This is a genomic window from Anaerobacillus sp. MEB173 (genome assembly GCF_052119505.1).
Lineage (GTDB): Bacteria > Bacillota > Bacilli > Bacillales > JBJMAU01 > JBJMAU01.
Map to the genome: position 1 here is coordinate 1 of NZ_JBJMAU010000013.1, position 57,671 is coordinate 57,671.

Sequence of the window (57,671 nt, forward strand, 5' to 3'; positions counted from 1 at the left end):
AAACCAATTAATAATTTATAATGTATAATTAATAATTGGTGAAAGTAATAACTTCGAAGTGAATAACTTCTTAAGTGCTTAATCTATGTTATCTAGTTTTGAGGGAATGAATTTTCCTTGGTTAAAAGTTGTTTTGAAAGCTTCATTGAGAAGCCCATAACAATTATTAATTATCAATTATTAATTATTAATTACGAAGTCTGGTGGCGATAGCGAAGAGGTCACACTCGTTCCCATGCCGAACACGACAGTTAAGCTCTTCAGCGTCGATGGTAGTTGGGGGTTTCCCCCTGTAAGAGTAGGACGTTGCCAGGCAAAAGCAAACACACCCATATTGGGTGTGTTTTTTTATTAACTGAAAAAAGCCTATTATAACGAAAGTTAACTGTAGCCCACACAGAGATAAACGTATTGCATATGTTACTATTGTGAAGTCCAAGATTACTACACGTTAAAGGAGAGGTTTTAGAATGAGTGAAGTTGCAGGAACAGGAGCTGGTTATACAACAGGGGGAGGCTTTGCTTTACTTGTTGTTCTGTTTATTTTATTAATAATCATTGGTGCATCTTGGGTAGGTACTCGGTACGGTGCAGGAACTACTGGCTTTGGATATTAAGTAGAGGTTAGTAAGAAATCGGTTATATAAAAATTTAAAATAAAAAACACTGAAAATGGTGAGAAGACTGGCTTGTTCAAAGTCAGTCTTTTCACGTTAGTTGACTGATAAAGTACTGGCACATACAAATTAAAAAATCATATGAATAGTTATAAAGGTTATGGGGAGGGAGCAAGGTGAATAATAATTTTCCTGATAATTGGAAGAAGTTATTGCCAGGTTTTCTAGGGGATGATTTTTTTTCAAGTTTTGAAAATTTAGGATTTGAAACCAATGCTTTTAAAGTAAATGTATACGAATCTGGAAATGAAGTTCTGTGTGTATTTGCAATTCCAGGGTTAAAGATTGAAGACGTCGATATTTATGTCTATCAAAGGACGATTGAGGTAAGAGGGAACGTTCATTTAGATTATAATGGATTTCGTCTAATTCAAGAGGAAATACCTCAGGGTTCAGTTAAAAGAACACTTGAATTGCCTTATCCGGTGCGAGAGGATAAAGTCGACGCATCATACCAGCGTGGAATGTTAATGATACATTTACACCGATTAATTCGCCCAAATCAAGTAAAAAAGAAGGTCAGTGTTAAAAATTTAGATGACGAATAAATAGATAATAATATAAATTTAACCTGTGGCAATTTATAAGCAGCCAATTTTTCACTAAAAAATCCCTTTATTTACTATCTAAAAGAAATTGTCACAGGCAAAATACTAAAAATACATAAATGAAATATAATAATGATTTGATTGGCTATGATAAACTTAAGTTGAATTTGTTTGCTTGACGGAGGATATTATTATGGAAAAAAAACCAAAAAAGAAACGTTTTGAAGTGCAAGAAGGTGAATCAATTTCAGACTGTTTGAAACGCATTGAGCATGAAGGATATACGCCTGTAAGGCGTATGGAAGAGCCCGTTTTTAAAGAAGTTAAAAAGAATGGAAAAGTTGAAATTGAACATTGCAGTCAAAAAATTGTCTTTGAAGGTCGAATGATGTAAAACCCGAACAATCGTTTTTGGATAATATTTAATGTTCGATTTTTGTTGACAATGATTCTAAAAAACTGTTAAGATGAATGTGAAATTAAGCATACCTCATATAATCTTGGGAATATGGCCCATAAGTTTCTACCTAATGACCGTAAATCATTAGACTATGAGGGAAAGCATGAATGCTCTATTTTAACAGTTGTCAGAGCATTTAATATGCACGGTATTAGTCAAGTGTGCGTTTGCTTTCTCTCTATTTTGAGGAGAAAAAAGCGACGACACTTGACTTTTTTTATATCTAGTTCCGGCACCTAGCCGCTCGAGATCACTTCGGTCCGTCAAAACGTGTCCAAAAATAGGGACACTTATTGTCGGCCCTCCAGTGCTTGTCGCGGCTTAGCAAGGCGCCTACACTTTTTTATAGAATTTAGATAGATTGTAACGAAATAAAAATGGGTTTTTCTACAAAATATGCTAAAATCTTCAGTGGAAGCTAAAAACATATAGGAGGAAATTAACTAATGGAACCATTAGTAGGCGTTATAATGGGGAGTACGTCCGACTGGGATACAATGAGTCATGCTTGTGAAATATTAGAAGAGCTAAAGATTCCTTATGAGAAGAAGGTCGTATCTGCACATCGTACACCAGATCTTATGTTTGAATATGCAGAAGGTGCAAAAGCAAGAGGGATTAAAGTCATCATAGCCGGAGCGGGAGGAGCAGCTCACTTACCAGGGATGGTAGCTGCTAAAACAATAGTACCGGTAATTGGTGTTCCAGTTCAATCAAAAGCACTAAATGGTATGGATTCCCTTTTATCGATTGTACAAATGCCTGCCGGAGTTCCGGTAGCAACAGTTGCTATTGGAAAAGCGGGGGCGGCTAACGCTGGATTATTAGCAGCACAAATGTTAGGAACGCAGTTTCCTGATATTGCGGAGGCTATTGAGAAGAGACGAGAAGAGATAACAAATAAAGTACTTGAGAGTAGTGACAAACTATGAGTAAGAAAGTGATTAATCCTGGAAGTACAATTGGAATTCTCGGTGGTGGTCAACTCGGTAGAATGATGGCTTTGGCTGCTAGAGAAATGGGATATGGAATTGCAGTTCTTGAACCGAAAGAAGGATCTCCGTGCGGGCAGGTAGCTGATATAGAAGTAATTGCTGAGTATGAAGACCTTGATGGTGCAAAACAACTTGCTGATGTTTGTGATGTGCTTACGTATGAATTTGAGAATATAGATCGAGAAACGGCAAAGTGGCTGGAAGCAAATTTATATTTGCCACAAGGGAGTCAATTATTGGCCACAACTCAAGATAGAGAACAAGAAAAGAAAGCAATTGAGTCATTTGGCGTGACAGTTGCCCCTTTTCGGATCATCGAAACAAAAGAAGATTTACATGAAGCAATCGAAGACCTTGGGTTACCGACTGTGTTAAAAACATGTCGCGGTGGTTATGATGGAAAAGGTCAGTATGTGATTCGAATTGAAAGTGATATTGATAAAGCATTTGAAACTTTAAAAAATAAAGGGAAATTAATTATAGAAAAGTGGATTTCTTTCGCATTAGAAATTTCAGTGATTGTGTCCCGCAGCGTATCAGGTGAGATAAAAACATTTCCAATTGCCGAAAATGTTCACCGAAACAATATTTTACATCAAAGTATTGTTCCTGCAAGAATTTCAGGTGCTGTCAGGCAAAAGGCGGAAGAGATGGCGATTCATCTAGCACAATCATTTGATATGGTGGGTACATTAGCGGTCGAAATGTTTGTTACCATTGATGGGGATGTCTATGTGAATGAATTAGCACCAAGACCACACAACTCAGGTCATTATACCATCGATGCTTGTGAAACGTCGCAATTTGCCCAACATATTCGTGCCGTTTGTGATTGGCCGCTCGGAAAGACTGATTTAGTTAAACCAGCTACTGTAATGGTGAATATTTTAGGAGAGCATCTCCAAAAAGTTATTGAGAAAATCAGTGAGTATTCTGATGTGAACTTACATTTGTATGGCAAGGACGAAGCGAAAATTGGCAGAAAAATGGGACATGTTACGATCTTAGCAAATACAGTAGAAGAAGCCCTTGAAAGAGTAGATTCCTTAAATATTTGGTAATTAATAGGATACAATAAAAGCTAACACTATAGAACCGGAGGAACCAAAATGATCAATCGTTATACACGCCCAGAAATGGGAGCTATTTGGACAGAGGAAAATCGCTTTAATGCATGGTTAGAAGTTGAAATTGTTGCATGTGAAGCGTGGGCTGAATTAGGAGAAATTCCTAAAGAAGATGTCCAAAAAATTCGTGAGAATGCATCATTCGATGTTGCCAGAATCCATGCGATAGAAGAAGAGACTCGTCATGATGTCGTAGCATTTACACGAGCTGTATCTGAAACATTAGGAGAAGAACGTAAATGGGTTCATTACGGTCTGACGTCTACAGATGTAGTCGATACTGCTCTTTCATATTTAATGAAACAAGCAAATGAAATTTTAGAAAAAGATATAACTAATTTTATTGAAATTCTTAAGAATAAAGCTATTGAGCATAAATACACTGTGATGATGGGACGTACACATGGAGTTCATGCAGAGCCAACAACATTCGGTTTAAAGCTGGCACTATGGTATGAAGAAATGAAACGTAATTTAGAGCGTTTCAAGCATGCTGCAGAAGGTGTTCGTTATGGGAAGATTTCAGGTGCGGTAGGAACTTATGCAAATATTGACCCATTTGTAGAAAAGTTTGTTTGTGAAAAGCTAGGGTTAAATGCAGCACCAATCTCAACACAAACATTGCAACGTGATCGTCATGCTGAGTATATGTCAGCATTAGCGTTAGTAGCAACATCAATTGAAAAATTTGCAGTTGAGATCCGCGGCTTACAAAAAAGTGAAACTCGTGAGGTTGAAGAGTTTTTTGCCAAAGGTCAAAAAGGATCATCTGCAATGCCTCATAAACGTAACCCAATTGGTTCTGAGAATATGACTGGATTAGCTAGAGTGATTCGCGGCCATATGTTAACAGCGTATGAGAATGTACCGCTTTGGCATGAGCGAGATATTTCACACTCATCAGCTGAAAGAATTATTATTCCAGATGCAACGATTGCGCTAAATTATATGCTGAATCGCTTTGGAAATATCGTAAAGAATTTAACTGTGTTCCCTGAAAACATGAAACGTAATATGACAAGAACGTACGGTTTAATTTATTCTCAACGAGTTCTTCTTTCACTGATTGACAAAGGCATGGTTCGTGAAGATGCATATGATCTTGTTCAACCAAAAGCAATGGAAGCTTGGGAAAAAGGTGTTCAATTCCGTGAATTGGTTGATGCAGAACCGCGTATTACTGAAATGTTAACGAAAGAAGAAATTGATGATTGTTTCGATTATAATCATCATTTAAAACATGTGGATACGATTTTTGAGAGACTTCAATTAGTATAAAAAATAAAAAGTTACAGGGGGGCTAGGCTCCCTTGCAAATAAAAGAGTTTCAATATTCTGCAATTGGAGGGGCTTCCCGTGGAAAAACAAGAGTTATTGTACGAAGGTAAAGCAAAGAAAATCTATACAACGGATGATACCAATGTCTTATGGATCGAGTATAAGGACAGTGCAACGGCATTTAATGGCGAGAAGAAAGATACGATCGCAGGTAAAGCACGTTTAAATAATGAAATCACATCCCTCATGTTTGAAACGATGACGGAAGCTGGCATCAAAAACCACTTTATTAATAAAATCAGCGAAACAGAACAATTAGTAAAGAAAGTAACGATTATTCCGTTAGAGGTAGTCGTCCGGAATGTTATTGCTGGCAGTCTTTCTAAACGTTTGGGAATGGAAGAAGGTACCCAATTAGAAGAACCAATTGTAGAGTTTTATTATAAAGATGACGATCTAGGAGATCCGTTAGTTACAACTGATCATATTAGGGTACTTGGAATTGCAACACCTGATCAACTGGAAGAATTAAAAACTGCAGGGTTAAAAGTTAATGAAGTGTTAATTGACAAATTTAACTCAATAAATGTTCGGTTAGTGGACTTTAAATTAGAATTTGGAATAACTGACGATGGTGAGATCCTGTTAGCTGATGAAATCTCTCCGGATACTTGTCGCCTATGGGATAAAGATACGAATGAGAAATTTGATAAAGATCTGTTCAGACGTAATATTGGAAATATCCAAGAAGGATATCAAGAAATTTTAACTAGACTGGGAGGCTCATCAACATGTACAAAGTAAAGGTATTCGTTACATTAAAGGAAAGTGTATTAGATCCACAAGGGAATGCAGTGAAAAACTCACTACACGCGTTAACATACAATGAAGTAAATGACGTTCGAATCGGTAAATATATGGAGTTAACACTTGAAAAAGGCGACTTTGATATTAATGAAAGAATTAAAGAATTATGTGAAAAATTATTAGCGAATACTGTTATTGAGGACTATAGCTATGAAGTTGAGGAGGTTATCCCTTCATGAGATTTGCAGTGATCGTATTTCCAGGCTCAAACTGTGATTTAGATATGTATCATGCTATTAAGGATGAACTAGGCGAAGAAGTAGAATATGTTTGGCATAACGAAACAGACTTAGAACGCTTTGATGCTATCTTGTTACCAGGCGGATTCTCTTATGGAGATTACCTTCGCTCAGGAGCGATTGCTCGCTTTTCAAAAGTAATGGAATCTGTTCAAAAGGCAGCAGAAGCAGGTAAGCCGATCTTAGGAGTATGTAATGGATTCCAAGTACTCTTAGAAGCAGGTCTATTACCAGGTGCAATGAAGAGAAATGAGAGTTTGAAATTTATTTGCCGTCCAGTCAATTTAGTTGTAGAAAACAATGAAACGATGTTTTCAACAGCGTATGGAAAAGGTGAAGTTATCTCAATTCCAGTTGCTCATGGAGAAGGTAACTATTATTGCGATGAGGAAACACATGCGAAATTAAAAGAAAACAATCAAATCGTCTATCGCTATGAAAACAATCCAAACGGCTCACTGGACGATATTGCTGGAATAATTAATGAAAAAGGTAATGTACTAGGAATGATGCCTCACCCTGAGCGGGCTGTTGATGAACTCTTAGGCAGTGCAGACGGACTAAAAATGTTTAAATCGATTTTACAAAATTGGAGGGAATCCCATGTCCTTACACCGTGAACCTACCCCAGAAATGATTAAAGAACAAAGAATATACAGCCAATTCGGTCTAACAGATGAAGAATTTGCAATGGTAGAAAAGATTCTGGGTCGCCTACCAAATTATACAGAAACTGGGATTTTTTCAGTAATGTGGTCAGAACATTGCAGCTACAAGAATTCGAAAGTTCTACTTAAGAAGTTTCCTGTTGATGGTGAAAAGGTATTACAAGGACCTGGTGAAGGTGCCGGAATTATCGATATTGGTGATGACCAAGCAGTAGTATTTAAGATCGAGAGCCACAATCATCCATCAGCGATTGAACCGTATCAAGGTGCTGCAACAGGTGTAGGTGGTATTATACGTGACGTCTTTTCAATGGGTGCACGTCCAATTGCGATATTAAACTCACTTCGTTTTGGTGAATTAACATCACCGAAAGTAAGGTATTTATTTGAAGAGGTTGTCGCTGGTATTGCCGGATATGGAAACTGTATCGGAATTCCGACTGTTGGTGGAGAGGTTCAATTTGAAGATTGTTATGAAGGAAACCCTCTTGTCAATGCGATGTGTGTCGGTTTAATTGATCATAAAGATATTCAAAAAGGTCAAGCAAAAGGTGTTGGAAACTCTGTCATGTATGTTGGGGCTACAACAGGACGAGACGGGATTCACGGTGCATCATTTGCATCAGAAGAGTTAAGTGAAGAGTCAGATGCAAAGCGTTCAGCTGTCCAAGTTGGTGACCCGTTTATGGAGAAGCTATTATTAGAAGCTTGTTTAGAGTTGATTCAATCAGATGCTCTAGTTGGAATTCAAGATATGGGAGCAGCAGGTTTAACGTCTTCATCAGCGGAAATGGCAAGTAAAGCTGGTTCAGGTATTGAAATGAATTTAGATGAGGTTCCACAACGGGAAGCTGGAATGACTCCGTATGAAATGATGTTATCTGAATCCCAAGAGCGTATGCTAATTGTTGTTAAAAAAGGCCGTGAAGATGAGATAAAAGAAATCTTTGATCGTTGGGGTTTATTATCAAAAGTCGTTGGTAAAGTAACCGATGATAAAATCCTTCGCTTATATCATAAAGGTGAAATTGCAGCTGAGATTCCAGTTGATGCGTTAGCCGAAGATGCACCAGTTTATCATAAGCCATCAAAAGAACCAGCGTATTATAGCGAATTCCAACAGCAGGATAACTTTATTCCTCCAGTGAGTGATGTAAAAGATACGTTATTAAAATTATTGGCGCAACCAACAATTGCAAGCAAAGAATGGGTATATGATCAATATGATTATATGGTAAGAACGAGTACAGCTGTTGCCCCAGGTTCTGATGCTGCGGTAGTGCGAGTTCGTGGTACGAGAAAAGCATTAGCAATGACAACTGATTGTAATTCTCGTTATTTATATCTTGACCCAGAAGTGGGCGGTAAAATTGCCATTGCTGAAGCAGCAAGAAATATTGTTTGCTCAGGTGGAGAGCCATTAGGTGTTACTGATTGTTTAAACTACGGTAATCCAGAAAAACCAGAAATCTTCTGGCAACTTGAAAAATCAACAGATGGAATGAGTGAGGCGTGTCGTACGCTTAATACTCCTGTAATCGGTGGTAATGTATCATTATATAATGAAACAAATGGAGTAGCTGTGTTCCCAACACCAGTCATTGGTATGGTTGGTTTAATTGATGATATTGATCATATAACAACTCAATCGTTTAAAGATGCTGGAGATCTTATTTATTTAATCGGAGAAACAAAGGCTGAATTTGGTGGAAGTGAGCTACAGAAGCTTGTCAAAGGTGAATACTCAGGAAAAGCCCCAGCAATTGATTTAGATGTTGAGTTACGTCGTCAAAAGCAATTGCTTACGGCAATTCGCGCAGGAGTTGTTCAGTCTGCACACGATATTTCTGAAGGTGGCTTAAGTGTTGCAATGGCTGAGTCAATTATGGATGGTAATGTTGGAGCAAACATCACAATTGATGGTGAAGTTGTAACAGATTTATTTGCAGAGTCACAATCTCGATTCGTAGTGTCAGTGAAAAAAGAGAATCAAGCCCGATTTGAACAATTAGTAGAGGCAACGTTAATCGGCGAGGTAACAGCAACTCCAGGATTAACAATTGCCCACGAAAATGGCCAAATCGTATTAGAAGCGAATATCGAAGAAATACAGGAGGCTTGGAAAGGAGCTATTCCATGTTTGGTGAAATCAAAGGCTTAAATGAAGAGTGTGGAGTTTTTGCTGTATGGGGACACCAAGATGCTGCACAAATAACGTATTATGGACTGCACAGTCTTCAACACCGTGGTCAAGAAGGCGCTGGTATCGTTGTAACAGACGGGGAAAACCTGAATATTCATAAAGGGCTAGGGTTAGTCACTGAGGTCTTTGGAAAAGGTGAGTTAAATACGCTTCATGGGAAAGGAGCAATCGGACACGTTCGCTATACGACAGCAGGGGGTGGCGGCCTAGTTAATTGTCAGCCTTTGTTATTCCGTTCGCAAACAAGTGATTTAGCTCTTGCCCATAATGGGAATTTAACGAATGCAAATGCCGTTAAACATCAACTAGAGTCTCAAGGCAGTATTTTTCAAACGACTTCTGATACAGAAGTTTTAGCTCACCTTATTAAACGTAGTTCGTATATCAGTTTAGAAGAAAAGGTGAAGAATGCATTAACAATGATTAAAGGAGCATATGCATTTGTGATTTTGACGGAAAACCAACTAATGGTTGCCCTTGATCCAAATGGATTGCGTCCTTTATCAATTGGTCGCTTAGGTGATGCTTATGTTGTCGCATCTGAAACATGTGCCTTTGATGTTGTTGGGGCAACATATGAGCGTGAAGTATACCCTGGTGAACTTGTTATTATTAATGATGACGGCCTTCGTTCAGAACGATTCTCCACACCTGCCACGCGTTCAATTTGCAGTATGGAGTATGTTTATTTTGCTCGTCCGGATAGTAATGTCGACCATGTTAATATTCATAAAGCTAGGAAAAACCTTGGGCGCGAATTAGCGATTGAATTTCCAGTTGAAGCTGATGTTGTAACAGGAGTTCCAGATTCAAGTATCTCAGCAGCAATCGGATATGCCGAGCAGGCAGGAATTTCTTATGAGTTAGGTCTCATTAAAAATCGTTATGTAGGTCGAACATTCATTCAACCTTCACAGCAATTACGAGAACAAGGTGTGAAAATGAAGCTTTCGGCTGTTCGAGGTGTTGTTGAAGGAAAGCGTGTTGTCATGATTGATGATTCGATTGTACGTGGAACGACGAGCCGTCGTATTGTTCGGTTGTTGCGTGAAGCCGGGGCAACGGAAGTGCACGTAAGAATAAGCTCACCGCCAATTACAAATCCTTGTTTCTATGGCATCGATACTTCTTCGACAGAGGAACTTATTGCTGCTAGTCTATCAATTGAAGAAATTCGCCAAGAAATTGGTGCTGATACGTTATCATTTTTAAGTGTAGAAGGTTTGATGAAAGGGATTGGCAGAGGAACTGATTTGCCTAATAATGGCCAATGTCTAGCTTGTTTTACAGGTCAATATCCTACCGAAATTTACCCAGATACTGTATCAAAATGTGAAAAAGTAAATTCATAGACTTGGTTGATAGGTAGGTGCGATTGTACCTACCTACTTCCTCTACTGGACTTATATTCTTTTTATAAACATATAAATGGAGGTTGTTGAGAATATGTCAGAGGCATATAAACAAGCAGGCGTAGACATTGAAGCTGGTTATGAAGCGGTTAATCGAATGAAAAAGCATGTTGCAAAAACGATCCGACCTGAAGTATTAGGTGGATTAGGCGGATTTGGCGGGATGTTTGACTTATCACAATTAAATTATAAAGAGCCTGTATTAGTGTCTGGTACGGATGGCGTTGGGACAAAATTAATGCTCGCTTTTATGATGGATAAACACGATACAATTGGAATTGATGCTGTTGCCATGTGTGTCAATGATATTGTTGTTCAAGGAGCAGAGCCGCTCTATTTCCTTGATTATATTGCTTGCGGTAAATCAGAACCAGAACGTATTGAAGCGATTGTTAAAGGTGTTGCCGATGGTTGTGAGCAATCAGGGTGTTCATTAATTGGCGGAGAAACAGCAGAAATGCCTGGGATGTATTCTGAAGAAGAGTATGACTTAGCTGGCTTTGCCGTCGGAATTGCTGAGAAATCGAAGCTGATTACTGGAAAAGATATTGAAGCTGGGGATGTTATTATCGGATTAACATCAAATGGACTACACAGTAATGGATTCTCTTTGGTAAGAAAAATTCTTCTTGAACAGAATCAATTAAATCTTCAAGAAACATATGGCCAGTTAAAGAACTCTTTAGGTGAGGAACTGCTTAAGCCAACTAGAATTTATGTGAAACCGATCTTAGAGGTGTTACAGCATCATCAAGTAAAAGGGATTTCCCATGTTACTGGCGGAGGCTTTTATGAGAATATTCCTCGTATGCTTCCGAGTGGTGTTGGAGCTGACATTGATTTTGGATCATGGCCTGTTCCACCAATTTTTGCTCTTCTTGAGGAAAAAGGCCAATTGGCGAAGAAGGACTTGTTCTCAACGTTTAATATGGGAATTGGCATGGCATTAGTCGTTTCCAATGATGAAGTTATTCCAGTTGTTAACCGTCTTGAAGCAGCAGGGGAAAAAGCCTATATCATTGGTCGAGTCAGAGAAGGAGAAGGTGTGGCAATAGGAGGCCTGGAGTAATGAAAAACATCGCAGTGTTTGCATCAGGCAGCGGGACAAATTTCCAAGCAATCATTGATGCGGTTGAAGCAAACGAATTACATGTAGAAATTAGATTACTTGTAGCAGATAAAGCGAATGCCAAAGCGATTGAACGTGCCGAGAAACATGGGATACCAACTTTTGTCTTTCATCCGAAAGAGTATACGAATAAGCAGGATTTTGAAACCGAGATTTTAAGCAAGTTAAAAGATAATGATGTCGAGTATATTGTACTCGCTGGATACATGCGTCTCATTGGTGAAACATTACTTTCAGCATTCGAAGGAAGGATTCTTAATATTCACCCTTCCCTCCTTCCTGCTTTTCCTGGTAAGGATGCGATTGGACAAGCGTTTGATGCAAAAGTGAAAATAACAGGAGTTACCATCCATTATGTTGATGAAGGGATGGATACCGGACCAATTATTGCTCAAGAGGCCGTGTATATAGATGAAAAGGATACATTAGATGACGTAAGGAAAAAAATCCAAGCAGTTGAACATGTACTTTATCCAAAAACACTTGCTGCAGTATTGGATAAAGTGCAAGAAGCGAAGGGAGTTAATTAATTCATGACAATTAAACGTGCATTAGTGAGTGTATCGAATAAAGAAGGAATCATTCCTTTTGTAGAAAAGTTAGTGGGGTTAGGTGTTGAAGTTATTTCAACAGGCGGGACGAGTAAGGCGTTACAAGATGCCGGAATTAAAGTAACAGGAATTTCTGAAGTGACTGGTTTCCCTGAAATTTTAGATGGTCGTGTAAAAACTCTTCACCCTAACATTCATGGTGGATTACTTGCCATGAGAGAAAGTGAAGATCATATGAAACAAATTGCTGATCATGATATTAAGCCGATTGATTTAGTCGTTGTTAACCTGTATCCATTTCAAGCGACAATTGCTAAGCCTGATGTGGATTTTGCAGATGCTATTGAAAATATTGATATCGGTGGACCAAGTATGCTCCGTTCAGCAGCAAAAAATCATAGCTCAGTAACTGTAGTTGTTGATCCTGCTGACTATGAAACTGTTCTTAACGAGCTTGAAGAACAAGGACAAGTGAGTGTTGAAAGCCGTCGCAAATTTGCAGCAAAAGTTTTCCGTCACACAGCGGCTTATGATGCAGTGATTGCGGAATATTTAACAAACCAAGTGGGAGAAGAAAGCCCTGAATCATACACAGTAACGTATGAAAAGAAACAAGACTTACGTTACGGTGAAAACCCGCACCAGAAGGCAGTCTTTTATCAAAAGCCACTTGGAGCAGCAAGTTCGATTGCTCGAGCGAAACAACTACATGGAAAAGAACTTTCTTATAATAATATCAATGATGCAGATGCGGCACTTTCTATTGTCAAAGAATTTACGGAGCCAGCTGTTGTTGCCATTAAACATATGAACCCTTGTGGGGTTGGAGCTGGTGAAACGATTGAAGCAGCTTACGACAAAGCATACGCGGCAGACCCTGTTTCAATTTTCGGTGGGATTATAGCGACTAACCGAGAAATTGATAAAGAAACAGCTCTGAAAATGAAAGAAATTTTCTTAGAAATTATCATTGCTCCTTCATTTAGCCAAGAGGCATTAGCTGTACTGACAGAGAAGAAGAACCTGCGTCTTCTTACATTAGACTTTAATGAACCAGCAAAAGTAGAGAAGAGAATTACATCAATTCATGGTGGGGCACTTGTACAAGAGGAAGACAGTTATTCGCTAGAAGATGCTACGATCTCAATCCCTACTAAGCGTGAACCGACAGAAGCTGAGTGGGATGCATTAAAAATGGCTTGGAAAGTTGTTAAACATGTAAAATCTAATGCTATCGTATTAGTTAAGGATGGAATGACAATTGGTGTTGGAGCAGGACAGATGAATCGTGTTGGTTCAGCGAAAATAGCGATTGAACAGGCCGGAGATAAAGCAAATGGCGGCGTAATGGGATCTGACGCGTTCTTCCCAATGAATGATACAGTAGAAGAAGCAGGTAAAGCAGGAATTACAGCTATCATCCAACCAGGAGGATCAATTCGCGACGATGAATCGATCGCAAAAGCAGACGAGCTAGGAATCGCCATGGTATTCACTGGTGTAAGACATTTTAAACATTAATTTAGAATTTAGAATTATTTGGGGGTTTTTCGGGGAAGTTATTTAATGGTCTTCGGAGAAATCTCTGACGAAGGTTTTAATTATAAATTATACATTATAAATTATAAATTCTAAATTCGCTTTTGGAGGTTTTTTCTATGAAGGTTCTTATTATCGGCAGTGGTGGGCGTGAGCATACGATTGCTTGGAAGGTAGGACAAAGCAGCTTGATTGAAAAGGTTTTTGTAGCTCCTGGTAATGACGGCATGAAAGATGTGGCTACGGTTGTAAATCTATCAGAAAGTGATCATGACGGGTTAGTAACATTCGCTAAAAACGAAGGAATCGATTTGACGATTGTTGGGCCAGAAGTTCCTTTATTAAATGGTGTTGTGAATGAGTTTCAAGCTGCAGGACTAAAAGTATTTGGACCATCAAAAGATGCGGCATTAATCGAAGGAAGTAAAACATTTGCTAAAGAAATGATGAAAAAGTATAACATCCCAACAGGCTATTCAGAAACGTTTACTTCATTTGACGAAGCGAAAGCTTATGTTGAAAAAATGGGAGCACCAATTGTTGTAAAAGCAGATGGTTTAGCTGCTGGTAAAGGTGTTGTCGTGGCGATGACAAAAGAGGAAGCAATCTCAAGTTTACACAATATGCTTGAAGGTAATCAATTTGGTGATGCTAGTGCAAAGGTTGTTATCGAAGAATATTTAGAAGGTGAAGAGTTATCTTTGATGGCTTTTGTAAATGGTGAAACAGTATTACCAATGGTTGGTGCTCAAGATCACAAACGTGCTTTTGATGGCGACACTGGACCAAATACTGGTGGGATGGGCGCATATTCACCTGTTCCACAGTTCAATGAAGCAGATGTGCAAATAGCAGTCGATCAAATTTTACTTCCAATGGCAAAAGGGCTTGTAAAAGAAGGCCGTTCCTTCACAGGAATTTTGTATGCGGGTTTAATGATGACGACAGATGGTCCAAAAGTGATTGAATTTAATGCTCGCTTTGGTGATCCGGAAACACAGGTCGTATTACCCCGCTTAGAAAATGATCTTGTTCAAGTTATCATGAGTTTATTGAATGATGAAACGCCAATTCTTACTTGGTCTGATAAAGCTGTGCTTGGTGTTGTTTTAGCTTCTAAAGGATACCCTGGTTCATATGAAAAAGGAAAGGTAATCACTGGATACAACGATCTGAATAACGAAACTTTACTTTTCCATGCTGGGTCAAAATTAGAAGGTGATCAACTAGTGACGAATGGTGGACGTGTGTTATTAGTTGCTTGTTTAGCTGATGATTTGAAAACTGCACAAGACAGTGTGTATAAGGAAATTCCGAAAATTAAATGTGATCATTTGTTTTATCGAACAGACATTGGAAAAAGAGCTATCTTGCACTGCTCTTCCTCTTCTTAAACCAAACTGCTGCGATTGCGATGATACTTCCTATTAAAAGGACATAAACAAAAAGAGTATCCGTTAATAATTCCATTAACAATTTTATCAACTCCTAATTAACAACCTTATAAGATCAATGGATCTTATAAGGTTGTTTTAATAAGTTTTTCTATATAGTTACTCGAAAAAATGGTAAAATATAGACAGTTTACAGTTTGAGACTATGATGGATTAATTGTCTCGTATAATTTAAGTTCATTTTGCTCAGCTGTATCTACTCTTATGTTACCAATTTTATCTTCAAATAAATCAGTGAGCGGGCAATACCGTGTAATTCCTTCAGCTACAGATAAAGCACCTAACATAGCTGCCAAAAGAGGTGTACTGCGATAAGGACGACGGACAAGCTTTGATGTTGCCCAGGCTAACACAGTGAATCCGGCAGTGATTCGGATTATAGCGTTAATAAGACCAACATTTTGTTTCATATTAACTATCTCTCCTTTTGAAGTTCATATTGTTGTAAAATGTTATGACAAACTTTATTGGGTTAAATGATAAAAATATGGTACGATATTATATAGTTTTTACATTATAAAGAAACGGGTGATACGTATGGCAGAAAAAATCCATCGTTGGACGAAAAGACATCTTCGTCAGCAACTAGGAGTTATACGCGGTGAAATTGCCCCAACCATTGTTTTAAAAGATGCAACTTACTTAAATAGTGTTAGAAGTAAATGGCTTCGTGCAAATATATGGATTTTCGATAACCGCATAGTTTACGTTGGTAATGACTTACCTGAAAAAATGACAAATACACAAGTAGTTGATTGTCGCAATTACCATCTTGTACCGGGCTACATTGAACCACATGCCCATCCTTTTCAGTTATATAATCCCCATACATTTGCTGAATATGCAACGGTCAGAGGGACGACAACGCTAATAAATGACAATATGATGTTTCTTTTACACTTAGATAAAAAGAAAGCGTTTTCACTAATTGAAGAGCTTGATAACTTGCCAACCTCTATGTATTGGTGGTGTCGTTATGATGCGCAGACGGAACTTGAAAACGAAGAAAGTCTGTTCTCTAACTCAAAAATACACGGTTGGCTTGAGCACCACTTAGTTGTACAAGGTGGAGAGTTAACGTCGTGGCCAAAAGTTTTAAATGGCGATGATACCATTTTGCACTGGATGCAGGAAACAAGAAGGCTAAGAAAGCCGATTGAAGGCCATTTTCCAGGCGCTTCTGAAAAGACACTTACGAAGATGGCTTTATTAGGTGTAAATGCCGATCATGAAGCAATGACTGGTGAGGAAGCATTGATGCGTTTAAACCTTGGCTATACGACATCATTACGTTACTCTTCAATCCGTCCAGATCTAAAGAGGATGTTAAAGGAAATGCAGGAACTAGGCGTTGATGACTTTTCTCGGGTATTGTTTACCACTGATGGTTCGACACCTGCCTTTTATGAGCAAGGGGTCATAGATAAGATGCTCAGTATAGCAATAGAGGAAGGAATTGACCCTATCATTGCCTATAACATTGCTTCTTATAATGCAGCAAGACACTATCATCTTGACCATAAATTAGGCATGATTGCGCCAGGGCGCATTGCTCATATAAACTTTTTAGAAGACAAACATAATCCGGTTCCTGTTTCAGTTCTCGCTAAAGGACAGTGGGTTCGATATGAAGGTGAAGATCGTTATCCTGTGAACTCATTCCCTTGGAATGAATTTGGGATCGATGCTCTTTCAATTGATTGGGACCTTACAGATGACGATTTACATTTCTCAATGCCAATGGGAATTGAAATGATTAATGCTGTCATACTGAAACCATATCGTATTGCTATTGACGTTACGCAAGAAACAATTGCTGCTGATCATGATGAAAGCTTTTTCGTTATGATCGATAAAAATGGGAAATGGATCATTAATACTGTTCTAAAAGGGTTTGCAAATCGTGTTTCAGGTTTTGCAAGTTCGTATTCCAATACCGGTGATATTGTCATTATTGGTAAAGATAAAGAAGATATGAAAGTGGCATTTGAACAGTTAAAGAAATTAAATGGCGGTATGGTTCTTGTTGAAAATGGTGAAGTTGTTGCACAAATTGACCTTGAATTAATTGGTGGTATGTCGACAAAGCCAATGCCAAAATTAATTAAGCAACAAATGAATTTAGTTGAGTGCTTGCGTGAACGAGGATATAAGCATGAAGATCCGATTTATAGCTTATTATTCTTTTCTTCAACACATTTGCCTTATATCCGTATTACCCAACGAGGAATCTATGATGTAAAGAAGAAAACAGTACTCTTTCCTTCGATTATGCGTTAAACTATAAAAGTAAATTGTAATCTTACAACTCTAAATAGAAGGTAGGAATAGTATGAATCGCACTTCAGTCACAGTATTAATTATTCTATTGCTAATGCTCTTCGCTACAGCTTGTAAAAGTGATCAGGATGTAACGAATATTGATGAAGATATCGTAGAAGAAGTTGAAATTGAGGGTCCGATTGATTCCGAGGATGAAGAATTTGAGTTTGTTGCACCGTTAACTGGATTAGGTACGAATGAAAATATTGATTATCGTCCATTAGGAGTGATGATTGAAAATTCTAGATCAGCAAGACCACAATCAGGAATTGACCAAGCCGATCTTGTTTATGAGGTATTGTCTGAAGGAACGATTACACGATTGTTAGCATTTTTCCATAGTGAAAAGCCTGAAATTATCGGTCCAGTACGCAGTGCAAGGGATTACTATATTCATTTAAATAATGGATACAATGGATTGTATGTATCAGCGGGTGGAAGTCCAGGTGCTTTTGCAATGATTCAACGAGGCCAAGTGGATCACATTAGCGGACTGACTTACGATGGAAAATACTTTTACCGATCCAAAGAACGGAAAGCCCCACATAACTTATATACAAGTTATGATAGTATACTAGATGCGGCAAATCATGCGCATTTTTCCATGGATAAAGAGCTATTCCCATTGCTGTTTATCGATGAAGAGGAATTTGAGGCTAGTGATATTGTAGCAAACAAGGTTGATATCAACTATGGCAGTGAGATTAACAATGTAAGCTATGAATATGATCCAGAAACGAAAAGCTATTTTCGTTTTAATGGGGGAGAACAGACGATAGATGCTGAAACTGACTCTCCTGTAACAGTGAAGAATCTTTTAATTGTTGAAGCGGCACATCGTGTGATTGATGATGTAGGCCGACGCGAAGTTAATTTACAGTCTGGTGGAAAAGCTTATCTTATTCAACACGGTACTGCGAAGCCAGTTGAGTGGGAGAATAAGGATGGAAGAATTCTGCCTGTATTAAACGGGGAAGAAATTGGCTTTCTGCCGGGTAAGACGTGGGTTAACTTTGTTCAGACTAAGCCAAGTATTGATGAAAGTGTAACGATTTATGAGTAATTCAGAGCATTAGTTTTGAAAGGAGAAATAAATCCGTGCAAATTAATAAACTACGTGGCAAAGAGCTAGACCAACTGTTTAATGCCATTTTGTCTTTGAAAGATCTTGAAGAATGTTATTTATTTTTTGATGACCTTTGTACAATTAATGAGATTCAGTCTCTTGCCCAAAGGTTAGAGGTAGCAAGAATGTTAAGAGAAGGAAATACGTACCATAAGATTGAAACTGAAACTGGAGCAAGTACAGCGACAATTTCCAGGGTGAAACGTTGTTTAAATTATGGGAATGATGGCTATCAAATGACTTTGGAACGAGTAAAAGAAAATGAAATGGCTAAGAAAGAAGACCTGTAACATTATGTTATAGGTTCTTTTTCTGTATGTAAGCTTTTTCTCTTATCTTGGTTTTCGTTAGATGGTGAGTTAGAATTGTATTTTTGGTATAATCTTTGAATGAGAAAAAAATCAGGACAGTTATCCGAAAGATGGATAATCAAGTGAAGAAGGTGGGCAGGATGAAGATGCTTGAATATAAGGAATGGAAGCACGCATTTAAACTTGATCCGAATAAAGAGCTTAGTGATCAAGATTTAGAATTGATTTGTGAATCGGGAACAGATGGTATCATTGTTGGTGGCAGTGACGGAATAACTTTGGATAATATTCTTGATCTATTAGTAAGGATTCGACGTTATTCAGTCCCTTGCGCTTTGGAAGTATCCTCCATTGAAACGATTACACCTGGTTATGATTATTACTTTATCCCAACAGTGCTCAATAGTGAGGAAACATCTTGGATTACTGGTCTTCATCATGCTGCTTTAAAGGAATACGGAGCCATTATAAATTGGGATGAAATTGTCATGGAAGGCTACTGTATTCTAAATGCAAATTCCAAAGTTGCGAGATTAACAAATGCAAAAACTGATTTGGATTTAGAAGATACTGTTGCGTATGCCCGATTGGCAGAGAGAATGTTTAAGCTGCCGGTATTTTACATCGAATACAGTGGCACATATGGTGACGTCGAAATTGTACAGGAAGTAAAAGCAGTGCTTGATAATACTCGACTGTTTTATGGTGGCGGAATTAAAAATGAAAAGCAAGCAATGGAAATGGCTCAGTATGCTGACACCATTGTAGTCGGAAATATCATTTATGAAGATATAAGTGCTGCTTTAAAGACTGTAAAGGCTGTAAAATAGTTTGTTGTTGTATAGTACGTTCCTCAGTAAAAATTTTTTTGAAAGGTCTCTTTGTTTAAGATAGAATAGAACAGAACGTATGTTTCTTCTCAGGTGAGATATTCAAGATTTCAAATAAGTTGGTGATTAGCTTGTATAAACAAACAATTGAACAAATGCTTTCAGGATTGAATCCGGAACAGCAAAGTGCTGTAAAAACAACAGAAGGTCCACTCCTTATCATGGCTGGAGCCGGAAGTGGAAAGACACGTGTGCTAACACATCGGATTGCTTACCTTTTAGAAGAAAAAGGAGTTGCACCTTGGAACATTCTCGCAATTACATTTACAAATAAAGCAGCACGAGAAATGAAAGATCGTGTTCGGGTTATTGCTGGGGATATAGCAGAGGATATTTGGATTTCTACGTTCCATTCAATGTGCGTCCGCATCCTTCGTCGTGATATTGATCGCATTGGTATCAATCGAAACTTCTCGATCCTTGATCCCTCTGATCAATTATCTGTCATCAAGCAAGTGTTAAAGTCGAAAAACATTGACCCGAAAAAGTTCGAACCAAAAGCGATTTTAGGAGCGATCAGCTCAGCAAAAAATGAATTAAAAAAACCTGATGAATACGCCAAACTAGCTAAAGGACCATTCGAATCCGTTGTTCATGATGTCTATACACAATACCAAAAAGAGCTACATCGAAATCAGTCCCTAGATTTTGATGATTTAATCATGATGACGATCAAATTATTTAAACAAGTACCTGAAGTGCTAGAATATTACCAACGGAAATTCCAGTACATTCATGTGGATGAGTATCAGGACACAAATAGAGCTCAATATATTTTAGTACAAATGCTGGCCGATCGCTTTAAGAACCTATGTGTCGTAGGGGATTCAGATCAATCTATTTACCGTTGGCGGGGAGCTGATATTGCAAATATTCTTTCTTTTGAAGAAGATTATCCGAATGCCAAAGTGGTTTTGTTAGAGCAAAACTATCGTTCGACTAAGAATATTCTTGCTGCGGCAAATGAAGTCATTAATAATAACCGTGGCCGTAAGCCTAAAAAGCTATGGACGGAAAATTTAACTGGTGACAAAATTTCATATTACCGTGCCGATAATCAGCAGGATGAAGCATACTTTGTAACTGGTAAAATTCGTGATCATGTAAGAGAAGGGAAAAAGCTTGTTGATATTGCTATTCTTTATCGGACGAACGCCCAGTCTCGTGTGATAGAGGAAATGCTTCTTAAATCGAATATTAATTACAATATCGTTGGCGGTACAAAGTTCTATGACAGAAAAGAAATTAAAGACTTACTTGCCTATTTACGGTTAATTGCCAATCCTGATGATGATATTAGTTTGAGACGAATTATTAACGTTCCAAAACGAGGAATCGGGGCTACGACAGTTGATAAAATCGCAAATTTTGCAGGGAGCCAAGGAATATCAATTTTTAAAGCTCTGCAGGAAGTTGAACAAATTGGGTTAAGTGCAAGGTTTGCAAGTACTTTACGTAAATTTATCGATCAACTGAACGGGTGGACAGAGATGCAAGAATATCTATCAGTATCAGAGTTAGTAGAAGAGCTGTTAGATAAGACAGGTTATCGTGACATGTTAAAAAATGAAAATACTATTGAATCTCAAAGTCGCCTGGAAAACATTGAAGAGTTTTTATCAGTGACAAATGACTTTGAAAACAAAAACGATGATAAATCATTAGTTGCCTTTTTAACGGATTTAGCTTTAATTGCTGATATTGACCAGCTTGGTGAGGATGGAGATCAAGTTGATCAAGATGCAGTAACATTGATGACACTTCATTCAGCAAAAGGTCTTGAATTCCCTGTTGTCTTTCTTATTGGTATGGAAGAGGGGATTTTCCCGCATACAAGGGCACTGTTTGAAGAAGACGAAATGGAAGAAGAACGAAGACTTGCTTATGTTGGAATCACAAGAGCGGAAGAGACATTATATATAACCAATGCTAAATTACGTACATTATATGGACGAACAAATACGAACCCAGTATCACGGTTTATTGCAGAAATTCCAGAAGAATTACTGATAAATTTAAATGAGGATAAATCAACACCGCCATTGAGTAAAACAACACGAAGTAACGAACGAACGGCGATGGCAAGGCCAAAGATCCGTCCGAACACAACGTTAACAGGTGGAGATCAGTTTTCTTGGTCTGTTGGCGATAAAGCAGAACATAAAAAGTGGGGAGTAGGAACTGTTGTCAGTACGAAAGGTGAAGGGGATTCGGTTGAGCTAGATATTGCGTTCCCGCAGCCTATTGGGATAAAACGTCTATTTGCAAAATTTGCACCAATCACGAAAAAATCTTAGTGATTGGTAATGAGAAAGGAAGAACTTGATGAATCAAGTAGAAGCAGAAAAGCGAATTGAAACTTTACGAAGCCTTCTTGAAGAGTATGGGCATCAATATTATGTGCTCGATAATCCCGTTGTTTCAGACGCTGAGTATGATCGGCTAATGCAGGAACTTATCAGCCTTGAAAAGCAGTACCCAGATTTAGTAACCGACGATTCTCCTTCAATGAGAGTTGGGGGGAAGCCTCTTCCACATTTTGAAAAAGTTCAGCATGAGGTACCGATGCTCAGCCTTAGTAATGCCTTTAATGAACAAGAACTAAGAGACTTTGATCGCCGTATTCGCCAAGGGTTAGAAAAAGATCATGTGTCGTATAGCTGTGAATTGAAAATTGATGGACTTGCTGTTTCTTTAACGTATGAAAAAGGAAAGTTTGTGAGAGGAGCAACACGTGGTGACGGAACAATTGGTGAAGATATTACGAACAATTTAAAAACAGTTCGTTCGATTCCAATGAGATTAAAAGAGACTGTTGACCTTGAAGTTCGTGGTGAGGCATTTATGCCGAAAGCCTCTTTTGAATCACTTAACTCTGCTAAAAAGGAAGCGGGAGAGGAGCCGTTTGCTAATCCAAGGAATGCAGCAGCTGGCTCTCTCAGACAGCTTGATCCTAAAATAGCGGCGAAACGAAATCTTGATATCTTTTTATATGCGATCGGTCAAATCAAAGAAGTCAAAATTGATTCACACACGGAAGCGTTAAATTACCTAAGTAAGCTTGGTTTTAAAACAAACCGTGAACAAAAGCATTGTGGCTCAATTGAAGAAGTCCTCGATTATATTCAAAGCTGGCAAGAAAAGCGTGCAGATTTAAATTATGATATTGATGGAATTGTAATTAAGGTTGATGTCCTTAAGCAACAGGAGAGACTTGGTTTTACGGCAAAAAGTCCGCGTTGGGCAATTGCTTACAAATTTCCTGCAGAAGAGGTAATTACAAAGCTTGAAGGGATTGAGTTAAGTATAGGGCGTACTGGTGTTGTTACACCTACTGCCTTATTATCACCAGTCACTGTTGCAGGAACGGTTGTCAAGCGTGCCTCACTGCACAATGAAGACCTTATTCGGCAAAAGGATATTAAAATTGGTGATACGGTTGTTATAAAAAAAGCAGGGGATATTATACCCGAAGTAGTAAATGTATTAACTGATCAACGTACTGGTGAAGAAATTGAATTTACGATGCCAACGAATTGTCCAGAGTGCGAAAGTGATCTTGTTCGTCTAGAAGGCGAAGTGGCACTCCGGTGTATTAATCCAAAGTGTCCGGCGCAAATTCGTGAAGGTCTCATCCATTTTGTCTCACGTAATGCAATGAACATTGATGGTCTTGGCGAAAAGGTCATTGCTCAACTTTTTGATAAAGGCTTAGTTCGCGATGTTGCCGACTTGTATCAATTGAACCGGGAAGACCTTCTGAATTTAGAACGGATGGGTGAGAAGTCGGTCGACAACTTATTGAATGCAGTAGAAGCTTCAAAGGAGAACTCTCTTGAGAGACTTTTATTTGGACTTGGTATAAGATTTGTCGGAGCAAAGGCCGCGAAGACTTTAGCTGCGCATTTTGAGATCATAGACGAGCTTCAGAAGGCGACGGAAGAAGAGTTAACCGCCATTAATGAAATAGGTGAAAAAATGGCAAATTCAATCGTCCGCTACTTCTCCAAACCAGAGGTGACGCAATTAATCACTGAGTTACAGAGGCTTGGGGTAAATACAAGTTACAAAGGTGTAAAGAGAGCTGAGCAAACAGTAACAGACTCATTCTTTGCAGATAAGACCGTTGTCCTTACAGGAAAGCTTGAACAATTAACACGTGAGGAAGCGAAGACAAAATTAGAGGAATTAGGGGCAAAAGTAACAGGTAGTGTTAGTAAAAATACGGATCTTGTTATCGCAGGTGAAGCGGCTGGATCCAAGCTAGATAAGGCAGAAAAGCTAGGAATTGAAGTGTGGGATGAACAACGGTTAGTTGATGAATTTAAAAATGTAGAACAATAAGAGATACTATTATGATCATTCAAAGAAATTTTGGATTTTAGATTTTAAATTTAATATTTTAGACTGAGGAGTGTTGAGGGGATGATCAAACGTATTGGTATGATCGTCTTAATGGGAGCATTAGTTTTAACTGGTTGCGTCTTTCCCTCTATTGATGAAGAAGAGGAAATAATAGAAGAGGTTGAGCAGCAAGAGGAAGTTATGGTCAGCCCGGATATTAAAACATCTGAAAACTATTATCGCAATGTCCTTCAAGAGGGAAAGTATCGACATAGTGAGGCTCGTGGCTATATTAATGCGGTTGTCTTTAATCGGTTAGATATTGACCATTTAGAGGTTGGCTTAATGGAAATTGCATCTGAAAGATTTAATCATGAAGATTATTTTTTCCAAGAGGGTCAGTATTTAACGAGTGCAGAAATTAACAAATGGTTAATACGTTATCACGAAACGAATAATACAGAAGGAATTAATCCGCCACTTGGTGCAGGTGATTCCTTGCGCCAGAAAGAAGAAAGCAGTCCACGCTATTTATCTCATATTTTGGAGCAGAACTATTTAATTCAAAATGAACAAGGTAGCTTTGAATTAGGTGGAGTGGCGATTGCCTTATCACTAAACCAAGTTTACTATTTTAGAACCCGTGATGATCAAGGGCTATATAGTCCTTGGTATGAAGTGGAGATTTCACCAGAGACAATGGAGCGTGAAGGGAAACGCATGGCGGAGGAAGTACTGCAACGCCTGCGTGAAAAAGGAGAGTTAGCAGAGGTACCGATAACGATTGGTCTCTATAAAGAAGAAACTCGAAATTCTTTAGTACCGGGAACGTATTTTGCTGTAGCAACGGCAGAGCCGGGCAAAGGTTTCGATCGTTGGCAACGGATCAATGAAAAGTATTACTTCTTCCCATCAAGAGAAGCAACTGAAGCCAATAGACCGGACGCGACAAATTTCCTGAATTTTAAAGAGGATATTGATCGTTTCTTTTCGAACTATATTGGGATAATTGGTCAAGGATTATATCGGAATGAGCAACTGCAGGAATTGAAAATCGAAATTCCAATGCAATTTTATGGGAAAGCTGAAATCATTGCCTTTACCCAATTTGTTACTGATCGAATTGAACAGCGCTTTCCAGATCACATCCCAATTCAGGTATACATTTCATCAATACAAGGACCAGAAAGTATTATCGTCCGCGAACCGAACGAAGAACCTTTTGTACACATATACCGTTAAGAAAGAGGCAAAGCCTCTTTCTTCTAGTTTAGAGTTAGAGTTTAGAGTTGGTCCAGCCAATTCCAAGATGTCTTTAAAAAACTTCATTGAGAAACATAACTTAATTCTAAATTTAACTCTAAACTCTAAACTCTAAACTCCAGCAGTCGTTCTGTTGCCTAGAGTACGGTTCTTTGATATTATCAATATATTGTGAAAGCTCGAATTTTGGAGGTGAATGAAATGGCTCAAATTACGAAAGACCAAGTGAAACACGTTGCTAACTTAGCTCGTCTGTCGATTACGGAAGAGGATGCTGAAATGCTTACACAACAGCTAGGTGCCATTATTAATTTTGCAGAACAGTTAAATGAATTAGATACAGAAGGTGTTAAACCAACAACTCATGTACTTGATGTAAAGAACGTGATGCGTGAAGATGTTGTGAAAGAATCTTTACCACGGGAAGATGTATTGAAAAATGCACCAGATCATCAGGATGGACAAGTGAAAGTACCATCAATTTTAGAGTAGAGGAGGGAAAAAAGTGTCGATTTTAGAAGGAAGTTTTTCGTCATTACATAGTAAGTTACATAGTAAGGAACTATCGGTTACAGATTTAGTTGATGCTTCATTTAAGCGAATTTCAGCAGTTGATGACAAAGTAAAGGCATTTTTAACGCTAAACGAAGAAAATGCCAGAGCTTATGCAAAGCAATTAGATGAAGCACTTGATACTGAGAAAACACGTGGTCTTCTCTTTGGATTGCCTGTAGGGGTTAAGGATAATATTGTTACAAAAGGACTAAGAACAACTTGTGCTAGTAAGTTGTTAGCTAACTTTGAGCCGATGCATAATGCTACAGTTATCGAGAAGTTCAAAGAAGCTGAACCGGTCATTATCGGGAAGTTAAATATGGATGAGTTCGCTATGGGTTCATCAAATGAAAATTCAGGGTTCTTCCAGACGAGAAACCCATGGAATACGGATTATGTTCCTGGTGGTTCGAGTGGGGGATCAGCAGCATCTGTAGCTGCAGGAGAAGTATTATTCTCGTTAGGTTCAGATACAGGTGGATCGATTCGCCAGCCTGCTTCATACTGCGGGGTAGTTGGATTAAAGCCGACATATGGTCGTGTTTCACGCTTTGGTCTTGTTGCGTTTGCATCTTCATTAGATCAAATTGGACCACTAACACGTTCAGTTGAAGATAATGCGTATGTCCTTCAAGTACTGGCTGGTCACGATAAAATGGATTCTACATCTGCAAATGTTGAGGTTCCAGATTATTTATCTGCCTTAACTGGTGATGTAAAAGATCTTAAGATCGCCGTACCAAAAGAATACTTGGCTGAAGGTGTCAATGAAGATGTGAAAAACCGTATTCTTGAAGCACTGAAAGTACTGGAAGGCCTTGGTGCGACATGGGAAGAAGTTTCACTGCCACACTCTAAATATGCAGTAGCTACATATTATTTACTCGCCTCTTCAGAAGCATCAGCAAACTTAGCTCGCTTTGATGGGGTTCGTTATGGTGTGCGTTCAGATAATGCCGAAAATCTGATTGAAATGTATAAGCAATCAAGAAGTGAGGGCTTCGGTGCTGAGGTGAAACGTCGTATAATGCTTGGTACATATGCCTTAAGTTCAGGTTATTATGATGCGTATTATAAAAAAGCACAGCAAGTTCGTACATTAATTAAGAAAGATTTTGATGATGTTCTTGAGAAATATGATGTCATTGTTGGACCGACTGCACCAACAACTGCCTTTAAAATCGGTGAAAAAGTGGACGATCCATTAACGATGTATGCGAATGATATTTTAACGATTCCAGTGAACCTCGCTGGTGTGCCGGCAATATCAGTTCCGTGTGGTTTTTCAAACGGCCTTCCAGTAGGACTGCAAATTATTGGAAAGCACTTCGATGAAAGCACAGTATACCGTGTGGCACATGCCTACGAACAAGCAACGGATCATCATAAGGCAAAACCAGAACTGTAAGGGGTGAATAGTGATGAAATTTGAAACAGTGATCGGATTAGAGGTTCACTCAGAACTGAAAACAAACTCAAAAATATTTTGTGGGTGTTCAACCGAATTTGGGGCACCGCCAAATACACATACATGTCCAATTTGTTTAGGGCATCCAGGTGTATTACCTGTATTAAATAAACAAGCGCTTGAATATGCAATTCGAGCATCAATCGCTTTAAATTGTGAAATTGCCGAAGAAACAAAGTTTGATCGGAAGAACTACTTTTATCCAGACAGTCCAAAGGCTTATCAAATCTCTCAATTTGATAAACCAGTTGGTGAAAACGGATGGGTAGAAATTGAAGTCAATGGTGAAAAGAAAAGAATCGGAATTACACGTATCCATCTTGAAGAGGATGCAGGAAAATTAACACACTCGGAATATGGCGATTATTCACTTGTGGATTTTAACCGTGTTGGAACACCATTGATTGAGATCGTATCAGAACCGGATATTCGTACACCAGAAGAAGCGTATGCTTATTTAGAAAAGCTAAAAGCAATCTTAGAGTATACGGAAGTCTCTGATTGTAAAATGGAAGAAGGTTCATTACGTTGTGATGCAAATATTTCGCTTCGACCATACGGCCAGGAAGAGTTCGGTACGAAAACTGAGTTAAAGAATTTGAACTCATTTGCGAACGTGCAAAAAGGGTTAGCCTACGAGGAAATCCGTCAAGCTGAAGTATTGAATGCAGGCGGTGAAATTCTTCAGGAAACTCGCCGCTGGGATGATGCGAAAAAAGAAACTATTCTAATGCGCGTAAAAGAGGGCTCTGAAGACTACCGTTACTTCCCGGATCCTGATCTTGTGTCTGTTTTCATTGATGAAGAGTGGAAAGAGCGTGTTCGTGCTGAAATTCCTGAGCTCCCAGATGCTCGTAAAGCTCGTTATGTTGGAGAACTGGGTTTACCAGCATACGATGCTAGTGTCATTACAGCGTCAAAAGCAATGGCAGATTTCTTTGAAGAAGCTTTAACACATACGTCAGATGCCAAGCAAGTATCAAACTGGTTAATGGGTGAAGTATCAGCATTTTTGAATGCCAATAACAGAGAGATTAGTGATGTGCCTTTAACTGCTGAAGGATTAGCGAAAATGATTGGCCTCATTGAAAAAGGAACGATCTCATCAAAAATTGCAAAACAAGTGTTCAAAGAAATGATTGAAAATGGTGGCGATCCTGAAACAATCGTAAAAGAAAAAGGCCTTGTTCAAATTTCTGATGAAGGTGAACTGAAAAAAATCATCGCTGAAATTGTTGATAACAATGACAAATCAGTAGAAGATTTCAAAAATGGTAAAGAGAAAGCGATCGGCTTCCTCGTTGGTCAAGTAATGAAGGCAACAAAAGGGAAAGCCAATCCGCAAATGGTTAATCAACTGCTTGTAGAAGAATTAAAACAACGTTAATAAAGCAGAGTCTAGTATATCGAAATAATGATAGGCTAGACTTTTTTTCGTGTCAAATGAACCTTTTGGAAAGTGAAGTTGTTTATTTTTTTGTTGGATTCATGATTTATTTAGGCTAAAATGAGGACAAGGATTGTTAAAAGATGGGATTGACTATTATTTGATGAATTTATCGTGAAGGCAAGGGGATATTTATGAAAAGAGCACGCGTAATCTACAATCCATCAGCAGGTCGCGAACAGGCCAAACGACAATTACCATATATCTTAAATAGACTTGAACAGGCTGGATATGAAGCAAGCGCTCATGCTACAACAGGAAAGGACTGTGCAAAGAATGCAGCAAGTCTAGCTAGTGAGCGAGAATTTGATCTTGTTATTGCAGCTGGCGGAGATGGCACCATTAATGAAGTCGTCAATGGACTAGCAGAACGATCTTATCGACCAAAGCTAGGACTAATACCTTATGGAACGACGAATGATTTTGCCAGAGCAATTGGAGTACCTCGTTCAACTGAAATAGCCTGTGATGTATTGTGTGATGGCCATGAAATGCCAATTGATATCGGGAAAGTAAATAATCAATATTTTATTAATATTGCCGGCGGTGGAAGTTTGACAGAATTAACATATGAGGTACCCATCAAATTAAAAACAATGATGGGGCAGCTTGCCTACTATGTAAAAGGGATTGAGAAACTTCCTTCGATTAAACCCGCCACAGTAAGGATAGAGTATGATGGAAAGCTTTTTGAAGGCGATATTATGCTGTTCTTAGTTGCCAATACAAATTCAGTTGGTGGGTTTGAAAAATTAGCACCGGATGCATCATTAAATGATGGGATGTTTGATTTACTCATATTAAAAAAAATGAGCCTTCCAGACTTTCTGAGGATCTCCAGCTTGGCGTTAAGAGGAGAGCATCTATTTGACCCGAATATCCTTTATACACAGGCGAATCGCATTAAAGTGTATGTAGAAGGAGATATGCAGTTAAATTTAGATGGAGAATATGGTGGTGTTCTTCCAGGAGAATTTGTAAACCTGCACCACCATTTTCAAATGATTGTCCCTGAGAATCGCACAAAATATATATACTATTAGAATAAAAAGGTTGAAATGGTAGATGACCAATTCAACCTTTTTTATTTCCCATAATATAATCCCATATGGCAGAGATGACACCTGCATGATATAAAGACATAATGATAACGAGACTCACCGGACCAATGATTAACCCAAGAAAACCAAATAACTGAAGACCTACAAATAGCGAAATTAATGTGGCTAGTGGGTTTAAGCCAAGATTAGAAGAAAGTACTTTCGGCTCTATGAATTGTCTTATCGTAATCGTTACAGCATATAATATTGCCAAACCAATGCCGATAAAATAATTTCCGCTAATTAATGTATAGATACTCCAAGGAAGTAAGACTAACCCCGGACCTAAATACGGTAGAAGGTCCAATAAACCCATGATTAATGCAAGAGTTAAAGGTTGTTCCACACGTAAGATTAATAGGCCGATCAGTGTTGTGATTGCTGTAATGCTCATTAAAATAACTTGGGCGACTAAAAAACCAACTAATTTTGATTTTAAATCAGAAATAACCTCAATTAATTTTTTTAAAAAAGCATCGGAATGAATAGCATTACGGATAAATCCCCCCAGTTTGTACCAATCCTTACTAATAAAAAATAAAGCGATAATAATAAAAATTAGCGCAGTTAAAGTAATCGGCAATGCACTTATGAACTGAGAAAGCGAATTTGCTATCGTCTGACCAATACTTCCTAATATCGCCCCAAGCTGTAACCCGACCTGCTGAATATTCTCCATCAATGTATCTCTTTGTGTTTCTTCCAGCTGATTAAAGATGCCAAGGAAATTCTCCCACGAAGGGATTATCGATTGATTGATAAACGATTGAATCATTGTAGAGAAAATTTCAATATGCTGAGGCAGGTTAAATGACAAGTATTGAAAACCATCAATGACTTTAATAATGATAATAGTAATAATGCCCCCAACAACCCCAAATAAAAAGAGCATACTAATTAAGACAGATATCCCTCGTGGAATCTTTGCTTTTGTTACTAAGAAATTCACTAACGGATTCATTAAAAAGGCTAATGCTAGAGCAATTAAGAAAGGATAGGTTAATCGAAAACTATAGTATATGGCAATGATACCTATGATGCTTAAAACTAAGACAATCAATGCTCTTAAGATAATCTGAATTAACTTGTTATTCTTCAATAGTTTCTACCCCTTATTTGTAGAGTGTTTCTAAATTAATTAGTAGTGTAGTAACATCCATAACAATCATAACAATATAAACTCATCATTAACTAATTTCTTGCTCATAAAAGGAATACCCTTTTTTCTTTTTGCAATAGATTGTGATAAAATCTACGGTAGCAAATAGATGAAAAGGAAGAACGAAATGAGTAAACATAGTGTACCAGTAGCAAAAAACGAATATGTAGAAGTAACCTTTGAGGATTTAAGTCATGATGGAGCGGGAGTAGCTAAAATTAATGGTTACACACTGTTTGTTCCAAAAGGGCTACCTGGAGAAAAGGCGAAAGTAAAAGTAATTAAAGTAAAAAAAGGCTTTGGTATTGGACGATTAATTGACATTATTGAGCAAAGTCCAGATCGTACCGAACCACCTTGCAGCATTTATCATCAATGTGGCGGCTGTCAATTACAGCATTTATCATACGAGGCTCAATTAAAGCAAAAACAAAAGCAAGTGAAAGACGTACTAACAAGAATTGGTGGTCTTCCACATGTGCCTGTTCATTCTGTTTTAGGAATGGAGGATGCATGGCGCTATCGCAATAAGGCACAAGTTCCGATTGGAGAAATGGAAGGCGGATTAGTCGGTGGTTTCTATCAGGAGAGGAGCCATCGTATAATTGATTTGGACGATTGCTTAATACAGCATGACGAAAATGATCGTATTATTCAATTGGTGAAAGATATTGCGAAGAAGTACGGCATACGAGGATACGATGAAGAAAAGCATAGTGGTACACTGCGTCACGTCGTTGCCCGAATTGGGAAAGTGACTGGGGAGTTAATGGTTGTTTTCGTAACTAGAACAGCGGATTTACCACATAAAGAGAAGTTGATAAAGGAAATTGTACAGCAAATTCCAAACATTAAATCGATTGTTCAAAATATCAATTCAAAGAAGACCAATGTCATTTTTGGTGACAAAACGACTGTGCTTTGGGGAGAAGAGTATATTTATGATTACATTGGTGAAATAAAGTTTGCGATTTCAGCTAGATCGTTTTATCAAGTTAACCCTGAACAAACCAAGGTCCTTTATGATCAGGCCTTACAATATGCGAACTTAACAGGGAATGAGACCGTCATTGATGCTTACTGCGGGATTGGTACAATCTCATTATTTTTAGCTCAAAAGGCAAAGAATGTTTATGGAGTTGAAATTGTTCCTGAAGCGATATCAGATGCAAAGCGAAATGCGAAGTTAAATGGAATCGCAAACGTTGAATTTGCCGTCGGTGAAGCTGAAAAAGTCATTCCTTGGTGGTATGCCCAAGGAATTCGTGCCGATGTCATCGTCGTTGACCCACCAAGAAAAGGCTGTGATGAAGCTCTGTTAGAAACAATCATCAAGATGAAACCAAAACGAGTCGTCTATGTCTCGTGTAACCCGGCTACATTAGCACGTGATTTGCGAATATTAGAAGATGGGGGCTATTCAACGAAGGAAGTGCAGCCAGTTGATATGTTTCCGCATACGACACACGTGGAATCAGTTGCATGTATAGAATTGAAAATTTAGTTAATATGTTTTATAAGAGGGGTTCTTTGATTGGAACTCCTTTTTGTATTTATCAAAAATAGTGTATCTATAAGGTCTGGTCTTACACTTAAGTAGTTTCTTTTAGATAAAAAATTTAAGAAATATGCTGGTATGATTTGAAAGAATTTTTTTCTTCTAATATTTACAAACAATAAACTCTATTTTGTACCTAACGCTTCTAATTAGTTGGTAGTATACTTTCTATTATGTAGGATAGACGATTGTTACAATTTAATAATATTTATAAAAAGTAGGGGGAAATGACTGTAAAGATCATGTTTGTATAAGACAGTACATTAAATATAAAGGGTTGGCGGAAATTATGAAAATAGTAATTGCAGAACGGGATAATCATGAAGGTGTTGCGATAGAATGGCTGATTTCGACATATTCTATCCCAATTAATAACGTTTTTATTACGAAAACAGTAAAGGAAACAATGGCAATACTTGAAAAAGAATTCCCTGAGGTTCTCTATCTAGAATTAGATATGGTTCCAGCTGAAAATTGGTCACTAATTACGAGATACGTTAATAATTATTCACCAAAAGTCATTGCGGTCACAGCAGAAGCGACATTTGAGCGGGCAAAACAGGCAATTGAACTAGGGAGTGTTGATTTACTCGTTAAACCACTAGATCCAGTAAAAATTAGACAATGTCTTAAAATGGCATTATCACTTGTTACACATCGGGAAACAGCAAATGTCTTTTCACCACATAATGATGAGGGATATTCCTATCGAACATTATTTTTAGATGAAGAGCAAAATACTGGGGATATTGCTTTGATGCTTTTGCATACGGAAAATAACAAGAAACTAGCTGAGTTGCTCCAATTTTTAACGTATTTTCCGTTTCGTGAACATCCGACCATCCTGCCGTTAACAGATATGGTTGTGTGTTTATTCAAAAAAACAACTCACAATATAAAGGAAGAAACATTGAAAATAATGAGGGAGTGGGAAGCCTCTAGCATAGAGCCACTTGCTGCCGTGATTATCCCGCCTAATACGAAAATGAAATCTATACATGAAATGTATTTAGCTGCTAGAAGGCTGTTAGAAATAACATTTTTTATCGGTTATCGTCAAGTAATTTTACCGAAAGAAGTGTATGAGGGTTGGTATGAAATGGACCCATTTTTAACCTCTGCTGAACAGAGGGAATGGGTAGATATGTTAAATAGTTTTGACAAACAGAAAATAAAACAGTGGATGCATCAGGAGTTTTTGCATATGGAGGTGCCCTTTCCTAACCCGGAAACGTTAAGGACAAGGCTGACTAGTATCCTAGCTCAAGTAAGAAGATTTATGAAAACATACCAACTTGATCATGGTGAAATGGAAGAATATTATATGAAAATATTTTCGGAGATTTTGTACAATCGAGTTTTATATCGAATTGTTCAGGAAATGCTTTTGTTTCTCTATGAATTACTTGACCGTTCGAAGATTGGTGAACTGTTTTCGAAAAAAGATGTGATTGAAAGAGGCATTCTTTATATCGAAAAACATTATATGGATCCTAATTTAACATTAGAAAGTGTGGCCGAAGCAGTAGGGAGAAGTACGGCCTACTATAGTCATTTGTTAATGAAAAGACAGGGCATTTCGTTTCGGCAGCTATTAGCTAATAAACGGATAAATGAAGCAAAACGTCTCTTACAAGCAAGCCAGCTAACGATCAAAGAGATTTCACACCAAGTCGGTTTCCATAATCCTAGTTATTTTACGCGACAATTTAAAGAAATGACATCGCTAGCTCCGCGAGACTATCGATTGCAGATGAGGAAGGGAAATGAATCGTCACTTACTAAAAAATCGTAAATAATTATAAGAATCGTAAATAATTATAAGTTTTTAGTGAAGTAAAGGAATGATAATTCACGCACTTCGAAAAAAAGTATCAATATTCGAAAATGAATCATCTATTTTATGAGGCAATTAGTCTTTATAATTTTCAGTATATTAAGATAAGGAAAAATTATTTGGAGTGATAACAGAAATCACTAATTTGAAAGCGCTATCTCTTAGTGTAAGTAGTGCATTCTACATCTTTATCTTTTTTAAAAATAATAGTAGAAGGGGGAGTTTCTATGTCATTGGTACCGGAAAAGGGAAATGCACCTATCGTCGAGGACAAGAAACAAAAAACACGATTATCTGTGTTTTTACCGGCTTTTCTAGTCGTAGGTGGAGGCGCCGTTCTAGGAATTGTCAACAATCAATTACTGGCTGACATTTCAATGAATGGATTTATCGGATCTTTACGGGGGCTGGGGTGGCTTTATCAAATTATATCTATCGCCGCACTGATTATTGTTAGTATCGTAACCTTTTCAAAACTAGGTAATGTTCGTTTAGGGGGTTCGGAGGCAAAGCCTAAATATTCGTTTATGGTTTGGTTTGCGATGGCATTAACTGGAGGGATTGCCACGGGAGTCATAACCTATAGTGTGAATGAGCCGATCATTTATTTTGGTGATATTTACGGCGAAATGGCACAGACAGGTGTAGAGTCTGGGACCGCGATGGCGGCGATTTATGCTATGGGACGTTCTTTATACAATTGGACATTCATTCCGTATGCGATGTATTCGTTGAGTGGTCTAGTTGTCGCGTATATGTATTTTAACCGAAAACAAGAATTGTCTGTTACTGGAACATTAACCCCTCTTTTTGGAAACAAAATTACAAAGGGAATTTGGCCAGGGATTATTGACACATTAGCGGTGTTAGCGATCGCCCTTGGGCTTGCATCCTCTCTTGGCGCTGGTTTAGCCTTAGTAGGATCTGGGATTGAAACGATTTATGGTATTCCGCAAGGACCGGTTGTCTGGTTCATCTTAGTCCTTGTGATTACAGGATTGTTTACAGTTTCTGCTTTAAAAGGTCTAGACAAAGGGATTCGCCGCATGTCAGATATTAATGCAAAGGTATTTTATATTCTTCTTATTGTCCTTATTGTTATCGGACCCACCTTATACATTCTCCAATCGACAACGGCAGGATTCGCCTATTGGCTGCAGAATTTCTGGGGTTGGGGTCTTGATCCGAGCCTCATTGGAGGAGAAGCACTTGTTATGTGGTGGACATTATATGACTGGGCAATCTGGATTGCTTATGCACCGTTAATGGGGATATTCCTTGCGATTATTTCATACGGTCGTACGATTCGTCAGTTTATGTTAATCAACTGGATTTTACCAGCTGTATTCAGTATTCTTTGGTTCGGTGTTTTTGGTGGGACAGCGTTACATTGGCAGCAGAACGGTACAGTTGACTTAGTATCAACGATTCAACAGAGTGGAGCTGTTGCAGGTTTATGGGCATTCTTAGCTAATTTACCATTGGCAGCAATCATCATTCCAGTTGTGATGATTGCGTTAATTCTTTCATTTGCTACCGCAGCTGACTCAATGGTTCGAGCGATTGCGACGTTATGTACGGTAAATATTCGTTATGATGAGGAACCGGCGAAATGGAAAATGTTAATCTGGGCGGTGTCGATTGCGATTATAGCGTATGTGATGGTTGCTTTTGCAGGTGGAGCACAGGGTGTTGATGGTGTGAAATATCTTGCTGCTTTAGGTGGTTCGGCTGTGCTATTCGTATTTGTACTTCAAGTTTGCTCAGCAGTGAAAATGTTCTTCATCGATAAAATTGAAAAATAAATTTAAGACAGAAAAGAGGCAATGAACATGGCGGATCAAGGGAAGAACAAGATAGCCCTCGGTAATGCGATCACTTTAGATATGTTTGTCGCCATCGCCCGTGATGGTGCTCATGTAGACTTTTCAGACGCATACCGCCAGCGAGTAGAGAGGTCATGTCAACTCGTGAACAGGTGGATTGAAGAAGAGAGGGTCATGTACGGGGTCAATACAGGTTTTGGTGCTCTATCAACACAAATTATATCCGCAGATCAGACGGCACTGTTGCAAAAGAATATCCTATTGTCTCATGCCACATCTGTTGGAGAGCCATTAGATAAGGAATGTGTCAGAGCGATAATGCTTATGGTTTTGCAAAATTTAGGGCAAGGGTATTCGGGTGTCAGGCTTACTACATTGGAACTGTACCGCCAATGTTTAAATCGTGGTGTCTCCCCCTTTGTTCCTCGGGAAGGCTCTGTTGGCTATTTAAGTGTTGAAGCCCATGTTGCCCTTGTGATGATTGGTGAAGGAAAGGCCTACGTCGATGGGGAGTTGTTATCAGCGAAGGAAGCCCTTCGCAAAGTAGATCTAGAGCCGATCGAGCTCTCAGCAAAAGAAGGTTTAGCTTTAATAAGCGGAACGACGAGTCCGACGGCGATAGGGGCACTTGCCTTACATGATATGTTAAAGGCTGCTAAGTCTGCTGATATCATTGGGGCGATGGCTCTAGAAATATTACGAGGAACAACGCGAGCATTTGACGATCGATTGATGCGTGTTCGTCCACATCAACAACAACGAGACACCGCGGCAAATGTACGAAGGATTTTAGCGGACTCGGTGATTGCGAAAAAATCTGTCGAGCATCGCTTACAAGATGCCTTGTCGCTACGAGCAATCCCTCAGCTTCATGGGGCAGCTAAAAAAACACTGCTCGATGCGTTAATTACTTTTGAAGTAGAGATGAATGCATGCTGTGACAACCCGATTTTGTGGCCGGATGAAGAGAGTGGCGGTGCAATTTCAGGAAGTAATTGTGATTCAGCGTATGTAGGGATCGAGCTAGATTCGGCGTGTATTTCTGTCTCGGCAATCGCGAAAATGTCGGAACGAAGAAACTATCGATTGATCAATTCTCATCTTTCAGGTTACCCTACTTTCCTGGTTCAAAATGCGGGGATTAATTCAGGGTTAATGATACCCCAGTATTCACAAGCGGGACTTTTAAATGATATGAAATTATTATCCCACCCTGCAACCGTTGACAGCATTCCGACGTGTGCTGACCAAGAGGATTATGTTTCAATGGGCTACAATTCAGCGAAAAAGGCACGCGAGATTGCAAGAAAGTTAGAGTATGTTTTAGCGATTGAGCTGTTGTCGATCTATAATGCCCATCAATTTATCGAAAGCGATCATACTCCTGGCTCTGCTTCAAGTGCTGTGTTGAAGCGAATTGCTCAATCGATACCAATAATGAATGAAGATATGTATCTCTATCCTTATCTAGAAATATTGCGCGATTTTATCCATTCAGGTGAGATCATTTCAGTAGTAGAAGAGAAAGTTGGAAAGCTGCTTTAAAAATTTTTATAAAAATAATGAATTGTGAATATCAAAGGAGGCCATCAAGATGGAACAAACAAAAACTCAAAAAGTAATTCGATACCGTGGATCGGAATTAAATACAAAAGGCTGGTTACAAGAGGCAGCACTACGTATGTTAATGAATAACTTAGATCCTGAAGTTGCCGAAAGACCAGAGGACTTAGTCGTTTATGGTGGAATTGGAAAAGCAGCACGAAACTGGGATTGCTTTGATGCAATCGTCAAGTCACTAAAAGAACTAGAAAATGATGAGACGTTATTAGTTCAATCAGGGAAACCTGTCGCTATTTTTAAATCACACGAAGATGCACCTCGCGTATTGATTGCTAATTCTAATATTGTTCCTGCTTATGCAAATTGGGAGACTTTCCATGATTTAGACAAAAAAGGGTTGATGATGTACGGACAAATGACGGCGGGAAGCTGGATTTATATCGGTTCTCAAGGAATTGTTCAAGGGACGTATGAAACGTTTGCGGAGCTTGCAAAGCAACATTTTGGCGGAACACTAAAAAATACGATCACGGTAACTGCTGGTCTAGGTGGAATGGGTGGTGCTCAACCGCTTGCAGTGACAATGAATGGTGGCGTATGTATCGGCATTGATGTCGATGAAACTCGCATCGACCGTCGAATTGAAACGCGCTATACAGATGTAAAAACAGATTCATTAGATGAAGCGATTCGTATGGCAACAGAGGCAAAGCTTCAAGGGAAGGCACTATCAATTGGGTTAATTGGAAATGCTTCTGACATTCTACCAGAAATGCTTGAAAAAGGATTTATTCCAGAGGTTCTTACTGATCAGACATCAGCACACGATCCTTTAAACGGATATGTGCCATCTAAGATGTCTCTTGAAGAGGCGGCACAATTACGTGCGAACAATCCAGAAGAATATGTAAAGAAATCAAAAGCGTCGATGGCTCAACACGTTCAAGCAATGCTCAACATGATGGGAAAAGGGGCAATTACGTTTGACTACGGAAATAATATTCGTCAAGTTGCCAAGGATGAAGGAGTCGAGAATGCTTTTGACTTCCCGGGATTTGTTCCGGCGTACATTCGACCACAGTTTTGTGAAGGGAAAGGTCCATTCAGATGGGTAGCTCTTTCGGGAGATCCAGAAGATATCTATAAGCTTGATGAAGTTATTTTACGTGAATTTAGTGATAATGAGCATTTATGTAACTGGATTACTATGGCTCAAGAAAAAATTCAATTCCAAGGCCTTCCTTCTCGTATTTGCTGGTTTGGCTATGGCGAAAGAGCACGCTTTGGAAAAATCATTAATGAAATGGTCGCGAAAGGTGAGCTGAAGGCGCCTATCGTCATTGGCCGTGATCATCTTGATTCAGGCTCTGTTGCTTCACCGAACCGTGAAACAGAAGCAATGAAAGATGGCTCTGATGTTGTAGCTGACTGGCCAATTTTAAATGCGATGATCAATGCTGTTGGTGGTGCGACATGGGTATCATTGCATCATGGTGGCGGAGTTGGCATGGGTTATTCGATGCACTCGGGTATTGTCATTGTTGCAGACGGTACGAAGGAAGCAGAAGCACGAATCGAACGTGTTCTTACAACGGATCCGGGAATGGGCGTTGTGCGCCATGTTGACGCTGGTTATGAATTAGCGAAGAAAACGGCGCGTGAAAAAGGGGTAAACATTCCAATGTTAGAAATGGGGAATAAATAAGATGGTAAAACCGATTTGGATCAAAAATATTCATCAGCTGGCAACCCTTGCATCCAAAGAGGAAGGACCTCGCTCTAAGTCAGCGATGTCTGAGTTAGGTTTAATTGAAGATGGAAGCTTATGGATAGAAGATGGGATCATCCAAGCAGTAGGATCAACTAAAGAAATTGAAGCGCAGTATGCAACTAGACTACAGGAAGCTGAGATTGTCGATGCAACCGGTCACTTAGTTACCCCAGGGTTAATCGATCCTCATACCCATGTGGCGTATGGAGGAAGCCGCGAACGTGAATTTGAGATGAGGCTTGAAGGGGTCCCTTATATGGATATTATGAATGCGGGTGGTGGGATTCATGCTACTACTCGCATGACCCGTGAATCAACGGAAGAAGAGTTGATCAATCAAACAACGAAGCGACTTGATTCCTTTTTACAGCATGGTGTAACAACAGTAGAAGGAAAAAGCGGCTATGGTATGAACCTTGAAACAGAGTTGAAGCAGCTGCGTGTCATGAAACTATTACAAGATGTTCATCCGATTGACCTTGTGCCGACGTTTATGGGAGCACATGCTGTTCCGCCTGATTACAAAGGGAAAGAGGAAGAATTTATCGACCATTTAATAAATGACATGCTTCCTGTTGTAGCAGATGAGAAACTAGCAGAATTTAATGATGTTTTTTGTGAAAAAGATGTCTTCACTCCTGAACAATCCGAGCGAATTTTAGAAGCTGGAAAGAAGTATGGCCTAATTCCAAAAATTCATGCCGATGAAATTGTTCCATATGGAGGAGCGGAATTAGCGTCTAAAGTAGGAGCGATTTCAGCGGAACATTTATTGAAGGCATCTGACGAAGGAATCAAGGCAATGGCAGAATCGGGAACGATCGCCTGCTTACTTCCGGCGACAGCTCTTTATTTACGTGAGGAAGCAGCCAACGGAAGAAAAATGATTGATGAAGGGGTAGCCGTTGCCATTTCGACAGACTGCAACCCTGGCTCGTCCCCAACAACATCGATGCCGCTTGTCATGAATTTGGCCTGCATCTCGATGCGAATGACACCTGCAGAAGCATTAACGGCTGCAACATATAATGCAGCGTGTGCTGTCAATCGTCAAGATCGCATCGGTTCTCTTGAAGTTGGTAAGCAAGCCGATGTAGTGTTATGGAACGTGAAAAGCTATCAGGAATTACAATATTTGTTTGGTGTGAATCACACGAAAGCAGTATGGAAAAAAGGCGTAAAGGTAGTGGGGTAAAAGATGAGTGAGCAGTGGCTACAACAACCAGAATGGTTATGGAATGTGAATACAACCGACCCAACCTATGTCCATCATTGGGTCCGACAACTTAAAGAGATGGAAGGAAACCCAGATCTTATTGTTTATGGCGCACCTATTTCTCGCTCTTCGATAAGCGTTTCAGGTGCGTCCCTTTACCCAACTGAATTTCGTCGGTTGTGGAAAGGTTTTGCAACATACAATTTAGATGAGGATGTTGATCTAGCACCTTTTAAAGTTGCCGATGCTGGAGATATATTGATGCATACAACAGATATTCCCTTGTCGCATCAACGGATTCAAGAATCGTCGAAGTATCTGGCGGGTAACTATCCTGAAGTGGTCACCTCGATGATTGGTGGCGACCATTCAATAACAGCCTGTGCAGTACGTGGGATACAGGAAGCTTTTCCGGATGATAGAATCGGGATCTTACAGCTTGATACTCATCTTGATGTACGGGACCCAGCGGAATTGGGACCGGCGAACGGAACGCCGATCAGACAGTTAGTTGATGGAGCAACGGTCAAAGGAGAAGATATCGTCAATATTGGATTGCATGGCTATTTTAATGCCAAACCGCTAATCGATTATGCTAAAAAACATTCTATTCAAATGGTGACATTAAAGAATGCTCGGAAAGCGGGATTCGTTCATTCTATCAGGGAAGCCCTCAATAAGTTATCAGCAAAAGTGGATCGAGTCTACGTAACGGTTGACATGGATGTCCTTGATATCGCTGTTGCACCAGGAGTACCAGCTTCCACCCCAGGAGGTTTGTCAACCGCTGAGCTATTTGATGCCCTACTAGAGATTGGGAAGCATCCTTGCGTTCGTCATATTGACTTTGTCTGCTTGGATCCTAGTAAGGATTCTGCGGTTTCAGAAACAGTGAAAGTCGGTGTTTATGCGTGGTTACAATTTGTGACGGGTCTAGTTTGCCGAAAATAGATTAGCAGCCAAACATAATCTAAATAATATTTTTTACACGTTTTAAAGATTTTCCTCCTATTCTCTTCAGCTAAGTATGCTTGAACAGAATAGGAGTTTTTTATCTGATAAGATAATATAATAGTTATTCTATTAATAAAAAAACTATTTCTTTAAATCAGAATGTGTACGATTCTCCGTCATCTGGCACTAAAATATTAGAGGAGATTCCTTTTTCATTAGCAAAGCTTTTTAATTCTTCTCTTGATAATGTCCAATGGTTTATTGCTTCCATGTGGACAGAGATAATTTTGGCATTTGGAGCAGCCTTATACACTTCATAGACATCATCTTTCCCCATGACCAAAGAACCACCTTCAAGAAATTGATTATCTCCTGCATTGACGACAATAATTTCAGGTTGATGTGTGTCGATTACTTCCTGAACTGCATCATACCAAACCGTATCTCCTGCAACATATAATGTTTTCTCCGATGAATGTTTAAAGATAACGCCACACACTTGTCCGGCAAGGTTTACCATTTCGCCTCTTCCGTGTTCGCCTTTTGTTTTAATTAATTGGATACCTTCGAAGACTGTATCGTCTTGTAAAACCGTTACATTCTGAAAACCAGCGTTTCGAATTTCAGTAGCATCTTCTTCATTCTGGGAAAATAGTTGAATTCCTTTTGGCAATGATTCCTTAGCAGCATCATCCCAGTGGTCAGGATGCAGATGAGTGACGATGACCGCATCAATACCTTGTATAATATTGTCAATGGATGTTGGCAAGCTTACCAAAGGATTGTTCTGATCTTGTCTCGGTGCATCTGGATAGCCTATACTAGGTCCAATAGGAGGATAAGCTCCTTTTTCCGCTAACATGGGATCAATTAAGAACTTTTTCCCCGCGTATTCAACAACTATTGTTGCATTTCGTATTAGTTGTATATTAATATGAAACAACTCCTTTTCTTTTAAAATAACTTTGAACAATGTATATTCTAAACTATGACCTATGGACGGATACATAGATTAAATAAAGTGTTTTGGCGGTTTTACTTTATTTATGAAAGGAGTTTACTAAATGTTAGATAACACTGATATTCTTATCTTGGATGAACTATCCAAGAACAGTCGGATTACGATGAAAGAATTGGGCGAGAAAGTCCATTTAACTGGACCAGCTACTTCAGCTAGAGTGGCGAAATTAGAAGAAAATGGGGTTATTGAAGGGTATACCATTAAAGTTAATCAAGTAAAAATGGGGTATTCTGTTCACGCAATTATACATATTTATGCTAAAAGCACCAATCATCAACCGTATTTGTTGTTCATAAAAAAACAAAATCAATACGTCATAAACAACTACAAAGTCAGTGGAGAAAGTTGTTTTCTTCTCGAATGCAAATTTCCATCCAATGAAATATTAGATGAATTTTTGACCGACATGAGCAATTATGTGAGCTATAAATTATCGATTGTTATTAATAAATAATGTACAAAAAGATGGGGCAGCCCTCTATGTAATTTAATAAGAGCTTATTTTTATGCAGTTTGTTGAATTGTGAAAATTATGATATTATCAATATATAAACTTTATGATCAAGATCGTAAATTTTATAGTGATAATAATTGCTAAGTGCATAACATAATAATATTTAATTTGAATGTATCCTTTACACTTGTACAGACAGCCACACTAATGGTTCAAGTGTAAAAAGTGGGGGGAAAACCTAATGGCGAGAAGTGAAAAACAAACTGAACGAATGATAAATTATTTCATTGATGCAACAGCCAAATTACTTAAAGAAGAAGGCATTAAAAATATTAGTATTAGAAAAATTGCAAAAGAAGCAGGATATACAAGTTCAACTATCTATAATTATTTTTCAGAAGTGTCTCATCTTATATTTTTTGCTGGAATGCGCTTTATGGAGGATTATATAGAGGATTTACCTAAATATAGTGCAAAAGCAAAAGATCCATTAGAAAAATATTTATTAGGGTGGGAATGTTTTTGTGATCATTCATTTAGGGAACCTGAATTATATCATGCTATATTTATTGCTGATCTAGGAGAACATCCAGAGGAATTCATAAAGCATTACTCTTCAATATATAAGTTTGATTCTCTTCAACTTCCGGAAGAATTAGAGGTCATAATGACTGAGCAAAATCTAAGTAAAAGAAGTAAAAACGTTCTAGAAAAATACGCAGAAAAAGGTGTATTTAGAAAAGAAGATATTGAGAAACTTAATGAAATTACAATTTTCATATGGCAAGGCATGATTACATCCCTTCTTAACAATCGAGTAACGTATACACCTGAAGAAGCCTCTAAAAAGACAATGGAATATATAAGGGATGTAACATTAAATACAGCGAACTTAATAGAAAACAAGTAATTATTTTATCGTAAAGAGGCAGAAAGAAAGCACTTCATTCTTTCTGTCTCTTTTTTGTATGGGAATAATTAAGGCTAATAAATAACCCTTTTTTGATATTTAAAAATATTTAAAAAAATATAATTTTTATTATTTACAAATATTTAAAAACGAATTATACTATGGTTAACAAATCGCGATCATAAAAATATCGTGATCTTAAAACGTTTTCAAAATCATTTCTAGAAGGCACCTTAGTAAACGTTGCAAATTAAATCCTGTGGATTTAAAAAAGTTAATTTTCGTATTATGAGAGGAGTTATTAAAATGGTTAATGCAATTAATGAAAAAAGTGTTGCTGGTTCTGCAAAGACAAAACAGTTAGTTATTGATTCCGATGTTCATTCTTATTTAAATTCACTTGATGACCTTGCACCATATTGTGATGAATCGCTTCAAAAGCGTTTAAATATTGGGAAATTTAAAAAACAAGCTTTAAGCGGGAAATTAGTCTCTGCAGCAGAATTTCGCTTCCCAGAATGTAGATATATCAACCCAGTTTCAGTAGTGCGGGGAGATGCTTTTTCACCGGAAGGGGCAATCCCAGGTGCTGATCCTGAATTTGTAGCGAAAGATTTGTTTGATCGTTCAAACACACAATATGGAATTTTGAATTCATGTAATGCAACAATGGGTGCTTTTCACAATATAGATATCGCTAATGAATTTAATTCAGCTTTTAATGACTGGCAATATGAGAATTGGATTGAAAAAGACAGCAGGTATAAGATGTCTATGCTTGTATCACCTCTTGATCCTGTGGCAGCAGTAAAGGAAATTGAAAGAATTGGGGAAAAACCTGGAGTTGCAGCAGTTAATTTACAAACTACTTATATTCCATTTGGAAATAGAAACTTATATCCAATTTATGAAGCAGCAGAACACTATGGACTGCCAATGCTTATCCACCCAGATTCTGAGGCCTCAGGAGAGAACGGCCCATCCCAAGCAGTAGGTCCAGCATCAACTTACCTGGAATGGCATACTTGTTTAGGGTTTAATGCTCAAAGGAATATTGTTAGTTTACTTTGTGAAGGGGTTTTTGAAAGGTTCCCTAAATTAAAATTTGTATTTGTAGAATATGGTGTCGCAGGAATTGCGCCACTTATGTGGAGAATAGATAAAAACTGGAAGACACTTCGTGAGGAAGTACCTTGGGTAAAAGAGTTACCTAGCGAATATATTAAAAGAAATGTCCGCTTAGGAACGCAGCCAATTGAAGAGCCGTATCGTCCTAAAGATTTATTGGAAATTATTCAAATGGCGGGCATCGAAGATATGCTTCTTTATTGCAGTGATTATCCACACTGGGATGGGGATGAAGCAGGACGTGTATTTAATAATTTTCCAAAAGAATTAAGAAATAAAATTTTCTATGAAAATGCTTTAAACACTTATAATTTTGAGCGAAAGTAGAAAGGAGAGCAGGACAATGAGTGAATTGAAAACGGGTACAGTAGTTTGCTCTGCAGTAGATTTAAAGCCAGGACAGCGGCAATTAGTAAAAGTTGATGGATCAGAAATTGCTATTTTTAATATCAATGGTCAGTTATTTGCCCTTCGAAATAAATGTCCGCATCAGGGAGTATCAATGATATATGGTTCGATAGATGGAACAATGTTACCAAGTGATCCTCATACGTATCAATATGGAAAACATCATGAGGTTTTACGTTGCCCTTTACATGGATGGGGATTTGATGTTAAAACAGGTGAATCTATATTCAATGATAAAAATTGTAAAATAAAAACGTATGATGTCCGTCAAGAAGACGACTCGATTGTTTTGTATCTTGATAAAGAACCAAAAACAGTTTCGTTTGTTAAACCTCATGGTTGTATAGTATCCTAAAAATAAGTGTATTTTTTATTGACTGTAAAAGATCACGATCATTTTTAAATCGTGATCTTTTACCAAGAAGAAATATGTAGTAAGGAGAAGTGAGAATTTGGAAAGAAATGAGTTGTTAGAACCAATTCCATCACAAATGAAGGCTGTAGTCGTAACAGAATATGGCGGCTTAGAAAAGCTTGAGGAACGGATGGTACCTGTACCAATCCCTAATGAAAATGAAGTGTTGGTAAAAATATATGCCTGTGCTGTGAATAATTCAGATATTTTAATGCGTGAAGGTGGTTACGGTACAGATACGAAAGAAAATGAAAGAGCAGGTTGGAAACGGGAGGGAATTTCTTTTCCACGTGTTCCAGGAACAGATGTGGCAGGGAAAATTATATCTGCAGGTTCAAACATCGATCCAAAATGTATAGGGGAAAACGTAGTATTATTCCCTTTTATGTCTTCAGGAGCGGATGGCTCAGAGCATATGGCCGAAGATATAACGTTAATGAGTTCTGAATGTGATGGAGGTTATGCTGAATATATTACATGGCCAAAGGAACTGTGCAGACCTATGCCTCTGGAGAGTTATGCTGAAAGTGCTTCTTTTATTGTTAGCTGTTTTACTGCATGGCATATGCTTGAAAAAAGCAACGTGGTTCCTGGAGAAAAAATTCTTATTACTGGAGCTACTGGAGGCGTCGGCTCCTATGCAGTTCAACTTGCTTCAAAAGTATTTGGTGCAGAGGTCATTGCATTGGCTAGAGATTTATCTTGTAAAGAAAGGTTGATAGATCTAGGGGCAAGTGAAGTTTTATCCTACAAATCAGCAACATTATCAGATGACATTTTGAAGGCAGCGGGTGGCGAGATTGATGTTGTATTGGATGTCGTGGGAAATCCTTTATTTTCAACTTGTTTACAAGTCCTGAGAAACGGGGGCAGATTAGCAACCTCTGGGGCTGTAGCTGGGGCGGTTACTCAGCTTGACATTCGTACAGTTTATTTAAAACATTTATCAATAATAGGGTGTACGTTAGGTACTCGGAAAGAATTCGATCAAATGTTATCTGAGATTCGTGAAGGAAAGATTCAACCTCTTATTGATAAGGTGTTTCCATTAGAAAGAGCTCGAGACGCTCAAGAATACTTTAAAAAGTCTGAAAAATTCGGGAAAGTAATATTGCAAAATGAAACGAATATTTAATTCATACTTGAGGAGGTTTCTATATTGAATAAAATAGTGTCCAAAGAAATTAAAGATCTTGCAGATTTTTTAATTGAAGCGGAGAAGAATCAAAAAACGATGAACCCTTTAACTGAAGTGAAGCCAGATTTAACGTTAGACGAAGCATATGAAGTTCAACTGCAAGTTGTTCAGGAAAAATTATCTCAGGGAGCAAAAATTGTTGGCAAAAAAATTGGCTTAACTTCTCGCGACATGCAAATCATGTATGGTATTGATACACCAGATTGTGGTCATTTATTTGAAAATATGATTGTTGAAAATAATCAGGAAGTCTCCTTTAATGATGTCATTCAGCCGAAGATAGAAGCTGAAATAGCATTTGTATTAAAAAAAGATTTACAAGGTCCGAATGTAACCGTTGAAGAAGTTCTTCAAGCAACAGATTATGTTCTTCCTTCTATTGAAATCATTGATAGTAGAATAAAAGATTGGAATTTAAGATTACAAGATACAGTTGCGGATAATGCATCTTCTGGTCTTTATGTTCTTGGAGATAAACCAGTTTCAATTGATGAAGTTAACCTTCCTGATATCACTCTGAAAGTATATCAAAACGGTCAGTTAATGAAAGAAGGTATAGGAAAAAATGCTATGGAGCATCCTGCTGCTTGTGTTGCATGGCTGGCTAATAAATTAGCAGAGTTTGGCGTAGTATTAAAAGCTGGGGAAGTGATTCTTTCTGGGGCCCTAGCTACTACCATTGATGTTGTACCGGGAGATGAATTTACTGCTGTATTTGATCATTTAGGAGAAGTGAAAGTTACATTCGCAAAATAAAATAGACCGTTTTTATAAAATGTGTTAAAAAGAATGTAAGTTTTGCTTCTAATGAGGGGATCTTCACTTGATATTTCTATCGATTTTAGGACCTATGATTATTATGGGGGTTATTTGTGTAATTGGATATATTCTTGCAAAAACGAATGAAATTACCGATGAAGCAAAGAATCTACTTATTAGTATTATGCTCAATGTAGCTATTCCCTGCATCATTTTAGATAGTGCTTTTAACACGAATGTAGGGAATGAGCTAATTTCTCAGTTGACGATTATTTTTATATTTTCTATCATCATTAGTTTATTAGGATTAGTATTAGGGTTCATTTTTGCAAGAATGTTCAACTATTCTTCTAGCAATGCAAGAAAAATAGCTTTTATTGCTGGATTAGGAAATACAGGCTTTATTGGAATTCCATTATGTGCAGCACTATTTGGTCCAACAGGGGCTCTATTTGCAGCAGCGTTTGATACAGGACTAGGTATTGTATTATTTACAGTAGCCATTGCTATAATACAAAAAGATTATAAGTTTTCACTTGCATCTCTTAAACAATTAATAAATCCACCAACGATTTCAATTGTTTTGGCTTTATTTGTTATCATTTTTGAAATTCAACTTCCAGAATTATTTATACAATTGAATGGGATGTTAGCAAGCTTAGCCACACCTCTTGGTATGCTATACATTGGAATACTCATACAGGTGATGCTTAAAAAAAGGGGGGCAATGTCAATAAGTCAATTAACATTGCCTTTATTATTGAAATTGATATTCTTCCCAGCTTTAACGATAGTACTTGTCTCGTTGACCAACTTTTCCGTGTTGATGAAGCAAGTCATTATTATTCAAGCTGCTATGCCGACAATGGCAATCGCTCCAATATTATTAGCACGTTATGCGCAAGATGAAGAAATCGGGGTAATAGCGGCAGTTTTTTCAACCATTTGTGCAATATTGACTGTTCCTTTTATTGTTTTCTTAGGAAGTAAATTTTTTTAAACATTATATTCATATTTTCAAAATTTTAACATGACATTATAGGAAGGGTTGGTTTGTGATGGCAGTTAACACAGAAATCAAAACATATAATAATTATATAAACGGAAAATGGCAGTCTTCATCAAATAATGAAGTTCAGGCTAGCATTAATCCAGCGAATAAGAATGAAATTGTCGGTTATATTTCACAATCAACGAGAGAAGATTTAGATCAAGCAGTTGCAGCAGCTAAAACAGCACAGGTAGCTTGGAGAAAGCTATCTGGGGCAGCAAGAGGAGATTTCCTTTATAAGGTTGCTAACATTCTTGAAAATAGACTTGATGAAATTGCAGAAACGATGACAAGAGAAATGGGAAAAACTCTTCCAGAAGCAAAAGGAGAAACCGCTCGTGGAGTAGCAATTCTACGTTATTACGCTGGAGAAGGGATGAGAAAGGTCGGGGACGTGATCCCTTCAACTGACAGCGATGCACTGATGTTTACGACTCGTACTTCTTTAGGCGTTGTTGGTGTGATTACACCTTGGAACTTTCCAGTTGCAATTCCAATCTGGAAAATAGCTCCAGCACTTGTATACGGTAACACGGTAGTATTAAAGCCTGCAGGTGAAACAGCAGTTACAGCAGCGAAAGTTATCGAGTGTTTTGCTGAAGCGGGTCTTCCTGAAGGTGTTATTAACATGGTAACAGGATCAGGTTCAGTTATTGGTCAAGGAATTGTTGACCATCCAGATATTAATGGAATTACATTTACAGGTTCTGATCAAGTTGGGAAAGCAGTTGGACAAGGTGCGTTGGCTCGAGGCGCAAAATATCAGTTAGAGATGGGCGGTAAGAACCCTGTTATCGTAACTGATGATGCTGATCTTGATCTAGCAGTTGAGGCAACAATTAGCGGCGGGCTTCGTTCAACAGGTCAGAAATGTACAGCGACAAGCCGTGTTATTGTTCAAAGCGGTGTCTATGAAGAATTCAAAGAGAAGTTAGTCGCTAAAGTGAAAGAATTAAAAGTTGGTAATGGCTTACAGGAAAGCACATGGATGGGTCCTTGTGCAAGTGAAAGTCAACTTAATACAGTACTTTCTTACGTTGAAAAAGGTCAAGAAGAAGGGGCAACACTTCTATATGGCGGAAAGAAACATGAAGAAGAAGGCCTTGAAAATGGTTTCTATGTCCAACCTGCTGTGTTTGATAATGTAACCAATGACATGGTGATTGCACAAGAGGAGATCTTCGGGCCTGTACTAGCTTTAATCAAAGTTGACACAGTAGAAGAAGCGCTAAATGTAGCTAACGATTCCAAATTTGGATTAAGTGCATCAATCTTTACAACAAATGTGTCAAATATGCTTTCTTTTATTAAAGATATGGATGCTGGTTTAGTTCGTATCAATGCTGAAAGTGCAGGGGTTGAACTTCAAGCGCCATTCGGAGGAATGAAGCTATCCAGCTCAGGTTCACGTGAACAAGGAGAAGCTGCAAAGGAATTCTTTACTTCAATTAAGACAGTGTTTGTAAAAGGTTAATATCATTTTTATCCCTTAAGAAGGAGAAGGCCCTTTTTAAGGGATATTTATTTCCGCTCTGGTTGAAAACTTTACCAATTATAGCGCGAACGCGTGTGTTTAGAGCTTACACTTTTAATTCTTTAATGTTTTTGACTGGAGGTTTATATGAACTTTATTAGACAAAGTGTTGAGAGACAAATATTAGTACCATTTATTACACTGATTGTCATTGCTATTGTGATTTCAGCAATCATTAGCTATCAAATTTCTGTAAAAACAATGGTGGATGACTCTTCTAAAGATACAATGAACAGGATTAAGGATACTAATGAAGCGTTTAATGATTTTTTTCAAACCTATGAAAAATCACTGCATGTTCTATCAAAGAGAGAAGAAGTGGTAAACATGGATGAAGAAGAAATACATCGTATATTCAAATTATTTGTAGAGGCTACTCCAGAGGTTACTGATCTGTACTTTGGAACAGAACAGGGGGAATACTATATGTACCCCGAAGTGGAACTTACTGATGATTTTGATCCAAGAGATCGACCATGGTATCTGGAAGGAATTAAATCGGATTCGATCGCTTGGACTAATATCTATCAATCGATAACTGGTGATCACATTATTAGTATCGCTAGTAAAGTCTTTAATGAAGGACAGATCATTGGTGTTATCTCAATGGATATTTCTTTAAGTACTCTAGTTGCAATGATTGATAGTATTAATATCGGGGATACAGGTTATGCGACTGTCATTGACCGAAATGGAAAGATTATCGCCCATCCAATGCAAGAACAAATTGGTTCTGATATTACTCATCTGACTTATTATAATGAGATTGAGAAAGAGAATCGGGTAGGAATGATTAGTCATAACTTGGATAATCAAGATGCACTGATTGGGTTTATTAAAAATGAAAAGACAGGGTGGAGTATTTTAGGCATAGTGTTTGTTAATGATTTTAAGCAAAAAGCTGAAGCTATTATTATGCCTCTGATAATAAGTTCGTTTTTACTTATTCTTGTATCCATTTTTGTTTCAACTATTATTTCAAGAAGGATAACAAAACCTCTAAAAGAAATAGCACACACGCATGAAAAAAGCTGCTAAACAAATTGCTGCAGGCGCATTCACTCAATCAGAATTTAAAAATAAAGAGAAATGAATATAAGACGTATATTCATTTCTAATAATAGAAAAGGGCATTTTTATATAATATGTACTCTTTGTAAAGTACCTTATAAAACGAGGCAACCGAAGAAGATAATTCTGTATTGTGCAGCGGTTATCTTTTTTATCCCACTTGATATCTAAGTAAAAAGCCCGTCAACTCGGATATGGTAATAACTAGTTAACGGGCTTTTTTTATTAAAATATTTTCTTATTTTGCTTGCTTATACATATTAATAGTTTTTTCATTTGATTTTAAGTAAGGATGGGGTGTTTCATTTGATAGTTTATTATTTTTTTTAATATCTTTCATAATGGCATAGCACATAAATACCATAAGAATATAGAATGGGAATGTAATAGCAATAATGACATTTTGCATCGCATCGAGTCCGCCGCTCATAAGTAAAACTACCGCTGCAGCTGCAAAAAGGATTCCCCATGTCATTTTTATGGCATTAGAAGGATTAGTATCTCCATTTTTGCTGTACATACCTAATGTAAAGGTGACTGAATCGGCAGAGGTAACAAAAAACGTTACAATTAAGAACACCGCTAAAATGTTTAATACGGAACTATAAGGGAAATAGCCTAAAAAAGCAAAGAAAGCTACGGATATATCAGCATTAACTGCATCGATTAATGGTGTAAATCCTAAATTATGGATGAGATGAAGGGCAGTTCCTCCAAAAATTGAAAACCACACGATCGCTATTCCTGTTGGAGCGGCAAAAACTCCAAATACAAATTCTCTAATGGTTCTGCCCTTGGATATTCTTGCAATAAAGCTTCCGACAAATGGTGTCCAAGCACACATCCATGCCCAATAAAATACAGTCCATGAGTTAATCCATGGATCTTCAGCAAAGGTTTCCAAGCGAAGACTTGCTGGTATTAGGGTTCCTATATAACTTGCCGTAGAGCTTATAAGAATGTGTACAAGTTGAACAGATGGTCCAAGGAGAAAGATAATTGATAGTAACAAAAAGCCAAGAAGCATATTTGTATTTGATAAATATTTTATGCCGCGTTTTAATCCTGTTGATGACGATATTAAAAATATAACCGTTAAAACTCCTATGACTATCATTTGCGTAGTTAAATTATTAGGAACATCCCAAATAGAGTTAAGTCCACTCGTCAACTGCATTGAAATCATTCCAAAAACAACAGCTGTGTTAAGAGCGACCATAAAAATCGCATAACTATCGATTGTCTTACCAATCGGTCCATAAATTCTATCTCCTATGATCGGATAAAAGATAGAACTTGGTAATACAGGTAACCTTTTTCTATAATGAAAATACGCGATACACAATGCAACGATACCATAGATCGCCCAAGCACCTAATCCCCAATGGAAAAAGGAATATCTCATTGCAAGATCTGCAGCTTCTGCTGTAAATCCTTCACCGAACGGAGGGTTTTGGTAATGATTTACAGGCTCTGCTATACCCCAAAATACTAAACCGACCCCGATACCAGCACTAAATAACATGGCAATCCAAGTCGATGTACTGAATTCTGGTCTATCAGTGTCATCTCCTAATCTGATATTCCCATATTTTGAGAAAGCCAGGTAAAATCCTACGACAAGGAATAAAAATCCTCCTAGAATGAAAAACCAACCGAAGTAACCAACGATTCCTCCCACGATTAAGGAAAATGATTGATTTACAAAATCATTAAAAAAAACTCCTAAAAAAATAAATAACAATGTAGCGACAAGAGATGTAATAAAAACAGTATTCTTTTTCAACAAATAAGTTCACTCCTTAAATGATTTGTCTATTGTAATGGTAACGTTTTCAACTATTACTAAATCGCGATAGTTAAATGATCGTGATCATATTAATAATATTATCATAGTGGAAATGTATTTAAAACCCCTTATTAATAGATTTTTCAAAAAATTATATTTATTAAAAATAAAATCGGAAGAAAGCTGTATAAAATATTTAAAGTAAGTTTTACGGCCTCTCCAATAGGATGACAAATAGACTTGAGAATGTAATGATCTTCTATCTTCTTTACAATAATTTCTTCAAGATTTTTTTTCTCTAGTAAGACTTATTATCAGATTATCAGTTTAATTATTTTGAAAATTGTATAAATTCAGAGTTGTCTATCCTATTTTGTTGTGATAATATGTGATCACGAACATATTGAGATCAAGATCTTTTATAAATCGCGATCCTTTTTATGTTTTCATGAATTAAATTCTACAGATTGGCTTTTCTTTTCAGTTATTAAAAAATATCAGAGAGGTGAACAGTTGAATGGATAGTTACTCGGGAAACACAAAATTAAGAGTTAAAAATGTAACTAAGATCTTTGGGAAAAATCCTAAACAAGCAATTAAGTTACTAAACGAAGGGGAAAGTAAAGATGAGATTCTAGAGAAGAGTGGATTAACAGTCGGGGTAAACAATGCGAATTTTGAGGTAAATCAAGGTGAAATCTTCGTTATTATGGGGTTATCTGGAAGTGGTAAATCGACTCTTGTAAGAATGTTGAATCGTTTGATTGATCCAACTATTGGTGAAATTTATATTGATGGCCAAGACATAACAAAGATGAATAAAGAAGATCTGAAAAATACTAGAAGAAAAAAAATAAGTATGGTATTTCAGCGTTTTGGATTATTTCCTCATAGAAGTGTATTAAAAAATATCGAATTTGGTTTAGAAGTTCAAGGTTTAGATAAGAAATCCAGAAAAGAAACTGCTATAAAGTCACTTGAATTAGTTGGTTTATCAGGATATGAAAATAGTTTTCCGCATCAACTAAGTGGTGGTATGCAACAACGTGTTGGACTTGCAAGAGCATTGGCGAACGACCCTGATATTTTGCTAATGGATGAAGCGTTTAGTGCACTTGATCCTTTAATTAGAAAAGATATGCAAGAAGAACTACTTAACTTACAAGCAACGATGAATAAAACGATTATTTTTATTACACATGATTTAGATGAAGCATTAAGAATAGGAGACCGCATTGCTTTAATGAAAGATGGAAGTATTGTTCAAATTGGCGAACCTGAAGATATACTGCTAAATCCTTCAAATGAATTTGTAAGTTCTTTCTTAAAAGATATTGATTTATCAAAAGTGTTAACTGCTTCAAATATTATGACAGCTCCTCTATCAATGGATATCAGAAAAGATATTAAAAATGCTATTAGTCTTATGGAATCCAATGAGTTATCTACTATTTTTATAACAAATAAGAAAAAAGAGTTAATAGGAGCTCTAACGTTAGAAGGGGCCAAATCAGCTCTAAAAATAGGAAAGAAACTTGATGATGCAATAGTCAGAAACGTTGAAAGTGTTTCTGAAGAGACATTGATAGTTGATTTACTTGGAAAAGCTTTCTACACAAAGATACCGCTTGCAGTACTAGATGATACTAGAAAATTAAAAGGGGTTATATTAAATAGATCGATTATTGGTGCAATGTCCGGTAATAAGGATTTGATTAACCGCAGTTCCAACTTTAATGATAAAAATGAAATTAGTAGTAAAGCTGAGGTGATTTAGATGGATTTGTCTTTTAATAAAATACCAATTGGTGACTGGATAGAAGTAGTTGTTAATTTTTTAATAACAAATTTAGGTGGATTTTTTAATCTTATAACTACTATTGTTGGTTTCTTTGTAGACACTCTTCAAGGAACGTTTGCGAGTATACCACCTTTGTTATTTATCGTTATTCTTATTCTATTTTCCTGGTGGATTAGTCAGTGGAAAATGGCTCTATTTACAGCAATTGGATTGTTGTTGGTGATTAATTTAGGTTTATGGACCCATGTTTTATTTACTTTATCACTTGTCCTAACAGCTGTTTTAATATCAGTTTTAATAGGCGTTCCTTTAGGGATATTGTGTGCAAAGAATGATACTGTAAACCAAATCGTAACACCTATTTTGGATTTTATGCAGACTATGCCAGCATTTGTTTATTTAATACCAGCAATTTTCTTTTTTGGACTAGGGATGGTACCAGGAGTTTTTGCATCTGTAGTTTTTGCAATGCCTCCTACTATTAGACTAACAAACTTTGGGATCCGTCAAGTTAATGAAGAACTAATTGAAGCTTCAGACTCTTTTGGGGCAACCGGAATTCAAAAACTTATAAAAGTCCAATTACCAGTTGCTTTACCGACTGTAATGACAGGAATCAATCAATCTATTATGTTAGCTCTATCTATGGTAGTAATAGCATCAATGATTGGAGCTCCTGGCCTTGGAACAGAAGTTTACCGTTCAATTTCCCAGTTGAATGTTGGCATGGGGTTTGAAGCGGGTCTAGCAATTGTAATAGTAGCCATTATCTTAGATAGACTAACCCAAAATATTGGTAAAAGAAAGAAGGGGAATTTAGCATGAAAAAAACCGCAATATTCATTTTATTAATGTTATTTTTATCTTTTGCAATTGTAGGATGTAGTGGAACAGAAAATACAAATAGCAAAGAAGAGGATACTGAAAAATCAGTTGGAGATTTGGTAAACTATACCATTACAGGTATTGAACCCGGCTCAGGGATGATGGGAGTTACTCAAACGGCAATAGAAGAATATGGGTTAGACAAATGGATATTGTTTGAAAGTTCCGAAGCAGCCATGCTTGCAAGTCTTAATAGTGCGTACAAAAATCAGGAGCCTATAATCATTACTGGATGGGTACCTCATTGGATGTTTTCTGAATGGGACTTGAAGTTTTTGGAAGATCCAAAACAAATTTTTGGTCCAGAAGAACAAACACATACTATAGTTCGCCAGGGGTTAAGGAATGATCATCCTAGTGCCTACGATTTAATGGATCGTTTCTATTGGAATCCGGATAATTTAGCAGATGTTATGCAATCAATTGAACATGGAAACGAACCTAAGTTGGCAGGTGAAGAATGGGTTAAAAATCATAGTGAATTAGTGAAAGAATGGACCGAGGGAATACCAACAGTAAATGGGGAAGAAGTCAGTATTGTACACAATTCGTGGGCAGATGTTATTGCAGGATCAAACGTAGCAGCAGCTTTATTGGAGACAATTGGTTATGATGTGAAGTTAATTCAAGTGGAAGCAGCTCCTCTTTGGGCCGGATTAGCAAAGGGGGATGTAGATATTTTTGTAGGAGCATGGTTACCGACTAATCATATGGCTTATTATGAAGAATATAAAGAGAAAATAGAGGACCTGGGAGCTAATTTAGATGGAACAAGAATTGGTCTTGTTGTCCCTGAATATATGGATCTTAATTCTATAGAGGATTTAAAGTAGGGCATTTAAAACGAATCGGCCGGGGCGATATTGCCTGCGTTTTATATCCATTTCAGTAAAAGATAACAGAACAGAAATGGGAAACGAAAGGAAGGTAAATGCAATGTTAAATAGTAATAACAGACCAATCAAGCTCGGAATGCATACTTACACCCTGCACTTTTTTGGTTTGGGCGAAAGCTGGGGCTTTGGAGGGGACTATGCATTTCCTCAGACTATTAATTTGAAGCAGCTGATGGATTATGCAGTTGAATGGGAGCTGGATGGGCTTCAAATCACAAAGGTCGATCTGCAGAATACGGAAGCAGAGCATCTTGCAGAGGTCAAGGCCGCTGCTGAAGAACGTGGTTTGTTTCTGGAGTTCAACGCTTCGTTCGATGCGCCCAGTGATTCGCGGGTAAATTGCACTGTACGGGAAGCACTGCAAATCACCAAGGCAATTGGCTCCGATCTGGTAAAGTTCAGCCTTGATGTGAAGCGCCCGCGCCCCAACTACGCCACCCGATTCCATCCGGATGTCATGCGGCAGCTTGCCGTCCGTTATGAAGAATTCAAAG

At 37.9% G+C, this 57,671-nt stretch carries 51 protein-coding genes, 1 rRNA gene and 1 riboswitch (1 of these 53 running past the window's edge); of the genes, 47 read left to right on the forward strand and 5 right to left on the reverse strand.

Going from position 1 to position 57,671, the window contains the following annotated elements:
• The first annotated feature begins 199 nt into the window (after window positions 1–199).
• From rrf to purD, 16 genes are all read left to right on the forward strand, one after another.
• A 5S ribosomal RNA gene (gene rrf / locus ACJ2A9_RS18345) occupies window positions 200–315 on the forward strand.
• A gap of 155 nt (window positions 316–470) precedes the next feature.
• Window positions 471–617 (forward strand): YjcZ family sporulation protein, encoded by a 147-nt coding sequence (locus ACJ2A9_RS18350; RefSeq protein ID WP_441423138.1) that lies wholly within the window; start codon window positions 471–473, stop codon window positions 615–617.
• 176 nt (window positions 618–793) lie between these two features.
• Entirely contained in the window at window positions 794–1,225 is a 432-nt protein-coding gene (locus ACJ2A9_RS18355) for an Hsp20/alpha crystallin family protein (RefSeq protein WP_441423139.1), read from the forward strand.
• A 193-nt stretch (window positions 1,226–1,418) separates the two neighbouring features.
• Window positions 1,419–1,619, forward strand: coding sequence for an NETI motif-containing protein (locus ACJ2A9_RS18360; RefSeq protein WP_441423140.1), 201 nt, complete (start codon window positions 1,419–1,421; stop codon window positions 1,617–1,619).
• A 76-nt stretch (window positions 1,620–1,695) separates the two neighbouring features.
• A riboswitch (purine riboswitch) is annotated at window positions 1,696–1,797 on the forward strand.
• 334 nt (window positions 1,798–2,131) lie between these two features.
• Entirely contained in the window at window positions 2,132–2,617 is a 486-nt protein-coding gene (purE, locus tag ACJ2A9_RS18365) for a 5-(carboxyamino)imidazole ribonucleotide mutase (RefSeq protein WP_441423141.1), read from the forward strand.
• A complete protein-coding gene (purK, locus tag ACJ2A9_RS18370; RefSeq protein WP_441423142.1) occupies window positions 2,614–3,741 on the forward strand; it encodes a 5-(carboxyamino)imidazole ribonucleotide synthase in 1,128 nt (375 codons plus the stop codon). The genes purE and purK overlap by 4 nt, the downstream gene beginning before the upstream one ends.
• A gap of 48 nt (window positions 3,742–3,789) precedes the next feature.
• Window positions 3,790–5,085, forward strand: coding sequence for an adenylosuccinate lyase (purB, locus tag ACJ2A9_RS18375; protein WP_441423143.1), 1,296 nt, complete (start codon window positions 3,790–3,792; stop codon window positions 5,083–5,085).
• Between the two features lie 78 nt (window positions 5,086–5,163).
• On the forward strand, window positions 5,164–5,889 hold the full coding sequence (purC, locus tag ACJ2A9_RS18380) for a phosphoribosylaminoimidazolesuccinocarboxamide synthase (RefSeq protein WP_441423144.1): 726 nt from the start codon (window positions 5,164–5,166) through the stop codon (window positions 5,887–5,889).
• Window positions 5,877–6,131, forward strand: coding sequence for a phosphoribosylformylglycinamidine synthase subunit PurS (gene purS, locus ACJ2A9_RS18385; protein ID WP_441423145.1), 255 nt, complete (start codon window positions 5,877–5,879; stop codon window positions 6,129–6,131). Before purC ends, purS begins: the two co-directional genes overlap by 13 nt.
• Window positions 6,128–6,811, forward strand: a complete 684-nt coding sequence (gene purQ, locus ACJ2A9_RS18390; RefSeq protein WP_441423146.1) for a phosphoribosylformylglycinamidine synthase subunit PurQ — start codon at window positions 6,128–6,130, stop codon at window positions 6,809–6,811. Before purS ends, purQ begins: the two co-directional genes overlap by 4 nt.
• Window positions 6,795–9,020 (forward strand): phosphoribosylformylglycinamidine synthase subunit PurL, encoded by a 2,226-nt coding sequence (gene purL, locus ACJ2A9_RS18395; protein ID WP_441423147.1) that lies wholly within the window; start codon window positions 6,795–6,797, stop codon window positions 9,018–9,020. Before purQ ends, purL begins: the two co-directional genes overlap by 17 nt.
• Window positions 8,996–10,414 carry an amidophosphoribosyltransferase gene (gene purF / locus ACJ2A9_RS18400; RefSeq protein WP_441423148.1) on the forward strand — a complete coding sequence of 473 codons (1,419 nt, stop codon included), beginning with the start codon at window positions 8,996–8,998 and terminating at the stop codon, window positions 10,412–10,414. Before purL ends, purF begins: the two co-directional genes overlap by 25 nt.
• 94 nt (window positions 10,415–10,508) lie before the next feature.
• Window positions 10,509–11,543 (forward strand): phosphoribosylformylglycinamidine cyclo-ligase, encoded by a 1,035-nt coding sequence (purM, locus tag ACJ2A9_RS18405; protein ID WP_441423149.1) that lies wholly within the window; start codon window positions 10,509–10,511, stop codon window positions 11,541–11,543.
• A complete protein-coding gene (purN, locus tag ACJ2A9_RS18410; RefSeq protein WP_441423150.1) occupies window positions 11,543–12,133 on the forward strand; it encodes a phosphoribosylglycinamide formyltransferase in 591 nt (196 codons plus the stop codon). The genes purM and purN overlap by 1 nt, the downstream gene beginning before the upstream one ends.
• Before the next feature lie 3 nt (window positions 12,134–12,136).
• Window positions 12,137–13,675 (forward strand): bifunctional phosphoribosylaminoimidazolecarboxamide formyltransferase/IMP cyclohydrolase, encoded by a 1,539-nt coding sequence (purH, locus tag ACJ2A9_RS18415; protein ID WP_441423151.1) that lies wholly within the window; start codon window positions 12,137–12,139, stop codon window positions 13,673–13,675.
• Window positions 13,676–13,812: 137 nt separating this feature from the next.
• On the forward strand, window positions 13,813–15,087 hold the full coding sequence (gene purD / locus ACJ2A9_RS18420) for a phosphoribosylamine--glycine ligase (protein ID WP_441423152.1): 1,275 nt from the start codon (window positions 13,813–13,815) through the stop codon (window positions 15,085–15,087).
• Here the strand turns inward: purD and ACJ2A9_RS18425 are convergent.
• Both ACJ2A9_RS18425 and ACJ2A9_RS18430 read right to left on the reverse strand, forming a co-directional pair.
• A complete protein-coding gene (locus tag ACJ2A9_RS18425; protein WP_441423195.1) occupies window positions 15,059–15,163 on the reverse strand; it encodes an EYxxD motif small membrane protein in 105 nt (34 codons plus the stop codon). The genes purD and ACJ2A9_RS18425 overlap by 29 nt on opposite strands.
• 127 nt (window positions 15,164–15,290) lie before the next feature.
• Window positions 15,291–15,557, reverse strand: a complete 267-nt coding sequence (locus tag ACJ2A9_RS18430) for a YgaP family membrane protein (protein ID WP_441423153.1) — start codon at window positions 15,555–15,557, stop codon at window positions 15,291–15,293.
• 127 nt (window positions 15,558–15,684) lie between these two features.
• Here ACJ2A9_RS18430 and ACJ2A9_RS18435 point away from each other — a divergent pair, with 127 nt between their 5' ends.
• From ACJ2A9_RS18435 to ACJ2A9_RS18485, 11 genes are all read left to right on the forward strand, one after another.
• A complete protein-coding gene (locus ACJ2A9_RS18435) occupies window positions 15,685–17,427 on the forward strand; it encodes an adenine deaminase C-terminal domain-containing protein (protein WP_441423154.1) in 1,743 nt (580 codons plus the stop codon).
• A gap of 52 nt (window positions 17,428–17,479) precedes the next feature.
• Entirely contained in the window at window positions 17,480–18,532 is a 1,053-nt protein-coding gene (locus ACJ2A9_RS18440; RefSeq protein WP_441423155.1) for a DUF3048 domain-containing protein, read from the forward strand.
• 35 nt (window positions 18,533–18,567) lie between these two features.
• Window positions 18,568–18,885, forward strand: a complete 318-nt coding sequence (locus tag ACJ2A9_RS18445; RefSeq protein ID WP_441423156.1) for a YerC/YecD family TrpR-related protein — start codon at window positions 18,568–18,570, stop codon at window positions 18,883–18,885.
• Window positions 18,886–19,052: 167 nt separating this feature from the next.
• Window positions 19,053–19,736 (forward strand): heptaprenylglyceryl phosphate synthase, encoded by a 684-nt coding sequence (locus ACJ2A9_RS18450; protein WP_441423196.1) that lies wholly within the window; start codon window positions 19,053–19,055, stop codon window positions 19,734–19,736.
• Between the two features lie 155 nt (window positions 19,737–19,891).
• The gene (gene pcrA, locus ACJ2A9_RS18455) at window positions 19,892–22,093 is read left to right on the forward strand and encodes a DNA helicase PcrA (RefSeq protein WP_441423197.1); all 2,202 of its coding nucleotides are present in this window, start codon (window positions 19,892–19,894) and stop codon (window positions 22,091–22,093) included.
• 28 nt (window positions 22,094–22,121) lie between these two features.
• Window positions 22,122–24,140 (forward strand): NAD-dependent DNA ligase LigA, encoded by a 2,019-nt coding sequence (gene ligA / locus ACJ2A9_RS18460; protein WP_441423157.1) that lies wholly within the window; start codon window positions 22,122–22,124, stop codon window positions 24,138–24,140.
• An 81-nt stretch (window positions 24,141–24,221) separates the two neighbouring features.
• A complete protein-coding gene (locus ACJ2A9_RS18465; RefSeq protein ID WP_441423158.1) occupies window positions 24,222–25,382 on the forward strand; it encodes a CamS family sex pheromone protein in 1,161 nt (386 codons plus the stop codon).
• Window positions 25,383–25,604: 222 nt separating this feature from the next.
• Window positions 25,605–25,895 (forward strand): Asp-tRNA(Asn)/Glu-tRNA(Gln) amidotransferase subunit GatC, encoded by a 291-nt coding sequence (gene gatC, locus ACJ2A9_RS18470; RefSeq protein WP_441423159.1) that lies wholly within the window; start codon window positions 25,605–25,607, stop codon window positions 25,893–25,895.
• 13 nt (window positions 25,896–25,908) lie between these two features.
• Window positions 25,909–27,366, forward strand: coding sequence for an Asp-tRNA(Asn)/Glu-tRNA(Gln) amidotransferase subunit GatA (gene gatA, locus ACJ2A9_RS18475; RefSeq protein WP_441423160.1), 1,458 nt, complete (start codon window positions 25,909–25,911; stop codon window positions 27,364–27,366).
• A 13-nt stretch (window positions 27,367–27,379) separates the two neighbouring features.
• Window positions 27,380–28,813, forward strand: coding sequence for an Asp-tRNA(Asn)/Glu-tRNA(Gln) amidotransferase subunit GatB (gene gatB / locus ACJ2A9_RS18480; protein WP_441423161.1), 1,434 nt, complete (start codon window positions 27,380–27,382; stop codon window positions 28,811–28,813).
• Window positions 28,814–29,007: 194 nt separating this feature from the next.
• On the forward strand, window positions 29,008–29,916 hold the full coding sequence (locus ACJ2A9_RS18485) for a diacylglycerol kinase (RefSeq protein WP_441423162.1): 909 nt from the start codon (window positions 29,008–29,010) through the stop codon (window positions 29,914–29,916).
• Between the two features lie 31 nt (window positions 29,917–29,947).
• On the opposite strand, the gene ytvI is transcribed toward ACJ2A9_RS18485, so the two are convergent.
• Entirely contained in the window at window positions 29,948–31,072 is a 1,125-nt protein-coding gene (gene ytvI / locus ACJ2A9_RS18490; RefSeq protein WP_441423163.1) for a sporulation integral membrane protein YtvI, read from the reverse strand.
• Between the two features lie 187 nt (window positions 31,073–31,259).
• On the opposite strand from ytvI, the gene rlmD reads away from it, so the two are divergent.
• From rlmD to ACJ2A9_RS18525, 7 genes are all read left to right on the forward strand, one after another.
• Window positions 31,260–32,636, forward strand: coding sequence for a 23S rRNA (uracil(1939)-C(5))-methyltransferase RlmD (gene rlmD, locus ACJ2A9_RS18495; protein WP_441423164.1), 1,377 nt, complete (start codon window positions 31,260–31,262; stop codon window positions 32,634–32,636).
• A gap of 343 nt (window positions 32,637–32,979) precedes the next feature.
• Complete coding sequence (locus ACJ2A9_RS18500; protein WP_441423165.1) at window positions 32,980–34,485, forward strand: helix-turn-helix domain-containing protein; 1,506 nt, start codon at window positions 32,980–32,982, stop codon at window positions 34,483–34,485.
• A 269-nt stretch (window positions 34,486–34,754) separates the two neighbouring features.
• Window positions 34,755–36,332 (forward strand): BCCT family transporter, encoded by a 1,578-nt coding sequence (locus tag ACJ2A9_RS18505; RefSeq protein ID WP_441423166.1) that lies wholly within the window; start codon window positions 34,755–34,757, stop codon window positions 36,330–36,332.
• A 27-nt stretch (window positions 36,333–36,359) separates the two neighbouring features.
• A complete protein-coding gene (locus ACJ2A9_RS18510) occupies window positions 36,360–37,898 on the forward strand; it encodes an HAL/PAL/TAL family ammonia-lyase (protein WP_441423167.1) in 1,539 nt (512 codons plus the stop codon).
• Between the two features lie 49 nt (window positions 37,899–37,947).
• The gene (gene hutU / locus ACJ2A9_RS18515) at window positions 37,948–39,621 is read left to right on the forward strand and encodes a urocanate hydratase (protein WP_441423168.1); all 1,674 of its coding nucleotides are present in this window, start codon (window positions 37,948–37,950) and stop codon (window positions 39,619–39,621) included.
• A gap of 1 nt (window position 39,622) precedes the next feature.
• On the forward strand, window positions 39,623–40,882 hold the full coding sequence (gene hutI, locus ACJ2A9_RS18520) for an imidazolonepropionase (protein ID WP_441423169.1): 1,260 nt from the start codon (window positions 39,623–39,625) through the stop codon (window positions 40,880–40,882).
• A 3-nt stretch (window positions 40,883–40,885) separates the two neighbouring features.
• The gene (locus ACJ2A9_RS18525) at window positions 40,886–41,854 is read left to right on the forward strand and encodes an agmatinase family protein (protein WP_441423170.1); all 969 of its coding nucleotides are present in this window, start codon (window positions 40,886–40,888) and stop codon (window positions 41,852–41,854) included.
• A gap of 157 nt (window positions 41,855–42,011) precedes the next feature.
• Here the strand turns inward: ACJ2A9_RS18525 and ACJ2A9_RS18530 are convergent, their stop codons facing one another.
• Complete coding sequence (locus ACJ2A9_RS18530) at window positions 42,012–42,791, reverse strand: MBL fold metallo-hydrolase (RefSeq protein WP_441423198.1); 780 nt, start codon at window positions 42,789–42,791, stop codon at window positions 42,012–42,014.
• Between the two features lie 130 nt (window positions 42,792–42,921).
• Here ACJ2A9_RS18530 and ACJ2A9_RS18535 point away from each other — a divergent pair, with 130 nt between their 5' ends.
• The 9 genes from ACJ2A9_RS18535 (at window position 42,922) to ACJ2A9_RS18575 (ending at window position 51,773) form a co-directional block, all read left to right on the forward strand.
• Window positions 42,922–43,332, forward strand: a complete 411-nt coding sequence (locus ACJ2A9_RS18535) for an Lrp/AsnC family transcriptional regulator (RefSeq protein ID WP_441423171.1) — start codon at window positions 42,922–42,924, stop codon at window positions 43,330–43,332.
• A gap of 241 nt (window positions 43,333–43,573) precedes the next feature.
• Window positions 43,574–44,242, forward strand: coding sequence for a TetR/AcrR family transcriptional regulator (locus tag ACJ2A9_RS18540; RefSeq protein WP_441423172.1), 669 nt, complete (start codon window positions 43,574–43,576; stop codon window positions 44,240–44,242).
• 306 nt (window positions 44,243–44,548) lie between these two features.
• Window positions 44,549–45,697 (forward strand): amidohydrolase family protein, encoded by a 1,149-nt coding sequence (locus ACJ2A9_RS18545; protein WP_441423173.1) that lies wholly within the window; start codon window positions 44,549–44,551, stop codon window positions 45,695–45,697.
• A gap of 16 nt (window positions 45,698–45,713) precedes the next feature.
• A complete protein-coding gene (locus ACJ2A9_RS18550; protein WP_441423174.1) occupies window positions 45,714–46,133 on the forward strand; it encodes a Rieske (2Fe-2S) protein in 420 nt (139 codons plus the stop codon).
• Window positions 46,134–46,230: 97 nt separating this feature from the next.
• Entirely contained in the window at window positions 46,231–47,328 is a 1,098-nt protein-coding gene (locus ACJ2A9_RS18555; RefSeq protein WP_441423175.1) for a zinc-binding dehydrogenase, read from the forward strand.
• Between the two features lie 33 nt (window positions 47,329–47,361).
• Window positions 47,362–48,147 carry a 2-keto-4-pentenoate hydratase gene (locus tag ACJ2A9_RS18560; RefSeq protein WP_441423199.1) on the forward strand — a complete coding sequence of 262 codons (786 nt, stop codon included), beginning with the start codon at window positions 47,362–47,364 and terminating at the stop codon, window positions 48,145–48,147.
• 67 nt (window positions 48,148–48,214) lie between these two features.
• Window positions 48,215–49,150 (forward strand): AEC family transporter, encoded by a 936-nt coding sequence (locus ACJ2A9_RS18565; RefSeq protein WP_441423176.1) that lies wholly within the window; start codon window positions 48,215–48,217, stop codon window positions 49,148–49,150.
• A 58-nt stretch (window positions 49,151–49,208) separates the two neighbouring features.
• Window positions 49,209–50,675 (forward strand): alpha-ketoglutaric semialdehyde dehydrogenase GucD, encoded by a 1,467-nt coding sequence (gene gucD / locus ACJ2A9_RS18570; RefSeq protein ID WP_441423177.1) that lies wholly within the window; start codon window positions 49,209–49,211, stop codon window positions 50,673–50,675.
• 147 nt (window positions 50,676–50,822) lie between these two features.
• A complete protein-coding gene (locus ACJ2A9_RS18575; RefSeq protein WP_441423178.1) occupies window positions 50,823–51,773 on the forward strand; it encodes a cache domain-containing protein in 951 nt (316 codons plus the stop codon).
• Between the two features lie 271 nt (window positions 51,774–52,044).
• Here ACJ2A9_RS18575 and ACJ2A9_RS18580 read toward each other — a convergent pair whose 3' ends face one another.
• A complete protein-coding gene (locus ACJ2A9_RS18580; RefSeq protein WP_441423179.1) occupies window positions 52,045–53,595 on the reverse strand; it encodes a BCCT family transporter in 1,551 nt (516 codons plus the stop codon).
• Window positions 53,596–54,112: 517 nt separating this feature from the next.
• On the opposite strand from ACJ2A9_RS18580, the gene ACJ2A9_RS18585 reads away from it, so the two are divergent.
• The 4 genes from ACJ2A9_RS18585 to ACJ2A9_RS18600 all read left to right on the forward strand — a co-directional run.
• Window positions 54,113–55,372, forward strand: coding sequence for a quaternary amine ABC transporter ATP-binding protein (locus tag ACJ2A9_RS18585; protein WP_441423180.1), 1,260 nt, complete (start codon window positions 54,113–54,115; stop codon window positions 55,370–55,372).
• Complete coding sequence (locus tag ACJ2A9_RS18590; protein ID WP_441423181.1) at window positions 55,373–56,221, forward strand: ABC transporter permease; 849 nt, start codon at window positions 55,373–55,375, stop codon at window positions 56,219–56,221. It abuts the gene before it with no gap.
• Window positions 56,218–57,114 carry a glycine betaine ABC transporter substrate-binding protein gene (locus tag ACJ2A9_RS18595; RefSeq protein WP_441423182.1) on the forward strand — a complete coding sequence of 299 codons (897 nt, stop codon included), beginning with the start codon at window positions 56,218–56,220 and terminating at the stop codon, window positions 57,112–57,114. Before ACJ2A9_RS18590 ends, ACJ2A9_RS18595 begins: the two co-directional genes overlap by 4 nt.
• A 103-nt stretch (window positions 57,115–57,217) precedes the next feature.
• Window positions 57,218–57,671, forward strand: partial view of a sugar phosphate isomerase/epimerase family protein gene (locus tag ACJ2A9_RS18600; protein ID WP_441423183.1) — the beginning only. Its footprint extends 470 nt past the window's final position; only the first 454 of its 924 coding nucleotides appear in the window; it begins with the start codon at window positions 57,218–57,220; its stop codon lies beyond the right edge, outside the window.

What these genes read in the sequence shown, in the direction of transcription:
- ACJ2A9_RS18350 (WP_441423138.1), top strand. Translation starts at nt 471, where the DNA reads ATGAGTGAAGTTGCAGGAACAGGAGCTGGTTATACAACAGGGGGAGGC.
- ACJ2A9_RS18360 (WP_441423140.1), top strand. Translation starts at nt 1,419, where the DNA reads ATGGAAAAAAAACCAAAAAAGAAACGTTTTGAAGTGCAAGAAGGTGAA.
- purE (WP_441423141.1), top strand. Translation starts at nt 2,132, where the DNA reads ATGGAACCATTAGTAGGCGTTATAATGGGGAGTACGTCCGACTGGGAT.
- purK (WP_441423142.1), top strand. Translation starts at nt 2,614, where the DNA reads ATGAGTAAGAAAGTGATTAATCCTGGAAGTACAATTGGAATTCTCGGT.
- purB (WP_441423143.1), top strand. Translation starts at nt 3,790, where the DNA reads ATGATCAATCGTTATACACGCCCAGAAATGGGAGCTATTTGGACAGAG.
- purS (WP_441423145.1), top strand. Translation starts at nt 5,877, where the DNA reads ATGTACAAAGTAAAGGTATTCGTTACATTAAAGGAAAGTGTATTAGAT.
- purQ (WP_441423146.1), top strand. Translation starts at nt 6,128, where the DNA reads ATGAGATTTGCAGTGATCGTATTTCCAGGCTCAAACTGTGATTTAGAT.
- purL (WP_441423147.1), top strand. Translation starts at nt 6,795, where the DNA reads ATGTCCTTACACCGTGAACCTACCCCAGAAATGATTAAAGAACAAAGA.
- purF (WP_441423148.1), top strand. Translation starts at nt 8,996, where the DNA reads ATGTTTGGTGAAATCAAAGGCTTAAATGAAGAGTGTGGAGTTTTTGCT.
- purM (WP_441423149.1), top strand. Translation starts at nt 10,509, where the DNA reads ATGTCAGAGGCATATAAACAAGCAGGCGTAGACATTGAAGCTGGTTAT.
- purN (WP_441423150.1), top strand. Translation starts at nt 11,543, where the DNA reads ATGAAAAACATCGCAGTGTTTGCATCAGGCAGCGGGACAAATTTCCAA.
- purH (WP_441423151.1), top strand. Translation starts at nt 12,137, where the DNA reads ATGACAATTAAACGTGCATTAGTGAGTGTATCGAATAAAGAAGGAATC.
- purD (WP_441423152.1), top strand. Translation starts at nt 13,813, where the DNA reads ATGAAGGTTCTTATTATCGGCAGTGGTGGGCGTGAGCATACGATTGCT.
- ACJ2A9_RS18425 (WP_441423195.1), bottom strand. Translation starts at nt 15,163, where the DNA reads ATGGAATTATTAACGGATACTCTTTTTGTTTATGTCCTTTTAATAGGA.
- ACJ2A9_RS18430 (WP_441423153.1), bottom strand. Translation starts at nt 15,557, where the DNA reads ATGAAACAAAATGTTGGTCTTATTAACGCTATAATCCGAATCACTGCC.
- ACJ2A9_RS18435 (WP_441423154.1), top strand. Translation starts at nt 15,685, where the DNA reads ATGGCAGAAAAAATCCATCGTTGGACGAAAAGACATCTTCGTCAGCAA.
- ACJ2A9_RS18440 (WP_441423155.1), top strand. Translation starts at nt 17,480, where the DNA reads ATGAATCGCACTTCAGTCACAGTATTAATTATTCTATTGCTAATGCTC.
- ACJ2A9_RS18450 (WP_441423196.1), top strand. Translation starts at nt 19,053, where the DNA reads ATGCTTGAATATAAGGAATGGAAGCACGCATTTAAACTTGATCCGAAT.
- pcrA (WP_441423197.1), top strand. Translation starts at nt 19,892, where the DNA reads ATGCTTTCAGGATTGAATCCGGAACAGCAAAGTGCTGTAAAAACAACA.
- ligA (WP_441423157.1), top strand. Translation starts at nt 22,122, where the DNA reads ATGAATCAAGTAGAAGCAGAAAAGCGAATTGAAACTTTACGAAGCCTT.
- ACJ2A9_RS18465 (WP_441423158.1), top strand. Translation starts at nt 24,222, where the DNA reads ATGATCAAACGTATTGGTATGATCGTCTTAATGGGAGCATTAGTTTTA.
- gatC (WP_441423159.1), top strand. Translation starts at nt 25,605, where the DNA reads ATGGCTCAAATTACGAAAGACCAAGTGAAACACGTTGCTAACTTAGCT.
- gatB (WP_441423161.1), top strand. Translation starts at nt 27,380, where the DNA reads ATGAAATTTGAAACAGTGATCGGATTAGAGGTTCACTCAGAACTGAAA.
- ACJ2A9_RS18485 (WP_441423162.1), top strand. Translation starts at nt 29,008, where the DNA reads ATGAAAAGAGCACGCGTAATCTACAATCCATCAGCAGGTCGCGAACAG.
- rlmD (WP_441423164.1), top strand. Translation starts at nt 31,260, where the DNA reads ATGAGTAAACATAGTGTACCAGTAGCAAAAAACGAATATGTAGAAGTA.
- ACJ2A9_RS18500 (WP_441423165.1), top strand. Translation starts at nt 32,980, where the DNA reads ATGAAAATAGTAATTGCAGAACGGGATAATCATGAAGGTGTTGCGATA.
- ACJ2A9_RS18505 (WP_441423166.1), top strand. Translation starts at nt 34,755, where the DNA reads ATGTCATTGGTACCGGAAAAGGGAAATGCACCTATCGTCGAGGACAAG.
- ACJ2A9_RS18510 (WP_441423167.1), top strand. Translation starts at nt 36,360, where the DNA reads ATGGCGGATCAAGGGAAGAACAAGATAGCCCTCGGTAATGCGATCACT.
- hutU (WP_441423168.1), top strand. Translation starts at nt 37,948, where the DNA reads ATGGAACAAACAAAAACTCAAAAAGTAATTCGATACCGTGGATCGGAA.
- hutI (WP_441423169.1), top strand. Translation starts at nt 39,623, where the DNA reads ATGGTAAAACCGATTTGGATCAAAAATATTCATCAGCTGGCAACCCTT.
- ACJ2A9_RS18525 (WP_441423170.1), top strand. Translation starts at nt 40,886, where the DNA reads ATGAGTGAGCAGTGGCTACAACAACCAGAATGGTTATGGAATGTGAAT.
- ACJ2A9_RS18535 (WP_441423171.1), top strand. Translation starts at nt 42,922, where the DNA reads ATGTTAGATAACACTGATATTCTTATCTTGGATGAACTATCCAAGAAC.
- ACJ2A9_RS18540 (WP_441423172.1), top strand. Translation starts at nt 43,574, where the DNA reads ATGGCGAGAAGTGAAAAACAAACTGAACGAATGATAAATTATTTCATT.
- ACJ2A9_RS18545 (WP_441423173.1), top strand. Translation starts at nt 44,549, where the DNA reads ATGGTTAATGCAATTAATGAAAAAAGTGTTGCTGGTTCTGCAAAGACA.
- ACJ2A9_RS18550 (WP_441423174.1), top strand. Translation starts at nt 45,714, where the DNA reads ATGAGTGAATTGAAAACGGGTACAGTAGTTTGCTCTGCAGTAGATTTA.
- gucD (WP_441423177.1), top strand. Translation starts at nt 49,209, where the DNA reads ATGGCAGTTAACACAGAAATCAAAACATATAATAATTATATAAACGGA.
- ACJ2A9_RS18575 (WP_441423178.1), top strand. Translation starts at nt 50,823, where the DNA reads ATGAACTTTATTAGACAAAGTGTTGAGAGACAAATATTAGTACCATTT.
- ACJ2A9_RS18585 (WP_441423180.1), top strand. Translation starts at nt 54,113, where the DNA reads ATGGATAGTTACTCGGGAAACACAAAATTAAGAGTTAAAAATGTAACT.
- ACJ2A9_RS18590 (WP_441423181.1), top strand. Translation starts at nt 55,373, where the DNA reads ATGGATTTGTCTTTTAATAAAATACCAATTGGTGACTGGATAGAAGTA.
- ACJ2A9_RS18595 (WP_441423182.1), top strand. Translation starts at nt 56,218, where the DNA reads ATGAAAAAAACCGCAATATTCATTTTATTAATGTTATTTTTATCTTTT.